Genomic DNA, 54,737 nt, shown 5'->3' with positions numbered 1-54,737 from the left:
TCCGTCGGAAGATGAGCTCGATGCTATCAGGCGCCGGCGCGAGTTTCCGGTGAAGATGACGCAACGCATGCAGGTGGTCGTGCAGAACAACCTCATCAGCGGCGCCTTGCGGAGCGGCGACCGGCCGTTGAAGGTGCCGCTGGTCGTGCGCCTCATCACCGCGCTGCCGTGGCTGCAGGGCATTCCCGCGCGGCTGATCGCGCTCGGCGTGCGGCCCGAGCACGTGCACTCGCGGGCCGCGCCGGGATCGTAGCGTAGGACTTCGGTATGGATAACGCCGCGTGAAATCGCGCGCGGCACGTTGCGCGCCTGCAACAGCGCCGACGGATTCGCAGGCCTATGCGCGCCCAACCGCCACGTTAACCGTGTTGATTTCAATTTTAGTAAGAGCCGTCTGTGACCGTGCGCCCATCAAAGGACACGGGGTGTACCATGCGTAATAAATTGATTGCCGCCTTCGCCTGCACGACGGCCCTGGTTTCGACCGGCGCTGCTTCCGCCGCCGATCTCGGTGCGCGCTACACGAAGGCGCCGGCCTATGTCGAGCCGTTGTTCAACTGGACCGGCTTCTACGTCGGCGGCCACATCGGTGGCGCATGGACCAACGAGCAGTTCATCAACAACGGAACGGGCGCGGCGTTCGGCGATTTGCTCCCGGGAGAGGGCTATCGTCAGCGCAACTCGGGCGTCATGGGCGGCGCGCAGATCGGCTACAACTGGCAGGCCAACAACTACGTGTTCGGCGTGGAAGGCACGATCTCCGGGCTTGATAACAAGGGCACGGTCGTCAACACCGTGTTTGGCGCCGGTGACGACGTGTTCTCCTGGCGTGCCAATGTTCTGGCAACGGTCGTCGGCCGCGCCGGCTTCGCCGTGCAGAACAACCTCTTCTATATCAAGGGCGGCTACGCCGGCGTGAACAACCGTCTCTCGGTCACCGACACCGTCGGTGTGTCGGGCTCGGGCGGACAGACCCACTGGGCCAACGGCTGGACCGTCGGCGCGGGCTGGGAATACGGCGTCACCCGCAACTGGATCGTCGGCCTCGAATACAACTATGCTGCCTTCGGCAGCCAGACCTATCAGCTCGGCGGCACGGCGGGCAACTACACCTTCGATGCCAAGCCGCGTGACATCCAATGGGCCGTCGTGCGCGCGAGCTACAAGTTCGACGCCCCGACCATCGGCCGCTACTGAGCACGTCGACGCAACGCGACCAACGATCAAAAAAGAGCACTGCCAAAATTCAAAAGCCCCGGCTTCCACCGGGGCTTCTTTTTTGCGTGCAGCCTTGTGGGTGCAGATCCGCGCTCAGGCCATCACCGAGAATCCGCCGTCGACGGGAATCGCGGTGCCCGTGACGAAGTTCGACGCGGGCGAGGCGAGGAACATGGCGATGCCGGCGAAGTCATCGATGTCGCCCCAACGCCCCGCGGGCGTGCGCGCCAGCACGCGCTCGTGCAGCCCCGAGACCTGCTGCCGCGCGCCGCGCGTGAGATCGGTGTCGATCCAGCCCGGCAGAATGGCGTTGACCTGGATGTTGTCGGGCGCCCAGGCATTGGCGCAGGCGCGGGTGTACTGCACGATGCCGCCCTTGCTCGCTGCATAGGCTGTCGCGAAGCTCGCGCCGAAGATCGACATCATAGAGCCGATATTGATCACCTTGCCGTTGCCGGATGCCTTCAGCGCCGGATAGGCCAGCTTCGAGCACACGAAGGCGCTGGTGAGGTTGGTGTCGATCACCTTGTTCCACTCGTCGAGCTCGAGCTCGTGCGGCGGCTTGCGGATGCTCATGCCGGCGTTGTTGATGAGAATGTCGATGCGGCCGAGCTCCTTGACGACGCGGTCGATCATGGCCGCAACCGCCGCTTTGTCGGTCACGTCGGTGGCGACGGCAATCGCCTTCACGCCGCGCTGCCTGAGATCGGCCACGGCGGCGGCGGACTTGGTCTCGTTGCGTCCAACCACGGCGATGTCGGCGCCGGCATCGGCAAGGCCGCGCGCCATCCCGAGCCCGATGCCGCCATTGCCTCCCGTGACGATCGCGACCTTGCCGCGGAGATCGAATCGGCTGGATGTCATGCTTGTATTCCCTGGTTTCTTCTATTGGTTGCTCTGCCAGATCAGCACCAGCCCGAAACCGGCCATGGCTGCGCCATAGCCGGCCCATTGCAGCTGGTTGACCATGAAGCTCGATCGCGGCCATGGAACGGTGCCCGTGCCCTGTCCGATCCAGAGCAGCCCGAGGGCGGTTGCAAACAGGCCTGCGACAAGCAGAAATCTGCGCATGCATTCCTCCATCGGTCCGCTTCTGTCGCGCTCGACGGCATCAACGATTGCCGCAGCCACGAAAACTTGGCGTCAGACTAGCCGTAGCTTTGGTTCGGATACAATGGCGGCGCTGGCAGAAAGCCGACGCGGCGAAATCGAGCGCAGGTCGCGGGGCAGGACGATCACCGCTGGTGTGCGGATGATCGAAGCTGAGCTCGCCCCTGCCTGTCTTCGCTGAGGGCGTGCACCGACTGCCGACAAGCCCAAAATGAAAAAGCCCCGGCGATGCCGGGGCTTTGACGCTTGATCGTGAGATCAGATCAGTACTTCGCGACGACCGGACCGGTCCAGTTGAAGCGGTAGACCAGCGAGGTCGAGATCGTCTGGTTCCAGCTGTTGGCGCGGACGCTGTTAACGAGCGGCACGTTACCGGCGTCGAGGATCTCGGTTTGGGTCTTGGCGTTGTAGAAGGCCGAACGGTACTCGGTCTTCATGAACCAGCCGGGCGAGGTGACGCCGAAGATGTTCAGGCTGTTCTCGACGCCGCCGCCGATGAACCAGCCATGACGATCGTAGCTATTGAGGTGAACACCGACCGGAGTACCACCCAGCGTCGTGAAGTTGGTCTGACCGAAGTGAGCGCCGGAGTAACCGCCGTTGACGTAGGAGAGAACGTTCGGAGCGACCAGCCAGCCGAGGCGCACACCCGCGGCCCAGGAGGTTTCGAGCTTCTGGTTGCCGGTGATGCCGAAGATCGGATCCTGGATGGTGGCGCGGATGCTGCCGAACTGACCGTCAGCGAACACACCGGCGACCCAGGTGCCGCTGAACTGCCAGTCGTAACCGGCGCCAACCGTACCAAACCAACCGGAACCGCCCTGACGCTGAGTGATCGTCAGCGGAGTACCCGAGACGGTGTCGACAATCTGCTGGTCAGCATTGGAGAGGCCGCCGCCGCCACCGCCGAAGACGTAGAAGCCGGTCCAGTTGGCGACGGGCGCCATCACCGGAGCCTTTGCGTAGGGGCGAGCCGCGAGATCGGCCGCCGAGGCCGAACCGGTCATCGCCGCGACCGCGGTCAGAGCGAGCAAAATCTTCTTCATGTTAAAATCCCCAACCTTGGTCTGTAGGCGCGAGCGCACTGAAGTCCGTGTCATCTGATGCCCGAACTATAGACGGTTCGAGCCGAAATGCTGTTGCCGGGCAGGCACAGTCGCTGGAAAACGCCGGTGCGGGGGTATTTGCGGCGCGGCCGCGCGAATCCAGAAAAATGCCGATATTACAGTGTGTTAGATGTGCTCCCGGGGATTCGATTTCGGGTAACATCTCGTTAGCAAATCGGCATTGTCCGAAAGAGAGGCAATCCTGCCTCAGCCTTGGGGCCGCTGAGTCGCTGGCCGAATCGCGCTCCGGCAGGAATCGCCGGGACGGGCGGTATCGTCCCTCACATAAAAAAGCCCCCGGGACCTGATGGAGCCGGGGGCTTATTCGACGGGAGCGTGCGACGTCAGACGTCCAGCAGCTCTTCGCTGGCAAATTCAGCCTTGTCCGAGATGAACGCGAAGCGCGCCTCGGCCTTGGTGCCCATCAGGCGCTCCACCGAGTCCGCCGTGGTGTCGCGATCGTCGGCGAGCAGCACCACCTTGAGCAGCGTCCGCTTGTTCGGATCCATGGTGGTCTCCTTGAGCTGCGCCGGCATCATCTCGCCAAGACCTTTGAAGCGGTTCACCTCGACCTTGGCGTTGGCGTTGAACTCGCTTCGGAGCAGCGCCTCCTTGTGGGCGTCGTCGCGCGCGTAGACCGACTTCGAACCGTGGGTCAGCTTGTAGAGCGGCGGCACCGCGAGGAAGAGATGGCCCTCGTCGATCAGCCGTGGCATCTGCCGGTAGAAGAAGGTGATCAGCAGCGAAGCGATGTGCGCGCCGTCGACGTCGGCGTCGGTCATGATGATGATGCGCTGATAGCGCAGATCCTCTTCGCGATAATGCAAGAGCTGGCCGCAGCCGATCGCCTGCACGAGGTCGGAGAGCTGCGCGTTCGCGGTCAGCTTGTCCTTGCCGGCGGAGGCGACGTTGAGGATCTTGCCGCGCAGCGGCAGCACCGCCTGGGTCTTGCGGTCGCGCGCCTGCTTGGCGCTGCCGCCGGCCGAATCGCCCTCGACGATGAAGAGCTCTGAGCCCTCGGTGCCGGCATCGGTGCAGTCGGCGAGCTTGCCGGGCAGGCGCAGCTTCTTGCCGGCGGTCTTGCGCGCGGTCTCTTTCTCTTGTCGCCGGCGCAGGCGCTCCTCGGCGCGGTCGATCACGAAGTCGAGCAGCCGGTTGGCCATGTTCGGATTGCCCGACAGCCAATGGTCGAACGGATCCTTCATCGCCTGCTCGACGATGCGCTGCGCTTCGGCGGTGGCGAGGCGATCCTTGGTCTGCCCCTGGAATTCGGGCTCGCGCACGAACACCGACAGCATCACGGCGGCGCCCACCATCACGTCTTCCGAGGTGACGGAAGCCGCGCGCTTGCCCTGGCCGACGCGCTCGGCGTGGTCCTTCAGGCCGCGCAGCAGCGCGCTGCGCAGGCCGGATTCGTGCGTGCCGCCATCCGGCGTCGGCACGGTGTTGGTGTAGGAGGAGAGGAAGCCGTCGGCATCTGCGGTCCAGGCCACCGCCCATTCGCAGGCGCCATGCGCGCCGTTACGCCCCGACTTGCCGGAGAAGATGTCCGGATGCACCAGCGTGTCGGCGTGGATTGCGGCCGCCAGATAGTCCTTGAGGCCGCCGGGGAAGTGGAACGTCGCCTCGGAGGGCACGTCCTCGATGCCCTTGAGCAGCTCGGGCGCGCAGTTCCAGCGGATCTCGACGCCGCCGAACAGATAGGCCTTCGAGCGCGTCATCTTGAACAGGCGCTGAGGCTTGAACGCGGCTTTGGGCCCAAAGATGTCGGTGTCGGGCCTGAAGCGCACGCGCGTGCCGCGGCGGTTGCTGACCTTGCCGAGGTCCTCGAGCTTGCCCTTCGGGTGACCGCGCTCGAATGTCATGCGGTACAGTTTCTGGCTGCGCGCGACCTCGACCTCGAGACGCGAGGAGAGAGCGTTGACGACGGAGATGCCGACGCCGTGCAGGCCGCCCGAGGTCTCGTAGACCTTGCTGTCGAACTTGCCGCCCGAATGCAGCGTGCACATGATGACTTCGAGCGCCGACTTCTTCGGGAATTTCGGGTGCGGATCGATCGGGATGCCGCGACCGTTGTCGGTCACGGTCAGGAACCCGTCCGCGCTCAGATCGACTTCGATGAAGGTCGCGTGTCCGGCCAGCGCCTCGTCCATCGAGTTGTCGATGACTTCGGCGAACAGGTGATGCAGCGCCTTCTCGTCGGTGCCGCCGATATACATGCCCGGCCGGCGCCGCACCGGTTCAAGGCCCTCGAGCACCTCGATGTCGGCCGCCGTGTAATCGGCTTCCCCGCCACTTCCGCGCGGTGCCTTGGTGGCGCGGGGCTTTGGCTCGTCGCTGCCGAAAAAGTCGTCTTTCGCTTTGGATTTCAACTGCTTGGACATATATCTTGATGCGTTTTGAGGGCCGCTAAAGCGGCGAATCGGTTAGGCCGACTATGCCACTTCTGACTTGGAAAGGTTACCTCAGGGCGGGCCGGGCGGTGTGGGTTGGGAGCCAATCCCGGCGATTTTACGCCGCAGCCCCCGTTAATTCCCGCCAATTTGACGTCCCGGCCTTAGCCATGTCGGGTTTTGTGACTTGATGTCACACAAGTCCTTGGCTTACCAGTCCTTTTCATCGAGCAGCACCTTGAGACGGGGCGGGAAGGCTATTTTGGATGGAGCAGTTTGCGCACGCCCTGGCTGATTTCGTGCGCGCTCACCAGGCCTGGGCAGCTCCGATCGTGTTCGTGCTGGCTTTCGGCGAGTCGCTCGCCTTCATCTCGCTGTTGGTCCCGGCCTGGGGCGCGCTGGTGGCGATCGGCGCGCTGATCGGGGTGAGCGGCATCAGCTTCTATCCGGTCTGGATCGCCGGCGGCCTCGGGGCGGCGCTGGGCGACTGGGTCTCTTACTGGTTCGGCTACCGCTACAAGGAACACGTCGCCCAGATGTGGCCGCTCTCGCGCTATCCGGAACTCTTGCCCCGAGGCGAGGCTTTCGTGCGCACCTGGGGCATACCCAGCATCTTCATCGGGCGCTTCTTCGGCCCCTTGCGCGCCTCCGTGCCGCTCGCGGCCGGCATCTTCGAGATGCCCTATTGGAGCTTCCAGGCCGCCAATTTCGTCTCGGCCCTGATCTGGTCGGCCGTGCTCCTGCTGTTCGGCGACGTGCTCGCCAAGATCATGGAATGGGTCTGGCGCGTGATCTGACCGGGCACCGGGCCGCCCGGTCAGGGCGTCAGGAGAGGACTACAGCGATGCGTTCCAGATCGCGGGGATCCAGCGATAGCCGGGGCCGTCCTTTTCCTTCTCGACCCGGACGAGACCGGGGAAGGCGGCGTGGAAGGCCTGGATCGGCATCTTCTCGGCAATCGCCATGTCGTAGAGCTTGCGGCGCGTCTGCTGGGCCAGCGGTTTGTCGACGTCGGATGCGATGTTCCATTCGGGATGCTTCACGAACAGGAACGCTGCGCCCGCGGTGATATCCACCTGCACCAGCACCTTCTCGGCGCCGGAGGCGACGATGAAGGAATTGTGGCCCGGCGTGTGGCCGGGGCTCGCCACCGAGGTGATACCGGGTGCGACTTCCTTGCCGGCCTCATATTGTGTGACCTTGCGGCCCAGGGCATCGAACACGCGGCGGATGTTCTTGAAATTGTTTTCGAGGATCGGATTGCCCATCCCCTTGCTCATCTCGCCGTCGTCCATCCAGAACTTCCATTCCACCGCCGGCACCATGATCTCGGCATTGGGGAAGGCGGGCTTGTTCTCGGCCGCCAGCAGGCCGTTGATGTGGTCGCCATGGAAGTGGGATATGATGACGGTATCGACCGTCGCGCGATCGATGCCGGCGGCGGCGAGATTGTTTTGGAATTGGCCGACCTTTCCCTTGGTCTGCGTGAACTGGTCGGGACCGAGGCCGGTATCGATGACGACGAGCTTCGGTCCGGTGTTGACCACAACCGGGTTGAATGTGTGGGTGACCTTGTCGGCCGGCAGGTGGTGCTCGGCGAACACTTTGTTGATGTCGTCCTTGCTGGCGCCGGCGGCGTAATTGTCGGTCAGATTGACGGTCGCAACACCGTCGCAGACCACCGTGACCTGGTGGGTCCCGACATTGTAGCGATAGAAGCTCGCATTCTGCTTCTCGGCCAGGGGCGCGGCGGCGCTCGCGGGCGAAGTCTTCACGAAAGGCAGGAGCGCCGATGCGGCGGCGCCGGCTAGCGTTGCGCGACGAGTGATCTCGGTCATGATGATGTCCTGAGGCTGGGTGCGAACGGCTCGGAGTCGGCGAAGAGGTTGTATCCCGCCGGTCGTTCTCGAAAACCCCCATGCTGACGGGAAATTCCACTGCAGCCCGCCGATATCCGCTCCGCATCCTGCCCGTCACGGCGCGACATTGTGGCGGCAGCCCGGCATTGCGTTGACCGATTTGGACTTGACCCCGGAACCCCCTGGCCTTATAGCCGCGCGCCATGATCAACGCCGCGACCATCCTGTTCGCCCGTCGCCGCCGCCGCAGCTTAGCGGTTTGGGCGGTCGATCGCGTTTGAGATCATCGTCTTTGCCGCTGGACCCGATCCGCGGCATTCTCTCTCCTGTCAGCGCGATCTGATCCGGCGGCTCCCCAAGGAGGCCCAGCAGGAGACCACGATGTACACGCCACCCTTTTTCAAGCAGGACCGCACCGCGAGCCTGAAATTCGCCGAAGAGCGCGGCTTCGGGACCATGTGCGCCTTTGACGGTCACAAGCCCATTGCTTCGCCATTGCCGTTCTATCTGACCTATGCCGCGGACGGCACGCCGCAGGCCGCCTTTCATCTCGCCCGTCACAATCCGCTGCTAAAGCTTGCGGACGGCGCGGCGTCCTGGCTGCTCGCAGTCAACGGCCCAGATGCCTATGTATCGCCGGACTGGTACGTCTCGCCGGATCAGGTGCCGACCTGGCTCTACCAGTCGGTGCATCTGAGCGGGCCGGTACGGCTGTTGTCGGACGACGAGCTGGCGGTGCAGATCGACACGCTGAGCGAGAAGTTCGAGAGCTGGCTGCTGCCGAAGAAGCCTTGGACCTCGGGTAAGATGACTGCCGGGCGGCTCGAGGCCTTGAAGAAGGGGATCGTGGGTCTGGCCATGACGGTTGAAGAGGTCGAGGGCAGCTTCAAGCTCAACCAGCAGAAGTCCGACGCCGACTATGCGGCGATCGCCAATGCGCTCAGCGCCGGCGACGCCGACGCCAGGCAGATCTCACATTTGATGCGGCAGGCAAGGCCGCAAGCCTTTCTAGAACAAGCCTTCGCAGAACAAGTTTTCGCAGACGACACGAACATGCTCGAAGGGAGCGCGCCATGACCCTCGCTGACACCACCAAAGCCCCGGCCACGAGCGCGGCCAAGAAGCCGGCCACCGTCTTCGTCGACGGCGGTTCCGGCACCACCGGCCTCGGCATCAACGAGCGGCTGAAGCTCCAGAGCGATGTTGCGGTGAAGACCATTGCCGACGACAAGCGCAAGGACCCCGCGGCCAAGAAGGCGCTGATGGAGGAGGTGGACCTCGTCATCCTCTGCCTGCCGGACGATGCCGCCAAGGAAACGGTCGCTCTTGTCGACAGCATGGGGGCTCAAGCGCCGAAGGTGCTGGACGCCTCGACCGCGTACCGGGTCGCGCCGGACTGGGCCTATGGCTTTCCCGAGCTGACGCCGGACCAGACCGGCAAGATCAAGGCCGCGAAGAAGGTCTCCAATCCCGGCTGCTATCCGACCGGCGCGATCGCGCTGCTGCGGCCGATCGTCGATGCCGGCCTGCTGCCATCAGACTATCCCGTCACCGTCAACGCGGTGAGCGGCTATTCCGGCGGCGGCAAGTCGATGATCGCAAGCTTCGAGGATGGCAGCGCGCCGTCTTTCGAGCTCTATGGCCTCGGCTTCGAGCACAAGCATCTGCCGGAGATGCAGCTCTATTCCAATTTGACGCGGCGGCCGATCTTCATTCCCTCGGTCGGCAACTACCGGCAGGGCATGCTGGTCTCGGTGCCGCTCCAGCTCGACACGCTGCCGGGCAAGCCCGGCGGTGCCGACCTGCAAGCGGCGATGGCGAAGCGTTACGCCAGCTCGAAATACGTCAAGGTGATGCCGCTGCAGAACGAGGCGACCAAGGGCGGTCGGCTCGAGCCGGAGGCGCTCAACGAGACCAACATGCTCGAGCTCTACGTCTTCGCCAGCGACAAGTATCACCAGGCGTTGCTGGTCGCCCGGCTCGACAATCTCGGCAAGGGTGCATCGGGCGCTGCCGTGCAGAACATGCGGCTGATGCTGGGGCTGCCGGAGGAGTAGGACAGTCTCGTGCCCCGGACGCCGCGCCACTTGGCGGTGCGCTGCAGAGCCGGGGCCCACGCTTGTTTAGATCTGGGTTGTGGCTTTCTGGGTCCTGGCTCTGCGGCGCGTCACTGAGGTGGCGCGCCTTGTCCGGGACACGGGACTCAAACCACCCCGAAGATCGCCAGCGCCAGCACGGCCTGGGCGAGGAAGCCGACGGTGAAGGCCAGCGTGCGGAACACCGGCAGGCCGAGCGTGTAGACGATGAGATGCGCGACGCGCGACCAGAAATAAACGGCGCAGGCGAGCACGGTCCATTTCGTGGAATAGTCGATCGCGTTCAGGATCAGCACCAGCGGCGCGAAGATCACGAGGTTCTCGACCGCGTTGTCATGCGCGAACATCATCCGGTTCGCCCACTCCGCCTGCGGCTTGTCGCCCCGCGAGGGGTTGGCCATGGCACCGCTCAACCCGCGAACCTGGCATCGGTTGATGATGTAGGGAATCCAGAGAACCCCCGTCAGGATCACCGTCAGTGTCAGCCAGAACAATTCGCGTGTCATAGTGGCGGTCCCCTGTGTCGTCGCTGGATTGAGGCGAGTCTATACGAAAGTGCGGGACATTCCGCTATGCGCGAACCCTGACATAGCTGCCGGGCGCGTCCTCGATCGGTGGGAATGCTTCGCTGCCGACCGCGCGCGCCGGGACTTCCTCGGGGTCGAGCCCGCCCAGCCACTCCCGCCAGTCCGGCCACCACGAGCCCTTGTGCTCCACGGCGCCTTTCATCCACTGCGCGATGTTGGCGTTCTTGATGTTGTCGTTGGTCCAGTACTGGTACTTGTTCGAGGCGGGCGGATTGACCACGCCCGCGATGTGGCCCGAGCCCGACAGCACGTACTTCACCGGACCGCCGAAGAACTGCGAGCCGTACAGCACCGAGTCGGCGGGCGCGATGTGGTCCTCGCGGGTGGCGAGATTGTAGACGGGGACCTTGACCTTGGAGAGATCGAGCAGGGTGTTGTCGAGCACCATCGTGCCGGCGGAGAGCCGGTTCTCCAGATAGCAATTGCGCAAGTAATAGGAATGGTTGGCCGCGGTCATCCGTGTGGCGTCGGAGTTCCAGTGCAGCAGGTCGAACGCGCTCGGCTGCTGGCCCTTCAGATAGTTGCTGACGACATAGGACCAGATCAGGTCGTTGGAGCGCAACATGTTGAAGGCCATCGCCATCTTCGAGCCTTCGAGCACGCCGGCGGCCTTCATGTCCTGCTCGAGCGCTACGATCTGTTCCTCGTCGACGAAGACGAGGAGATCGCCGGCATGGGTGAAGTCGACCTGGGCGGCGAAGAACGTCGCGGACGACACGCGCTGACGCCGCTTCTCGGCGAGCCAGGCCAGCGTGGTCGCGAGCATGGTGCCGCCGACGCAATAGCCGGCGGTGTGCACCTTCATCTCGCCGGTGATCTTCTCGATCACGTCCATCGCCGTGAGCGGGCCTTCCTTCATGTAGTCTTCCCAGCTCTTGTTGCCGAGCCGCTTGTCGGGATTGACCCATGAGATCACGAACACGGTGATGCCCTGGTCGACGCACCACTTGATGTAGGATTTCTCCGGCTTGAGATCGAGGATGTAGAACTTGTTGATCCAGGGCGGCACGATCAGGAGCGGAGTGCGCAGCACCTTCTCCGTGGTCGGCGAATACTGGACCAGTTGCATCATCTCGTTCTGGTAGATCACCTTGCCCGGCGTCGTCGCCATGTTGACGCCGACGACGAGATTGTCCGGATTGGACTGGCGGATTTTCAGCATGCCCTTGCCGGCCGCGATGTCCTCGGCCAGCATCGTCAGTCCGCGCGCAAGGTTCTCGCCGCTGGATGCGACCGTCTCGCGCAGCACCTCGGGATTCGTCAGCACGAAGTTCGATGGCGAGAGCGCGTTGGTGACCTGCTGGACGTAGAACTCGGCCTTGCGGCGCGTGTGCGGATCGAGCCCTTCTGCATCGCGCACCAGCTCCTGCGCCCATTTGGTCGTGAGCAGATAGAGCTGCATGACGAAATCGAAGAACTGGTTCGACTTCCATTCCGGATCGGCAAAGCGCTTGTCGCGCGGCGAGGGCGCGATTGCGGGCGGGGCCTCCTGGCCGGCCATGCGCCGCACCGCCGAGCCCCAGAGGTCGAGATAGTCCTTGGCGAGCTTGGTCTGGAGATCGGAGGAGCGGGACGTATCCGACAGCCAATATTCGGCGACCGACGTGAAGGTCTTGACGACCTCGGTAAGCTCGGCCGGTGGACGATCCTGCACCTCGCCGCTCTCGCGCGGCTTGAGGTAAGCGGCCAGCGCCTTGCCGCCGCTCTCCATCGCCCGCGCGACATTCATCGCGAAGGCTTCCGCATCGAACTTCGTCTCGGGTTTCGGCGTGTCGGTCGTGGCCATGCTCATGAGCAGAACAGTAACGATTCATTCCGTATTCGTCACCGCGAAGCTCGCAGGTTTGACGTTAAACACTCTCGAAGATGTGTTGCACTGCGACAAATCTTCTTGGTTCCGTCACAATCGGGCCGCACCGCTCGGCTTGTTGGGCACTGGCTGTTTTCTAAGCTCACGCCATCCGGGCAGCAATGGTTTGAGCTTGGGCGCGGTCTTGGGTAAGGTTGCCCGGGGCCGTGCTTTGGGACGAGTAGGGGATTTCCCAAGTGTTGGCGTTATGGGACCTGCAAAAGACGCTGCCGATCTGCGGCGCGCTGTTGATTGCGGCACTCGCCCTTGGCGGGTGTTCGAGCCAGCTCGCGGATCTGACGCCCGCGGATGCGCAGTCGCATGTCAGGGAGCCCGGCACCTATCTGCCGGTGCACGATCTGCCGCCGGATCGCGATCAGGCAATCATTCCGCCGGAGCAGCGCGCCAAGATCGAGGCCGAGCTCGCCGCCGCGCGCGATCGCCAGGCTGCGGCCGCCAAGGACACCAAATAGGCCCCTGACCCGAGACGGGCAACGTAATCGCTGGCGCCTCCGCTTTGCCGTGCTAAAAGACCTCGGTTCAGCCAAGAGTCAGGGCGAACGACTTCAGTCTTCGTCGTCGATGATTGCTCTAAGTATTTGATTTTGAGTAATTTTCGCGATGAGACTGAGCGCCTTTGAGAATGGCCCTCGTGGCCTGTCGATTCTGTCCTGACCGGTTGCCCGGAGCCCAGAGAGCCATGGAAGAATTTTACCGCATTCGCCGCCTTCCGCCTTACGTGTTCGAGCAGGTCAACCGGGCCAAGGCGGCGGCGCGCAATGCCGGCGCCGACATCATCGACCTCGGCATGGGCAATCCGGACCTGCCGGCACCGCCGCATGTGCTGGAGAAGCTGAAGGAGACCCTCGGCAAGCCGCGCACCGACCGCTATTCGGCCTCGCGCGGCATCCCCGGGCTGCGCCGGGCCCAGGCCGCCTACTACGCACGTCGCTTTGGTGTGAAGCTCAACCCCGACACCCAGGTGGTGGCGACGCTGGGTTCGAAGGAAGGTTTTGCCAACGTGGCGCAGGCGATCACCGCGCCCGGCGATGTCATCCTCTGTCCGAACCCGAGCTACCCGATTCACGCCTTCGGCTTTTTGATGGCGGGCGGCGTGATCCGCTCGGTGCCATCGGAGCCGACGCCGCAGTTCTTCGAGGCGGCGGAGCGGGCGATCATCCACTCGATCCCCAAGCCGCTGGCGCTCGTCGTCTGCTATCCCTCGAACCCGACCGCTTATGTCGCGAGCCTCGATTTCTACAAGGACCTCGTCGCCTTCGCGAAGAAGCACGAGATCCTGATCCTGTCCGACCTCGCTTATGCCGAAGTCTATTTCGACGAGAACAGCCCGCCGCCCTCGGTGCTGCAGGTGCCCGGCGCGATCGACGTCACGGTCGAGTTCACCTCGATGTCGAAGACCTATTCGATGGCCGGCTGGCGCATGGGCTTTGCGGTCGGCAATGAGCGCGTGATCGCGGCGCTCGCCCGTGTCAAATCCTACCTCGACTACGGCGCGTTCACGCCGGTCCAGGTCGCCGCGACCGCGGCGCTGAACGGCCCGGACGATTGCATCAAGGAGATGCGCGACACCTACCGCAAGCGCCGCGATGCGCTGGTGGAATCGTTCGGCCGCGCCGGCTGGGAGATCCCGCCGCCGGAGGCCTCGATGTTCGCCTGGGTGCCGCTGCCGGAGGCCTTCCGCAGCGTCGGCAGCATGCAGTTCGCAACCCTGATGGTGGAGAAATCCGGCGTCGCGGTCTCGCCCGGCGTCGGCTTCGGCGAGCATGGTGAAGGATATGTCCGCATCGCCATGGTGGAAAACGAGCAACGGATCAGGCAGGCCGCGCGCGGCGTGCGCCGCTTCCTTGAAAGCGGCATCGAAACGTTGCACAACGTCGTTCCGCTCGCCAATCGGCGTTGAGTTCTCTTCGGCAGGTTTTCTAAAGCATCATGGTTGCACCCCTGAAAGTGGGCATAGCGGGGCTCGGCACCGTGGGCGCCGAAGTTGTCCGTTTGATCGAATCGCAGGCGCGCGTGCTCGCGGGCCGCAGCGGCCGCGGTATCCGCGTCGTCGCCGTCACTGCGCGCTCGAAGGCGAAGAAGCGCGGCATCGATCTGCGTGGCGTCGAATGGGCAAAGGATCCGATGGCGCTCGCCACCCATCCGGAGGTCGACTGCTTCGTCGAACTGATGGGCGGCGCCGGCGATCCCGCGCTGTCGGCGGTGGACGCCGCGCTGGGCGCCGGCAAGTCGGTCGTCACCGCCAACAAGGCGCTGCTGGCCAAGCACGGCCTCAAGCTCGCCAAGGCGGCTGAAAAGCACGGCGGCGCGCTGAATTTCGAGGCAGCCGTCGGCGCAGCCATCCCCGTCATCAAGACGTTACGCGAAGGTCTTGCCGGAACCGGCATCAACCGCGTCTACGGCATCCTCAACGGCACCTGCAATTACATCCTGACCCGGATGGAGCAGGAGGGCCTGTCCTTCGCCGAATGCCTCAAGGACGCGCAGCGGCTCGGCTATGCCGAGGCCGATCCGTCCTTCGACGTCGACGGCCACGACACCGCGCAGAAGCTCGCCATTCTCGCCAGCCTCGCCTTCGGCACGAAAGTTGCTCAAAGCGCGGTGTATGTCGAAGGCATCTCATCCATCGCGCCGGAAGATCTTCGCGCCGCGGCCGATCTCGGTTACCGCGTCAAGCTGCTCGGCGTTGCGGTTCGCACCGCCAAGGGCATCGAGCAGCGCGTGCATCCGACCATGGTTCCCAAATCCTCCTCGATCGCGCAGGTGATGGGTGTCACCAATGCGGTCACGATCGATGGCGAGGGCATTCCGCCGATCACGCTGGTCGGCCCCGGCGCCGGGGGCGCGGCGACCGCATCCGCGGTGGTCGCCGACATCGCCGATGTCGCGCGCGGCATCCGCGCCAATCCGTTCGGCCGGCCGATCTCGCAGCTGCGCGACACCAAGAAGGCGCCGATGGAGCGGCACGAGGGCGGTTATTACATCCGCCTGCTCGCGCGCGATTTCCCCGGCACTGCGGCGGCGATCGCGACCCGGCTTGCGGAGCAGAAGATTTCGATCGAGTCGATCGTGCAGCGTCATCCCAATGGCGGCGCTGCGCCTGATAACGGCAAGGTGGTCCCCGTGCCCGTCATCCTGATCACCTATGCCACGCATGAGGACGCCGTGCGCCGCGCACTCGCCGCCGTGCAGCGCGACAAGGTCATCAGCGGACGGCCGCAGGTCATCAGGATCGAGAAGAACTGACACGGTTCGAACGAACTGTGGGTGTTACGAGTTGATGTGGGCAGAGATCTCTGTCCCAAACCGTTCGAAGGAGTAAGCCGATGTCGTCCCATATTTCAGTCCCGCCGCAAGCGTTGCTCGAGCGCATCCTCACGCTGGAGATCGTGCGGGTGACGGAGCGGGCGGCGGTGTCGTCGGCGCGGTTGCGCGGGCACGGCAACGAGAAGCAGGCTGACCAGGCCGCCGTCGACGCCATGCGCCGCGAGCTCAACAAGCTGCCGATCGAAGGCACCATCGTGATCGGCGAAGGCGAGCGCGACGAGGCGCCGATGCTCTTCATCGGCGAGAAGGTCGGCATGAATGCCGGTCCCCAGGTCGATATCGCGGTCGATCCGCTCGAGGGCACCACGCTGTGCGCCAAGAACATGCCGGGCGCGATCGCCACCATGGCGATGGCCGACGGCGGCACGCTGCTGCACGCGCCTGACGTCTACATGGAGAAGCTCGCGATCGGCCCCGGTTACGACAAGGGTGTTGTCGAGATCGATGCCTCGCCCGCCGACAATGTCCGCCGGCTCGCCAAGGCCAAGGGCGTCAAGCCTGATGGCATCACCGTTCTCGTGCTCGACCGTCCGCGCCATGCCAGCATCATCGAGAGCGTGCGCTCGACCGGCGCCGCCGTGCGCCTCATCACCGACGGCGACGTCGCCGGCGTGATCCACTGCGCAGACCCTGACAACACCGGCGTCGACATGTATCTCGGCACCGGCGGTGCGCCGGAAGGCGTGCTCGCGGCCGTGGCGCTGCGCTGCATCGGCGGCCAGATGCAGTGCCGCCTCATCCTCGATTCCGAGGAGAAGCGCGAGCGCGCCGCCAAGATGGGCGTCAACGATCCCAAGATGATCTACGGCATCGAGGACATGGCGCGCGGCGACTGCCTGTTCGCCGCCACCGGCGTCACCACGGGCTCGCTGCTGTCAGGCGTCAAATTCCGCAAGGACGGCGTGATCGAGACCGAGACGGTCGTGATGCGCTCCGTCACCGGCACCGTGCGCTACATCAAGGCGGAGCACCGCGAGCTCGCGAAGTTCCATCTGGACTAAGGCTACCGTCATTCCGGGGCGACGGGACCGCGCAAAGCGCGCGGCCCGGAGAGCCCGGAATCCATAACCACGATCGGGAGTATGGATTCCGGGCCTGCGCCTTACGGCGCATCCCGGAATGACCAAGAATAAGTAACATAGAGGGAAGCGCACATGTCCGATCTCTCCGCCGTCAAAGCCCTAGTCTTCGACGTGTTCGGCACCGTCGTGGACTGGCGCACCAGCCTGATCGCCGACTTCATGTGGTGGGGCAAACGGCGCGGCATCACCGCTGATTGGACCGCGCTCGTCGACGGCTGGCGCGGCATGTACATGGCCTCCATGGACGATGTGCGCAAGCACCCCGAGCGCGGCTACGTCATGCTCGACGATCTGCATCGCCGCTCGCTGGAGAAGCTGGTCGAAAAATTCGAGATCAAGGGCCTTAACGAGGCCGATCTCGATCACCTCACCAAGGGCTGGCATCGCCTGCATCCGTGGCCCGACAGCGTCGCCGGCCTGACCCGGCTCAAGTCGAAATTCGTCATCTCACCGCTCTCGAACGGCAACGTCGCGCTGCTCACCAACATGGCGAAGTTCGCAGGGCTCCCCTGGGATCTCATCATGTCGGCCGAGCTGTTCGAGCACTACAAGCCCGATCCCGAAACCTATCTCGGCGCCGCGCGGCTGCTGTGCCTCAAGCCGGAAGAGGTGATGATGGTCGCCGCCCACAACGGCGATCTCGCAGCCGCGCAGAAGAACGGGCTGAAGACCGCCTTCGTGGCGCGGCCGACGGAATATGGCCCGCTCCAGAAGCTCGATTTCGAGGCGACCGGCAATTGGGACATCGTTGCAAAGGACTTCGGCGGTATCGCCGACACGCTCGGCTGCTGACGGTCTCTCAACGCGAGCGCGGCGTTTCGCCGGCCTGATCCTCAGCCGCACAGAACGTCGCAATCGCAAGGTCGATCCGCCGGTCCACGACGCGGCGGTTGAGCCGGAATTCGGTGTCGGTCAGCAGCCTGAAATGATCGTGGCCGAACACCATTCCGAACAGCATTTCGGCGATGAGGCGCAGCGGCACGCCCTCGAAGCGTGGCTCCAGGCGTATCGTCCTGAGCAGGCCGACGATATGCTCCGTGCCGCTCTCCATGATGACCTCGGCGAACATGCGCCCCAACTCGGGCGAGGCCTGGCGTTCGCCGATGATCAGGCGTTGGAGCGCGATCTCGCCCGGCGATAGCGCCACGTCCGCCGCCTCCCGGAGCATGTTGCGAAGCCGGGTCACTGGCGATTCTTCCGAAGGAGCGTCGGCGTAATCGGCTTCGGGCAGGCTGCGCAGCAGCATGGCGCGGAACAGCTCGGTCTTGCTCACGAATAGCTTGTAGAGCGTCTTCTTCGACATCCCGGCGGCGCCGGCGATGTCGTCCATCGTCGTCGCGGCAAAGCCCTTGCTGGTGAACGTGTCCTTGGCTGCGGCCAGCAAATGCGAAAGGCGTGCATCGGGCGCGGGAAGGACGGCGTCCCGTTCAGGGGGCGGACTGCCGCCGGCTTGTCGGCGGCTGACGGATTTCCTCGCCATACAAAACCTGTCGTTAAGTTGAGGTCGGTTCACGACTGCTTGAGCGGAAGCATCCGGGCAGCCTAGCACTTGACTTCCCGGAAGGAAACTCCCAAGTTTCCTGATGGAAACTACATAGTTTCCAAATGTGTCAAATGGCCTCGGCCCGCAACCTCAGCCCATGGATCGTCATCATGCGTCCCCCGATCGTTCGCGCTGTTCCGTTACTTGCTCTGCTGTCGCTCGCAGCCTGCGGCGAGCAGAGCCAGCAAGCGGGACCACGGCAGATGGTGCCGGAGGTCGGCGTTCTGACCTTGAAGCCGCAGGAGGCGAAGATCTCGACGGTCCTGCCGGGGCGGGTCGTCGCCTACCAGGTCTCCGAGGTCCGGCCGCAGGTCACCGGCATTCTTCTCAAGCGCGATTTCGTGGAGGGCGCCGAGGTGAAGGAGGGCGATCTGCTCTATGAGATTGATCCGGTGCAGTACAGGGCCGCGTTGGCCAGCGCCGAGGCCGCGGTGCAGAGGTCGGAGGCGACGCTGGTCAGCGTCAAGCTGAAGGCCGCGCGCAAGACCCAGCTGCTGCAGACCAACGCAGCGAGCCAGCAGGACGTCGACGATGCCGTTGCCGCCTACAAGCAGGGCGAGGCCGACCTGAAGGCGGCCGAAGCCAACCGCGACACTGCCACGATCTCGGTCGACCGCACCAAGGTCACCGCGTCCATCTCGGGCCGGATCGGCAAGTCATCGATCACGCCCGGCGCGCTGGTTACCGCGAGCCAGGCGACCGCGATGACGACGATCCAGCAGCTCGACCCTGTTTACGTCGACCTCGACCAGTCGACCTCGGAGATGGAGCGGCTGCGCAACCAGATCGCCAGCGGTCAGCTCAAGCGCCCGGCCGAGGGCGTGCACGTCGAATTGCTGATGGAGAGCGGCAAGTCCTATGGCCACAAGGGCAAATACGGCTTCACCGATGCCAGCGTCAATGAGAGCACCGGCTCGGTCTCCTCGCGTGCGATCTTCGCCAATCCCGAGCGGGCGCTGCTGCCGGGCATGTATGTCCGTGCGCGCGTCATCGCCGGCGTCGATCCGAATGCGATCCTGGTGCCGCAGCGGGCGGTCTCGCGCAATCCGCTGGGGCAGGCGGTGGCGATGTTCGTCGACAAGGACGGCAAGATCGAGCAGCGCACGCTCGATCTCGGCGAGGACGTCGATGGCAACTGGCTGGTGCGATCGGGCGCCAAGGCGGGCGACCGCCTCGTCGTCGACGGAACGCAGAAGGCCCGTCCCGGCGCACCCGTGAAGACCATCGATGTCGCGGTCGATCCGGCAACCGGCCTCACGGTGAATTCGACGCGGCAGGCCGACGCGCGGCCCGCACCCGCCACAACCGAACAGTAATCGTCATGTCGCATTTCTTCATCAAGCGGCCGATCTTCGCTTGGGTCATTGCCATCCTGATCATGCTGGGTGGCGTGCTCGCGATCATGCGGCTGCCGATCGCGCAATATCCGCAGATCGCGCCGACCGTGGTCACGATCACGGCGACCTATCCCGGCGCCAATGCGGAGACCGCCGAGAATTCGGTGACCAAGGTCATCGAGCAGAACATGACCGGCCTCGACTATCTCCAGTACATGTCGTCGTCGAGCACCTCGACCGGCGTCGTGCAGATCTCGCTGACCTTCACCAACGAGGCCGATGCCGACATCGCCCAGGTGCAGGTGCAGAACAAGCTTCAGCTCGCCACCCCCTTGCTGCCGCAGGTCGTGCAGCAGCAGGGCATCAAGGTCGTGAAGTCGTCGGCGAGCTTCCTGATGGTGCTCGGCTTCGTCTCCGAGGACGGCCGGCTCGCCGCCAGCGACATCGCCGATTACGTGGCCTCGTCGATCAATGATCCCATCAGCCGCGTCGCCGGCGTCGGCCAGGTGACGTTGTTCGGCGCCGAATACGCCATGCGCATCTGGCTCGATCCGGACAAGCTGACCAAATACAATCTGATGCCGGGCGACGTGATCGCGGCGATCCAGACCCAGAACACCCAGGTCACGGCCGGCCAGCTCGGCGGCCTGCCGTCCGTCGGCGGCCAGCAGCTCAATGCCACCATCACCTCGCAGAGCCGCCTGCAGACGGTTGAGCAGTTCAAGGACATCATCCTGCGCACCGCCTCGTCCGGCCAGACGGTGCGCATCGGCGACGTCGCGCGTGTCGAGCTCGGCTCCAAGTCCTACGATTCCAGCGCGCGCTACAATGGCAAGCCTGCCGCGGGCATGGGCATCAGCCTTGCGACCGGCGCCAACGCGGTTGCGACCTCGGAAGCGGTGAAGGCGCGCGTTGCCCAACTCAGCGCCACCATGCCGGAGGGGCTTCGCGTCGTCTATCCCTACGACACCACGCCCTTCGTCAAGCTGTCGATCGAGAAGGTGATCCACACGCTGTTCGAGGCGATCGCGCTCGTCTTCGTAGTGATGTTCGTATTCCTGCAGAGCTGGCGCGCCACCATCATCCCGACCATCGCCGTGCCGGTGGTTCTGCTGGGAACATTCGGCGTGCTCTCGCTCGCGGGCTATTCCATCAACACGCTGACGATGTTCGCGATGGTGCTGGCGATCGGCCTCCTGGTCGACGATGCCATCGTCGTGGTTGAGAACGTCGAGCGCGTCATGGTCGAGGAGCATCTCTCCCCGCGTGAGGCGACCGAGAAATCCATGCGCGAGATCACCGGCGCGCTGGTCGGGATCGGTGTCGTGCTCTCGGCCGTGTTCATCCCGATGGCGTTCTTCAACGGCTCGGTCGGCATCATCTACCGGCAGTTTGCGCTGACCATCGTCACCGCGATGCTGCTCTCGGTGCTGGTGGCGCTGGTGCTGACGCCGGCTTTGTGCGCGACCATCCTGAAGCCGCCGAAGCATCACGGCGTGCAAGCCGGCTTTTTCGGCCTGTTCAACCGCGGCTTCGACCGCATGGCCGACGGCTATCAGCGCACCGCGGGCGGCGCGATCAGGCGCGTCGCCGGCGTGATCATCGCCTTCGTGGCGATCGTCGCCGGCATGGTCGTCCTGTTCCAGCGGCTGCCGAGCTCGTTTCTGCCCGAAGAAGACCAGGGCACGATCATGACCCTGATCCAGCTTCCGGTCGGCGCGACCTCGGCGCGCACGCTCGACGTCATCAAGCAGGTCGAGCATCACTATCTCGACGACGAGAAGGATGCCGTGGAAGGCGTGTTCGCGGTCAGCGGTTTCAGCTTTGCCGGGCAGGGCCAGAATGTCGGTCTGGCCTTCGTCAGCCTGAAACCGTTCGACGAGCGCAAGCATCCTGCAACCTCGGCGCAGGCCGTGGTCGGCCGCGCCATGGGGGCGTTTGCAAAAATTCGCGACGCCATGGTGTTTGCAGTGCTGCCGCCCTCGATCCCCGGCTTCGGCAATGCCGGCGGCTTCGATCTCTATCTCCAGGACACCGGCGGCAATGGTCACGAGGCGCTGATCCAGGCGCGCAACCAGCTGCTCGGTCAGCTCGCGGCAGACCCACGCGTGGCGCAGGCGCGGCCGAACGGCCAGGACGATACACCGCAATTCAACCTCGACGTCGATCAGGCCAAGGCCACCGCGCTCGGCGTGAATCTGAGCGACCTCAACACCACGCTGTCGGCGGCCTGGGGCGGCGCCTATGTCAACGACTTCATCGACCGTGGCCGCGTCAAGCAGGTCTACGTGCAAAGCGATGCGTCGTTCCGCATGGACACCAGCGACATCGGCCGCTGGTACGTGCGCAACACCGCGGGCTCGATGGTGCCGTTCTCGGCGCTGGCGACCAACCGCTGGAGTTTCGGCTCGCCGCGCCTCGAACGCTACAACGGCGTTGCCGCCGTCGAGATCCAGGGACAGGCGGGGCCGGGCATCAGCTCGGGTGTCGCCATGCAGGCGGTGGAGGAGCAGATGGCCAAGCTGCCGAAAGGCTACGGCCACGAATGGACCGGTCTGTCGTTCCAGGAGCGGCTCACGGGCAGCCAGACGCTGTATCTCTATTCGATCTCGCTGCTGATCGTCTTCCTCAGCCTCGCCGCGCTCTACGAGAGCTGGTCGGTCCCGTTCGCGGTGATGCTGACGGTGCCGATCGGCGTGCTCGGCGCGCTGGTGGGCGCGACGCTGTTCAACCAGGCCAACGACGTCTATTTCCAGGTCGGTCTGCTCACCACGATTGGTCTCGCCTCCAAGAACGCGATCCTGATCGTCGAATTCGCGCTGGAGCAGATCGCGGCCGGCCGCAGCCTGGTCGAGGCCACGCTGCACGCCGCGCGCCAGCGCCTGCGTCCGATCCTGATGACCTCGCTCGCCTTCATCCTCGGCGTGCTGCCGCTGGCGGTGGCGACGGGAGCCGGCTCCGCCAGCCAGAACGCGGTCGGCATCGGGGTCGCCGGCGGCATGATCGCGGCAACCGTGCTCGGCATCTTCTTCGTGCCCGCGCTGTTCGTTGTGGTCCGGCGGATTTTTCCGGGCAAGCGGACGGATGCAGCCGCCTCAACGCCCGTCGCGGCCGCGGAGCCCGCGGAATAGTGCACATCACAGCTCCGGGTCGCGCGTACGCCACCCGGAGCTGATCAACCTACAACGTCATCTTCATCGGCTCCGGATAGTAGTGGAAGCCGTCGCCCGACTTGGCGACATGGCCGTAGCCGGGCCAGGCGAAGTGATAGGACATCACCGGGATCTTGTTGGCCGCGAGCATCGTGAGCAGTTTCACGCGCGATTCCGCCGCCTGCTTCGGGTCTGTGTCGTACGAGAACTCCATCCGCGGCCGCTCCAGCAGCAGCACCGAATGGTGCGAGAGATCGCCGAGGAACGCGAACGATTTCCCCGCCGACGAGACCATGAAGATGGTGTGGCCAACGGTATGGCCGGGGGCCGCGATCGCCTGCACGCCGGGCAGGAACTGCTCGCCGTCCTTGAAGAATTTGATCCGGTCGCGGACCGGCAGCAGGTTCTTGCGGGCGTGAAGGACGAAGTCCTTGGCCGGGCTGCCCAGCTTGCCCTCATCGGTCCAGAAGTCGAAATCGGCCTGCGAGATGTAGACTTGTGCATTCGGAAACAGCGGCTTGCCGCCCTCGTCGACGATGCCCCCGATGTGGTCGATATGGGCATGCGAGCAAACCACGGCGTCGATGTCCTCCGGCTTGATGCCGGCCTCGGTCATGCTCTTCTGCTGCCGGCCGGTGCTGGCGCCGAACATCTTCGATGAGCCCATGCCGGTATCGAACAGGATGAGCTTGTCGCCGGTGTTCACGATCGGCGAATTCTGTTCGAGCACGACATTGTCCGGCGACAGGAAATTGTCGGCGAGCATCTTCTTGACCTCTTCCTTGGGAATGCCAAGGAATGTCCCGGAGGGATCGCCGAGCGGAAGCGGTCCGTCGGATACGACGGTGACCTCGGCATCGCCGAGGATGAAGCGGTGCCAGTAGGGCGTCTGGGTGCCGAGCTTGGGAGCCCGCGCCATCGCGCTGCTGCCGAGCATTGCGCTGGCGCCGAGACCGACGCCGAGTGCGAGTAGGGACCGACGTGAAACATCAAGTGTCATTCGTATCCTCCGCTTTTGTCTTTTGTTTTGCGCAATCGTTCGCGCGGTAAGCGACCGCCCGATCGGCCCCGCGGCCAGCGACGGTGCAAAGCATGCTGCGCCGGTCGCGACAAGCTAGCAAGTGGAATTACTTGGCACTACACGCTGAAAGAGAGCGACAGTCGGAGCGCGAGGGCGACGTGCAAAGCCAGGTTGCGCCAAAGCGCGCGGAATCGCGCGTTACGCAATTCTCAACGTGACGTCGTTGCCCTCTGTCTCGGCAAAACCCGCCTGCAGCACCTCTTCGCGCTTGTGACGGAGATGCGCACGCAGGATGTGGGCGAGGCCGACGCCGTCGCGGCGCTGAAGCGCGTTGAGGATCGCCTCGTGCTCCTTCACGGCGAGTGCCCAGCGCTGCGGCGTCATCGGCGTGACATACCGCGCGCGCCGGATGCGCGCGGTCACCGAGGTGTAAAGCCCCGCGAGCACGGGATTTCCTGCTGCGGTCACGATGGCTTCGTGAATGGCGCGGTTGCCGCGATAGTACTGGATCAGGTCGCCGTCGCGATAATGCCGCACCATCTCGTCATGCGCGGCGGCGATCGCGCCGATCTCGGCGTCCGTGATGCGCTCGCAGGCGAGCTCGCCCGCAAGGGCCTCCAAGCCCTGGCAGACCTCGAACAGGTCGCGCATGTCCTTGTCGGTCAGCTTTGCCGCGCGCGAGCCGCGATGCGGCAGCAGCTGCACGAGGCCCTCGGCGGCCAGCACCTTGAGCGCCTCGCGCAGCGGCGTGCGCGAGATCTCGAGCCGCTCACACAGCTCGCGCTCGGGAATCCGCGCGCCCGGAGGGATTTCACCGTCGAGCAGGATGGCGCGGATGCGGCCGACGACCTCCTCGTGAAGCATGGAAGCGCTCCATTTTGAATGCAAAAGCGACATTATCTGGCGATATTTTGAAGTTCTAGCTTGCTAATCGCAAATTTTGCATTCAAAAGTGTAAAAAACAAGAGGACATGAGGAAATGGACCTGGCTGCGGAGGCGGACGACCTCGTTTTTGAATGCAATGACGGCATCGGGCGGATCACCTTCAACCGCCCGCAGGCTCGCAATGCCTTCACTTTCGTCATGTACGAGCGCCTGGCCGCGATCTGCGAGGAGGCCAACCGCGACCATGCGATCAAGGTGCTGGTGCTGCGCGGGGCCGGCGACAAGGCCTTCGCCTCGGGCACCGACATCAACCAGTTCCGCGAATTCAAGACGCCGCAGGACGCCATCGACTACGAGAACCGCATCGATCGCGTGCTGACCACGCTGGAGCAGTGCCGGGTGCCGACGATCGCGGCGATCAACGGGTTCTGTACCGGAGGCGGGGCGGGCATTGCCGCGGCCTGCGACCTCCGCATCGGCACGAAAGCTGCGAAAATCGGATTCCCCATCGCCAGGACGCTCGGCAACTGCCTGTCGATGTCCAATGTCAGCCGGCTCACCGCGCTGATCGGCGCCGCGCGCGTCAAGGATCTCATCTTCACCGCGCGCCTCGTCGACGCCATGGAGGCTGCAAGCGTCGGACTGCTCGGCGAGGTCGTCGACGATCTTGCCGCGCTGGACAAGCGCGCCGATGAGGTGGCCCGGCTGCTCGCCAGTCATGCGCCGCTGACGCTGAATGCGACCAAGCAGGCGGTCGCCCGATTGCAAAGGCGGCTGACGCCGGACGAGGGCGAAGACCTCATCCTGATGTGCTACACGAGCCAGGATTTTCGCGAAGGGCTCGATGCTTTCCTCAACAAGCGCGCGCCGCAATGGCGCGGCCAATAGGACGAGCCGATGCAAAGCAATCGATCGCAATCCGCCTCTCGCCGTTCGGGACCGCTGGCCGGCCTCAAGGTCATCGATCTCACCCATGTGATGGCGGGGCCGACCTGCACCTTGATGCTCGCCGACATGGGCGCCGACGTCATCAAGATCGAGAAATCGCCGAACGGCGATGACACCCGCCATTCTGTGCCGCCGAAGATCGGCGAGGAGGCGGCCTCCTTCCTGATGATGAACCGCAACAAGCGCGGCATCGTGCTGGATCTGAAGACCGACGGCGGCAAAGAGGTGCTGCGCCGGCTGATCGCGGATGCCGACGTGCTGGTCGAGAACTTTGCGCCAGGCGCGATGGAGCGCCTCGGCTTCGGCTACGAGGCGCTGCACACGGAATTCCCGGCGCTGATCTACTGCTCGCTGTCGGGCTTCGGTCGCACCGGTCCCTACAAGCACCGCAGGGGATTCGACCTTGTCGCGCAAGCGATGAGCGGCATCATGAGCTTTACCGGCGAGCGCCCCGACGGCCCGCCCGTCAAATGCGGTCCCCCGCTGTCCGACATCACCGCCGGCCTGCTCGCGAGCATGGGCATCCTTGCGGCCTACACGCATCGTCTCAAGACCGGCGAAGGGCAGTGGGTCGAGACCTCGCTCTACGAGGCCGCGCTGGTGCAGACCTATTGGCAGTCGACCATTGCGCTCGCCGCAGGCACTGCGCCGCGCGCGATGGGCTCGGCGCATCCGCTCAACGCGCCGTATCAGGCGTTTGAAGCCTCGGACGGCTGGCTCGTGGTTGGCGGCGCAAACAAGAAGCATTGGCTGTTGATGCTGGAAGCGCTCGGCGCGAGCGAACTCGCCGACGATCCGCGCTTTGTCACCGGTGCCGATCGCATGGCCAATCTGAAAGAGCTCGAAGCCGTCCTGAGCGAACGCTTCCGCAACCAATCGCGCGCGCATTGGCTCGCGGCGCTGGACGAGAAGGGCGTGCCGTGCGGCCCCGTGCACGACATGCTGGAGGCCCTCAGCGATCCGCAGACGCTGGCGCGCGAGATGGTCGTCGAGGTCGAGCACTCCACGCTCGGTCCCGTCAAGACGATCGGGCTTCCCATCAAGTTTTCGGAGACCCCGGGCAGAGTGCGATCAGGCGCGCCGGTCTATGGTGAGCACACAAGCGAGGTGCTGGCCGAGCACGGGTTCGACCAGTCACGAATCGAAGCGCTCGAAAAAGAAGGCGCGATCGTGCTGGCATCAGGGAGACGCGAGGAACGCGTCGCCTGAGCTGGTGTCGATACGACAAGAAAAAGATACCAAAATCAGCTGGAGGAAATCATGGGTCGGACGTCAACATTTCTGCTCTCCGCCGCCGCAGCGGTGCTCGCCGGCGCCATGCCGGCGCTCGCCGCCTGGCAACCGCAAAAGCCGATCGAGTTCATCGCCACCGCCGGCCCCGGCGGCGGCACCGACAATCTCGCCCGCGCGGTGCAGAACATCATCACCAAGCACAAGCTGACGGAGCAGCCGATCGTCGTCGTCAACAAGGGCGGCGGCAGCGGCGCCGAAGGCTATGTCTACGGCAAGGCCTCCGCAGGCGATCCGTACAAGGTGATCTTCGGCACGTCGAACGCCTGGCAGCAGCCGCTCGTGTCCAAGGTCGCCTTCAACTACACCGATCTCACCCCGATCGCGGCGATGGCGCAGGATGAGTTCCTGCTCTGGGTCAAGCAGGACGCGCCCTACAAGACTGCGGGCGACTATCTGAAGGCGGCTGCATCGGCCGACTTCAAGATGGGCGGCGCGCAGTCCAAGGACACCGACGAGGTGCTGACCCGCATGATCGAGAAGGCCGGCAAGGTCAAGCTGACCTACATCCCCTTCAAGAGTGGCGCCGAGACCGCCGTGCAGCTCGCCGGCGGCCATCTCGACTCCCACGTCAACAATCCCAGTGAAAGCCTCGGGCAATGGCGCGGCGGCACGCAGCGCCCGCTCTGCGTGTTCAGCCCGAAGCGGTTGCCGCAAGGGCCCAAGGTCACGGCGACCGAGGGCTGGAGCGACGTTCCGACCTGCGTCGAGCAGGGCCTCGACATCAAGCAATATGAGCAGCCGCGCACCGTGTGGCTGCCCGGCAAGGTCACGCCGGAGCAGGCCACGTTCTATGTCGACCTCATGAAGAAGGTTCAGGCAACGCCGGAGTGGAAGGACTACATCGAGAAGACCTCCCAGGTCGACACGTTCCTGACCGGCGCCGAGTTCGACAAGTTCATCAAGGAGGACCTCGAGCACGTCAAGCAGGTCGCGGGCGAGCAGGGTTGGCTGGTGAAGTAAGGCGGAAGGTCCCGCGCCATGATCTCACGCCGCGCGCTTGAGCTTGCGACCACTATCCTCACCGGCAGCTTCGGTGTGGCCGTCGTCGTCTCCAGCCTCGATAACGGCATCGGCTGGTCGAGCGCGGGCGTCGACGCCGGCACGTTTCCGTTCCTGACCGGCATCATCATCGTGCTCGGGAGCCTCTACAATCTGGTACGGGGCTTGCGGCCAGTTGCATCGCTCGCGAACGTTCCGATCGCGATCACGCCGCTCGAACTGCGCCGGCTTGCCGGCCTGTTCTTGCCGGCTGCGATCTTCGTCGCCGCGATCCCGCTGCTCGGCATGTATCTCGCCTCGGCGGGGTATGTCTTTGCGGTGCTGGCGATCCCGAGGCACCAGTCCGTGCCGCGCGCGCTCGCTATGGCGGCGGCCACGGCGCTCGCGCTCTACGTCGTGTTCGAGCGCATGTTCCAGGTGAGCCTGCCGCATGGCGCGCTCGCTTCCGCGCTCGGTTTCTGAGGGAGGAGGCCGGTGGAAAATCTCCAGGAGCTCCTGCACGGCTTCACCATTGCGGTCACAGTGCCGCATCTGCTGCTGATGGCGGTCGGCGTGCTGCTCGGCATTCTCGTCGGCGTGCTGCCGGGGCTGGGCGCGCCGAACGGGGTGTCGCTGCTCTTGCCGCTCACCTTCGGCATGCAGCCCGTCTCGGCAATCATCCTGCTCTCCAGCATGTATTGGGGCGCGCTGTTCGGGGGCTCCGTGACCTCGATCCTGTTCAACATTCCGGGCGAGCCGTCCTCCGTCGCCACCACCTTCGACGGCTATCCGATGGCACGCGACGGCCGGCCGACCACGGCACTCGCCACCGCCTTCGGCTCGGCGGCGTTCGGCGCGCTGATCGGCGTCATCCTGATCACCTTCCTCGCATCCTGGGTGGCGCAGGTCGCGCTCGCCTTCGGGCCGCCGGAGTATTTTGCGGTCTATTTCCTGGCCTTCGCCAGCTTCGTCGGCATGGGCGGCGCGGCGCCGATCAAGACGGTGGTGGCGCTTGCGATCGGCTTTGCCATCGCTGCCATCGGCATCGATACCGTCTCCGGCAGCGTCCGCCTCACCATGGGGGTCGACGAGCTCGTCAAGGGCGTGAGCTTCGTCGTCGCGGTCATGGGCCTGTTCGGCATCGGCGAGCTGCTGGTCGCGGTCGAGGAGGAGTTTCATGCTCGCGCCGTCTCCTCGAAGATCGATTGGCGCGAGGTGTTTCGCGCCGTCGGCCGCCTGCCGCGCCACAGCGTTGCGTTGCTCCGCAGTGCTGCGATCGGCTGCTGGATGGGGATCACGCCGGGCGGCCCGACCGCGGCCTCCTTCATGAGCTACGGCATCGCCCGCCGCTTCTCCCGCCGCGGCCGGCATTTCGGCACCGGCGAGGTCGAAGGCATCATCTCGCCGGAGACGGCCGACCATGCCGCCGGCACCAGCGCCCTTCTGCCGATGCTCTCGCTCGGCATTCCCGGCTCCGCGACGGCCGCCGTGATGATGGGCGGGCTGATGATCTGGGGTCTCAATCCCGGGCCGATGCTGTTCGTCGACCAGAAAGACTTCGTCTGGGGCCTGATCGCCTCGATGTATGTCGGCAACATCGTCGCCGTCGCGCTGGTGCTGCTGACCGTCCCGGTCTTTGCCGCCCTGATGCGGATTCCCTTCGTCGTCATCGCACCACTGATCGTCATCATCTGCGTCGTCGGCGCCTATTCGGTGTCGAACTCCTATCTCGACGTCGTGATGATGCTCGGCTTCGGCATCGTCGGCTATCTCTTCAAGAAGCTGTTCTATCCGCTGGCGCCGCTCGTGCTCGCGATCGTGATCGGCGACAAGGCCGAGGATGCGTTCCGCCAGTCGATGCTGCTCTCGAAAGGGTCGCTGGGCATCTTCTTCGCAAACAAGCTGGTGACGTGCCTGATCGTGGGCGGCATCGCGCTGCTGCTGCTTCCGCTCGCGTTGCAGCTCGCGCGCCTGCTGCGCAAGCCCGCGCCATCTACCGATGGGACCGCAGTCCAGGAAAAGGTGATCATATGACCGCAAAGCCGCTCATTGCACTCGCGATGGGAGATCCCGCCGGCATCAGCCCGGAGCTGACGGCAAAGCTCTTGGCGCAGGATGAAATCCGGGCGCGTTGCCGCATCGTCGTGATCGGCGACCGCCGCATTTTCGACGAGGGCGCGCGCGTTGCGGGCGTCGAGCCGGACCTGACCATGGTGGAGCAGGGCGCCGACCTTCGCATGGCGCAGGGCGATGGATTGTTCGTCGATCTCCGCCACCTCGATCTCCGAGAGGTCGAGCCGAAGACCGCGACCCTTGCCGGCGGAAAATTCGCACTGACAAACTACCGTCACGCGCTCGAGCTCGGCCGCGACGGCCGCGTTGATGCCGTCTGCTTCACCCCCTTCAACAAGCAGGCGATGCGGCTTGCCCGCGCCGAGTATGACGACGAGATTGCGTTTTCTGCGGAAGTCGTCGGCCTCAAGACGCCGGCGAGCGAATTCAACGTGCTCGACCGCCTCTGGAACGCGCGGGTCACCTCCCATATTCCGCTGAAGGACGTCGCTGCAAACCTGTCCGGCGAACGCATCCACCGTGCGCTCAAGCTGACCGATGCCTGCATGCGCAACGCCGGCTTCGCCCGGCCGCGCATTGCGGTCGCGGGACTCAATCCGCACGCCGGTGACGGCGGCAATTTTGGTCGCGAGGAGATCGATGTGATCGCGCCCGTGGTCGCGGCCGGGCAGCGCGAGGGCATTGCCGCGGAGGGGCCGTTTCCGGCCGATACCGTGTTCCTGCGCGCCAAGGCCGGCGCCTTCGATGCCGTGCTGACGATGTATCACGACCAGGGCCAGATCGCGATGAAGCTGATGGGTTTTGATCGCGGCGTGACCTTGCTCGGCGGCTTTCCATTCCCGATCTGCACGCCGGCGCACGGCACCGCGTACGACATCGCGGGACAAGGCATTGCATCGATCGGCGCCAGCCGCGCCGCGCTGCTGCTCGCGGCGGAGATGGCTGCGCGGCACGGCGCTAAAGCATGATGAGATGAGGCTCGATCGCGGCGCCGACGGAGGTGCAGTCCCACCCGCGCAGGGTTATCGCATTTGAGAGCGTCTCCCTGCGCCATCCTTCGAGACGCCCCGCCTCTACCGTTCCGGAGCGAGCCGCGAACCGCCGAGACGGCGATATTCTGCAAGAAAATGATCGTTCGGCAGACTGCCGTCCGCGTTGCGGGAATATTCCCTCTTCAAGCCATTGAGAAAGAACATTTCGTGTGTGCGCGCGTGCTTGGCTACGATGGGGCCGCGCGAGTGCAGCTCGAACAGCCCGTGGACGTGTCCGGCTACGGTCTCCGAGACGTTGATGTGGCCGGCGACCCCGAAGGCTTCCATGAACCACGCGGTGTTGACGGCATCGCCCCAGATGTCGAAGGTCATTCTGCGGTTGCCGACGACACCGGAAATGACCGGTCCCGTATGGATCCCGATGCGCAGCTGCAGGGTGTGTTCGCCGATTGCTTCGCACTGCGTCCTCAGATGGTCGAGCCGCGTCCGCATCTCCAGCGCCGCAAGGCAGACATCGATCGAGTGCCGCCGGTCGGGCGAAATAACGCCCGCAACCGCCATGTAGGCATCGCCCATGGTCTTGACTTTCTCCAGGCCATAGCGGGCGCCGATTTCGTCCAGGGTCGAGAAATATTCGTCGAGGAGATGGATGAGGCTGGCTGGCTCGGTCCGTTCGGCCAGCTGCGTAAATCCCTGAATATCCGCGAACAGAATGGTGGCCGACCGGGTGTATTTCGGCTGAACTCTGCCTTGTTGCGTCAGCTCGTCGGCGATCGGCGCCGGCAAGACGTTGCGCAGCAGTTCCTCGGCACGCGCTCGCTCGGCGGCGATCTCGAGGCGTGCCTGTTCCAACTGCCTGATCGTCTGGTGATTTTCGATCAGCTTCCGGCGCAGTTCCAGTTGGGCGAGCACCTGATGCGACAACATTCGCAGCGCCTCTGTCTGCTCGAAGGAAAGCTGCCTGGGCTCGAAGTCCATCACGCAAAGCGTTCCGAGTGCATAACCTTCGTCGGTAATGAGCGGCATGCCGCAATAGAATCGACGGGGCGGTGTCAGCGAAACCATCGGGCTGTTTTCAAAGCGCGGATCTCGCTTCAGGTCGGGAATGACGAGCAGCTCGGTGCCGCAAATCGTCGTTGTGCAGACGGCAGTCTCACGCGGAGCATCGGTGACTTCGGCCGGCAGGCCGTATCGTGCCTTGAGCCAGCGCCGGTTGTCGTCGATAAAGCTGATATACGAGACCGGGCAGCCGCAAATTTGCGCCGCGAGCTCTGTGATTTCGTCGTAAGCGGCTTCCGGCGCGCTATCTACGATGCCGAGCGCGTGCAGAGCGGCCAACCTCTCACTTTCATTTGTGGGTGCCAATATCGGCATGTTGGCCTCCGCGACGGAGAACCTCGGATGGGTCCCGCCCAATGTAAATCGGGCGGTCGCAATTCCGTTCATTTGGGGCGTGCTGGCCGCACGACAAGTGGCGTTTCAGCGGGGGCCTGAGCCGGTTCCACCATCGATCAACGTATGGGCTCACATGCTTGTGCACGGAACTCCACGGAGGGCCGCGGAGGGGAGCATCCCGCTGGACGACGACGCATCGATAGCGTGACGATCGTCGGTCTCCGCTGGCAGGTCTGACACTACTTCGCGAGAGGCGTCGTCAACTCCTTGTCGTTCGTGTCGACCACGAACACGGCAAGCAGCTTCGCAGGCTCGGTGTCGCTGGCGTTGGCGCTCACGGCATGGCGATCGCCGGGCTTTTCAAAGAAGTTCTCTCCCTTGTGAAAGACCTTTGCGGGGCCGTCATTGAGCTGGCTGCGGATCGCGCCTTCCAGGACCGTGGCATAGATGAAGGCGGAGGGCGCGTGGATGTGGGCGGGCGAGGAGCCTCCGGGACCGTACTCGACCAGAACACCCTTCATGCTCTTGCCCGGGACGTTCGGCAGCGCCTGGTCGAACACGACCGACACTTTCGCCGATCGGGCCGCCGGCTCGGCTGCATGGGCCGTCAGGACAGATGCGGCATAGACCGCCGCTGCGATCAACAATCTGCGCATGGGATTTCCCTCATTGCCGGAGCTGGAGTGATGACTGCACCGCCGGAGCCTCAGAGGCTCACGAGCCATGTTGCGAGCGGCGTCGTCCCGAGCCGCGCCTCGCCGAGCGGATTCAGCGATGTGTCGTCGATGGGGGCGCCGTAGTACGGCGCCTTCGGATCTCCGATCACGGGACGTGTGTCGCCGGACGCCTTCAGGCGGCGTGCGATGAATTCATTGAAGGGGGCCTTCTCAGGGCCAGCGATATCGATCGTGCCGTTGAGCGGCCGGCCGGTTGCGACCTCCGCGAGGCGATCGACGACGTCGTCGGCCGCGATCGGCTGAAACTGAGCCGTGGGAACGACGATCTTCCCGTCGATCACGCTTGTCTCGGCGATGGCCCCGAGGAATTCGAAGAACTGGGTGGCGCGCACGATCGAGTAGGGGACCGAGGCGGACTTGATGATGGTTTCCTGCGCCAGCTTGGCACGGAAATAGGCGTTGTCGGGCGAGCGGTCGGTGCCGACGATCGAGAGCGCCACGTGATGCTTCACGGCTGCTGCGGCCTCGGCCGCGACGAGAGTCCTGCTCGAACGTTGAAAGAACTCGAGCACGGCAGCCGGCTCCCAGGACGGCGCGTTGGCGACGTCGACGACGACATCCGCGCCTGCCAGCGCCGCGGCAAGGCCTTCCCCGGTCACGGCGTTCACGCCGGATTTCGGCGAGGCTGCCACAGCATCATGGCCGTGCTGCTTGAGCTTCGCCACGAGCCTGGACCCGATCAATCCGGTTCCGCCGATCACGACGATCTTCATGGCATGTCTCCTCGGGATTGCGGAGCGCGAGATGATCGAAGCCAACCGGAACTCGCGCCTCTCACGTCGATCAATGTGATGCGAAGCGACTCTAGCCGACCCATGGCGCAGGCTCTTGCCTGTAACGGGCGTACCTTGCCGGAAAATGCTGCCAGCGTTTTGCCCGACGTGTCAAAATGTCTTGATGGACGCAAGGCGGCGAACAGGCCGTCGAAAAACGCCAATGAAAACAACCTTCAGGCTACTGTGCATGGGGTTGTTTTCGCGAGTTTTGGATTGGATGGGCGACCGTGTCCGATTTCGGGAAGGCGGCCGCTGCTTGCTTACGCCGCGCAGACGATCACGCCGTACCAGCCGAGCCCGCGATAGGTCTCGTAGCCCGGGGTGGCATGGAATGCGACCAGCGCACCCGTGCGTTCCTGATAGAAGCCGGAGCGCTGGCCGTTCAGCGAGATCGAGATGCGTTCGCTGAGGATGCCCTGGCCGTCGGAGGCTGCGATCACGCGAAAATTCGAATCGACCAGCAGCACACGCGCCTTGTCGCTGTCGCCGACGCGCACGCCCTGGACGATGGCGCGGGCCTGCGGCTCCCAGTCGAAATGGATGGCGAGGACGCCGATCGGCGCGCCATTGGCCTGGCCGCCGGCGCGGACGCTGGCGCAATAGGTCGCGACCTGCGCATTGCCGAGCAGCGGCTGGTTCTCGACGTCGCCGGCGACATAGTCGTCGCCGGAGCGCAAGGATCGCGCCTCGCGAAACCATTTGGTGTGGGCGACGTTCTGGCCGACCACGCGAAAACGGTCGGCGCGACCGTTGGCGATGACGTTGCCGTCGAGGTCGCAGAGCCAGAGATCGAGATAGACGGTGTAGGCCCCCAGGATCACGCCCAGCCGCTGCGAGGCATGGGAGACGGCCGCAGCGCCAGGCGAGGCCGCGCAATCGACCACGGCAGAGTCGGTCGCCCACCAGCGCACGTCGCAGGTGCGTTCATAGAGATTGCGGTCGATCAGCTCGATGGCGTTGAGCGACAGGTCGACCATCCGCTCGCCGCGGGAGCGCTGGCTCATGCGCTCGATCGAGGCGACGAGATCGCCCGTGCGTTTCGTCAATTGGGTCTCGAGCTCGCGGGCGATGGTCTCGACCTGCTGGCCGACGCCGCGCACCTCCTGCGCCACCACCGCAAAGCCCGCGCCTTGCGCGCCGGCGCGCGAGCTCTCGATCAGCGCGTTCAGCGCCAGCATCTTCATCTGGTTGGTGATCTGCTGGATCGACTTGGTCTTGTCGACCGCGATCTGGTTGACCTCCGCAGTGAGGCGGTTGATCAGCGCGGAGATGTCGGAATCATCGTCCGCAGGTTCGGTGGCAATCGGCTTGGCTTTCAGACCCGGCGCAGCAGACATCGGGGACTTCCCTTGGCAATGAGGTCTGATCTGCAATGAACCCGGGACAACAACTTACAGATCGAATACGATTCTTTTTCGAGGATTCCGCCTAACGCCTGCTTAATTTGCTGTTCGGCGGAATGCCTAAATGATAGTCACTTCGGCCCGCCGGCCGGCCATCCACCGCTTTGTGTGGCCCGGCCGTTGCAAATCGCCGGACTTTCCCGGCCAATCCCCTAAAAGCCAATCCTGGGCCGCCAGCGTGATCGCCCGGAGCCATAGTTCCCAACCGATAGCCTCGTCATGACGCCGCCTGCCACAGCCTTGCCCGTCGAAGCGCCCCAGGCCTTCCTGGGGGTGGCGCGCTCGCTCACCGACAAGCTCTGGCGCGACAGGCTGGACGGGCGCGGGGCGGCGAAGGCGCTGGCCATCGTGCAGCAGCACCAGCTGCCGGAGCTGCTGGCGCGCGTGCTGGCGGGTCGCGGGATCGACACCGACGCCGTTACCGACTTCCTCGATCCGACCATCCGAAAGCTGCTGCCGGATCCCTTCACCGTGACGGAGATGGAGGCCGCCGCCAAGCGGATCGCGGATGCGGCGGCGAGGGGCGAGAAGGTCGCGATCTTCGGCGACTACGACGTCGACGGCGCGACCTCGGCGGCGCTGCTGGCCTGGCACCTGCGCCACTGCGGGCTCGATCCGCTGATCCACATTCCCGACCGGATTTTTGAGGGCTACGGCCCGAACGTCGACGCCGTGCGGGGGCTTGCGGCAAAGGGTGCGACGCTGCTCGTCACCGTCGACTGCGGCACCACCAGCATCGAGCCGCTCGCCGAGGCCAAACGCCTCGGCATGTCCGTGGTGGTGATCGACCACCACCAATGCGGCCTCGATCTCCCCGATGTCGATGCGCTGGTCAACCCGAACCGCCCCGATGATCTCTCCGGCCTTGGCCATCTCGCCGCCGTCGGCCTCGTGCTGGTGACGCTGGTCGCGGTCAATCGCGAGCTGCGCCAGCGCGGTTTCTGGACGAGCGAGATGCCGGAGCCCGATCTGCTCGGCATGCTGCATCACGTCGCGCTCGGCACGGTCGCCGACGTCGCGCCGCTGATCGGCCTCAACCGCGCCTTCGTCGCCAAGGGTCTGATCGCGATGCGTCGGCGCGACCATGTCGGCCACACCGCGCTGATGGACGTGGCGCGGCTCAACGGCCCGCCGGAGGCCTGGCATCTCGGCTTCATGCTGGGCCCACGTGTCAATGCCGGCGGTCGCATCGGCCGCGCCGATCTCGGCGTGCGGCTGCTGCTCGAAGGCGACAGCGTCGAGGCGGCGCGGATCGCGGCCGAGCTCGACCGTCTCAACAGCGAGCGCCGCGTGATCGAGCAGGCGGCCGAAGCCCAGGCCGAAGCCGAGGCGCTGGCGTCGATCGGTTTCGAGGACAAGCTCGGCGTCATCGTCACGGCCTCCGAAGGCTGGCATCCGGGCGTGGTCGGCCTGGTTGCTTCGCGCCTGAAGGAGAAGTTTTCGCGGCCTGCCTTTGCCATTGCACTGGAGCCGGGCGGCATCGGCACCGGCTCGGGCCGCTCGATCGCCGGCGTCGATCTCGGCAAGGCGGTGCGGCAGGCGGTTGCCGACGGCATCCTGCTCAAGGGCGGTGGCCACGCGATGGCCGCGGGTGTGACGCTGCGGAAGGAGAAGCTCGCCGAATTCCGCGCCTATCTCGAGAACGCGCTGGCGCGCGACGTCGCCGAGGCGCGCCACGTCAACGAGCTCTATATCGACGGCGCGGTCTCGGCGCGCGCGGTGACGACGGAGCTGGCGACGACGCTCAACCGCGCCGGTCCCTTCGGCAGCGGCAATCCGGAGCCGGTGTTGGCGCTGCCGGCGCATCAGCTCGTCTTTGCCGACGAGGTCGGCCAAGCGCATCTGCGCCTGCGTTTCAAGGCGGGTGACGGCGCCATCGTCAACGGCATCGCATTCCGTTCGGTCGGCCAGAAGCTCGGCAATGCGCTGCTCGCCAATCGCGGCCAGCAGATGCATGTCGCGGGCTCGCTCTCGGTCGATCGCTACCAGGGCGCCGAGCGCGTGCAATTCCGCGTCGTCGACGTCGCGCTACCGGATCAGGGGCCGTCCGTGATTAGATAGCGCATGATCCGGAAAAGTGCGAAGCGGTTTTCCGACAAAGATCATGCGCCAATAACGGCCTCGAACAACAAAAAGAAAGGGAGTGAACATGGCAGGGCAGGTTGAGGGCAAGGTCGCACTGGTGACGGGCGGCGCCTCCGGCATCGGCGAGGCCATCGCCGAGCTGTTCGCGCGCGAAGGCGCCACGGTCATCGCGACCGACATCGACGAACTGAGGGGCCCCGAGCTCGCCAGGCGCATCACCAAGGCCGGCGGCAAGGCGATCTTCCTGGAGCAGGATGTCACCAGCGAGGAGCGCTGGATCGAGGTCGCCGCTGAGGTCGGCAAGCGCTACGGCCGGCTCGACGTGCTCGTTTCCAATGCCGGCATCGGCATTTCCGTGCCTTCGATCGTCGACATGACGCTCGCTGACTGGCGCAAGCAGAATGCGATCAATCTCGATGGTGTGTTTCTTTCGGTCAAGCACTGCCTGCCGTTGATGCGCAAGACCGGCGGCGGCTCGATCGTCATGATGTCCTCGCTGGCGGGTTTGCGCGGCTCGCCGGGATTATCGGCCTATTCGGCGACCAAGGGCGGCGTGCGGCTGTTCGCCAAATCGATCGCGATGGAGTGCGCGGCGGCGGGCGACGGCATCCGCGTCAACTCGGTTCATCCCGGCATCATCGATACGCCGATCTGGGGCAAGATCCCGACCGGGGCGACCGGCGCCGGCCAGAATGCTCCGATCGATCCGGAGGAGCGCGCCCGTGTCGTCACTCCATTGGGCCGCGCCGGCCAAGCCGCGGAGATCGCCTCGGGCGTGCTGTATCTCGCCTCCGAGGCCTCGCGCTATGTCACCGGCATCGAGCTCGTCATCGACGGCGGCATGAACGCGGGCGGGGTGCCGCGGCGGGCCTGAGCCGCGCAGGGCAGGGTGGCGGTCGCAGGGGCTGACGCGCAGGCGCAGCCCCTGTACAACACGGGGCAGCTCCCGACCGACAGAGGTTTCCTTCGCCATGGCGCATAGCCTCCATTCGTCTTCTTCCTCGCCAGCGCCGTTCCGCTCGAACCGGCCGGACCTCGCCACCGACGCGATCCGCACCGCGCGCGAGGATCTTGCCGCCTGCTTCCGCATGGCGGCGCGCAACGGCTTCGAGGAGGGCATCTGCAACCATTTCTCGGCCGTCGTGCCTGGTCATGACGATCTCTTCCTCGTCAATCCCTATGGCTACGCCTTCCGCGAGCTGACTGCGTCAAAGCTCCTGATCTGCGATTTTCATGGCAACGTGCTCGACGGCGAGGGTGTGCCGGAGGCGACTGCCTTCTACATCCATGCCGAGATGCACAAGCGCCTGCCGCGCGCCAAGGTCGCCTTCCACACCCACATGCCCTATGCCACGGCGTTGTCGATGACCGAGGGCGATCCCCTGATCTGGGCGGGCCAGACCGCACTGAAATTCTACGGCCGCACCGCCGTGGATCGCGACTACAACGGCCTCGCGCTCGACAACCGCGAGGGTGCGCGCATCGCCTCCGCCGTTGGCGATGCCGACATCGTCTTCATGAAGCATCACGGCGTGATGGTGCTGGCGCCGACCATCGCGGAAGCTTGGGACGATCTCTATTACCTCGAGCGCGCCGCCGAAGTGCAGGTGCTGGCGATGTCGACGGGGCGGAAAGTGCTGCCGGTGGATCCTGCCGTTGCGGCCGAGACCTACAGGCAGATGCGCGAGGGCGACTCCGAATCCGCGCGGCTGCATCTCGCCGCCATCCGCCGCCAGCTCGATGCGGAAGAGCCGCAATACCGGCACTGACCACGGTGTCATTCCGGGGCGCGCGTAGCGCGAGCCCGGAATCCATCGCGCAGCAAGCGACGCGGTGGAATGGATTCCGGGCTCGCGCCAAGTGGCGCGCCCCGGAATGACGGCGGGAGAGGGTGTCGGCCTACGACCCCTGCCGCAGCTTGGCCAGCACCTTCAGCCCGCCATAGCCGTCCGCCGGCGTGATGCCGGCGCGCTGCTGAAAATCCTTGACCGCCTTCATCGTGTCGTTGCCGACGCGGCCGTCGGTGCCGCCGGTATCGAAGCCGGCCTTGGTCAGGCGCGTCTGCATCTCCTGCACTTCCGCGAGCGTCAGCGCGCGTTCGGAGCCGGGGAAGGGCTGGATGAAGGGCGGCGCGCCGAGACAGCGGTCGCCGAGATGGCAGATCGCCAGCGCATAGTTCATGGAAGGGTTGTAGCTCTTCACCGAGTAGAAATTCGGTCCCAGCAGGAAGGTCGGTCCGCCCGCAACCGGCGTCCACATCTGCGCGGATGCGTTCGGCTGCGGAAACGGTTGGCCGTCCGCGCGGGTGACGCCCGCGGTAGCCCAAGCTGCATAGGTCCGGCTGCCGCTCATCTCGCCGGGCGCACGCACCTCGTAGCCCCAATGCTCGCCGCGATGCCACTTGCCGCGATTGACGAGATATTTTGCGGTCGAGCCCAGCGCATCGTCGGGCTTGCCGAACGGCGAGACCTTGCCGTCGCCGTCATAGTCGATGCCGACATTGAGCCAGACCTCCGGCATCCATTGCGAATGCCCCATCGCGCCGGCCCAGGATCCCCGCATTTCATCCGGCGTGCTCCAGCCCTTGTCGACGATACGCAGCGCGTTGATCAGCTCGGTCTCCCAATAGGCCTTGCGCCGAGGCTCGTTCCAGGCGAGCGCGGCGAGCGAGGGAAACACCGGCCTCATGTGGTTCTGTTGCACCAAGGGATCGCCATAAGCGGACTCGACGCCCCACAGCGCCAGCAGCGTGCCGCGCTCGACGCCGAAATCGCGCTCGATGCGCGCGAGCAGCGCCTCGTTGCTCTTCAGCGCGATCTTGCCGTTGATGACGCGCCAGTCCGAGACGCGGCGGTTGATGTATTGCCAGACCTGCTCGTGGAATTCGGGCTGGTTGCGCATCTGCTTGAACACGCTCATGTCCGGCTCGACCCGTCCCATCGTGCGCTGCCATGTCGCGGCGGAAATACCTTTTGCCATCGCGCGTGCGCGAAAGCTCTCGCGCCATTCGTCGAAGCCCGGAGGCGCGGCGAGCGCGTGGGGCGGGAGTGCAAGCAAAGCGGCTGCACCGAGCGCCGACTGGAGCAGGGCCCGGCGCGTGCAACGGGGCGAGGAATCAGCGTGCTTCATGGATACATTCTAGCCGGAAACATGGCCCGTGTGAGTCGGTTCCTGGAACAGCAACGATGTGTGAATTCTGCCCGATTGCGCCGGCCGTTCCCGTCGGAACAAGTGTCGCATCTCCCGCATTCCCTCAACACCAGGAAGGAGGAAAAGTTTCGGCCGCGGGCCGGGGCCTGCCTTCGGTATGCAGTCTGTTCATCGAGAGATCGGGGTGGAATGAAGATACGCACGCATGCGGAAAGCCATGTCGTCGAACTCGACGACGGATCGCAATGGAAGATCTTTCCCGGCGACCTCGCGACCACGCTGAGCTGGAAGCCCGAAACCGATCTGCGTCTCGAGCAGAGCGGTGAGCGGGTGAATTCGCACGTGCTGGTCAATACCGCCGACCAGACCCGCGTGCGGGTGATCGCGGCCGACGAGACCTGGCCCGACGGCGAGGTCAAGAATGCGTTGAGGGGCGGATAGCCTAGCCCTCCTGCAACTCGGCCGCGATGCCGGCGAGCCAGCGGCGGATCGCAGTTTCCGCCTTGATATCCAAACCCCGAGCGAGGCGCTTTTCCAATTCGAGCACACGCTGTCGGCACGCTCTCAAAAGAGTCGCCCCGCGCGGCGTCAGCGTCCACTGCTGGATACGGCCGTGGACCGGATGGGGCGTCATCAGAATCGCGCCGTCGCGTTCGAGATTGCGGATGATGACGCCGACGGTCTGGGGTGTCAGGAAGGTGAGGCGGGCGACGTCGGCCCCCGACAAGCCCGGATAGGCGTTCAGCATCGTCAGCACCGCGAATTGCGGCGACGTCACGCCGAGATCGGCGAGAGTGCGTTCCATCGTCAGGCGAACCGCGGCGTGGGCCTGTCGCAACAGATAGCCGAGATAGCCCTGCTCGCCGCGCTTGCCTTCCCCGGGAGCGGGGACATGCACGGCACCGTCTTCAACTGCCTTTCGTCCCGATTGCGGTCTCGTGACGCCATTCGCCTTGCGTGCCATGTAAGAGCTCTTATAAGATATACGTACTCTTACAATAAGACGAGGTGAACGGCAATGTCACACGCCCGCAGCGAATATGAAGATTTCAAGCGGATCGCGCCCGATGCCTATGATCTGGTGCTGGCGCTGGGCCAGCTGGCGGCCAAGGCCGGCCTCGACAAGCAGCTGCTCGAGCTGGTCAAGCTGCGCGCCTCGCAGATCAACGGCTGCGCCTTCTGCGTGCAGCATCATGTCCTGTTGTCGGAACGGATCGGGGTTCCCGTCGACAAGCTCTATCTGGTCGCGGTCTGGCGCGAGGCGCCGATCTTTTCGTCGCGCGAGCGTGCTGCGCTGGCCTGGGCCGAGGCGCTGACCTGTCTGCCCGACGGCGTCAGCGAGGAGGTCTATGCCGAAGCGTCCCGTGAATTCTCCGAGACGGAGCTGACGTACCTGACGTCAGCGGTCGCCTCGATCAACGTCTGGAACCGCTTTGGCGCGGCGTTTCGCTGGACGCCTGCAAAGCGGCCGGTCGCAGCGGCCGCCGCTGCATCCTGATGGAGACAAGGGGAGATCACGATGACAGCCATGAGCTTTTCTGCCGTGCAGTGTCCGGCGCCGTCACGTTCGACGACGCTCGCCGTCGTCGCAGGGCTCGCCTGCGCGCTTGCGATCGGCAAAGCGCTGCCGGTGACGATGGATACCGTCTCAGGCGTGCTGACCCCGCTCTGCGCCACGGCGGCGGAGAGCTCGCCGCTCGACAAGGTCGAGCCGATCGGCTCCTACGCGCTGCCGAACGTCCCGGGCAAGCGCGTCACCATCGTGCGCGTGTCCTATGGTCCGGGCGGGTTTTCGCGGCCGCATCGTCACGCGGGCTCGGTGACGGCCTACATCACCAAGGGCGAGATCCGCTCGCAGCTCGGTGGTGGCCCGGTCGAGACGTTTGGCGTCGGCCAGTCCTTCTTTGAGCCGCCCGGCTCGACGCATCTCGTCTCGGCCAATGCCAGCGCGACCGAGCCCGCGGAGTTGATCGCGGTGTTCGTGGCAGATGAGGGCGCCCAGCTCACGACATTCTTGGAGTAGCTGGCACTCGAATTCGAGATCGCCGTGTTCAGGCCGACTGCGATCGCCTCAACCGTTTCCATGCCGGCGCGAGACCGTATTCGACTGCCGGAATTGCAAGTGCGCCGACAAGCAGTCCAAGTGCGCCTGAGATGGCTGCCTCGACCGACCATTCGATGATGCCGGCAACCGATGGAAGGGCATGCGCGGCGGCCTCGGTCGCGGCATGCACCGCGCGGCCGATCGCGGGCGGGCCGTATTTTTCGATGCCGTGCAGGATGATGCCGCCGCCGACCCAGATCATGGCGGCGGTGCCGATGGTGCTCAGCACCGCCAGGAAGGCTGGCATGCCGCGGACGAGCGCGCGTCCAAGCAGGCGGATCGCGCCGCCAATGACAGAGGCGCCGTCGTAGCGCGCAAGTGCCACGCCGACATCGTCCGCCTTCACGATCAGCGCGACCACGCCATAGACCCCAACGGTGATAAAGAGGCCGACCAGCGCCAACACCAGCGCCTGCGTCCAGATGCTGCCCGCCGGGAGGGCCGCCAGCGTGATCGCCATGATTTCCGCCGACAGGATGAAATCCGTCTTGATGGCACTCGCGACCTTCTCGTCCTCGACCGACCGGGCATTCAACGCAATCGGCTGGAGTTGAGCCTCGTGGTGGTGCGCATGATGCGGCGTCACGGCTTCGAGCACCTTTTCGGCGCCCTCGTAGCAGAGAAAGGCTCCGCCCAGCATGAGCAGCGGCGTGACCGCGGCGGGAAGGAGATAGCCGAGCAGCAGGGCAATGGGCAGCAGAATCAGCAACTTATTGCGTAGCGATCCGACCGCGATTTTACCGACGATCGGCAGTTCGCGTTTCGAAGCGAAACCGATGACGTAGTTCGGCGTGACGGCCGCGTCATCGATGACCACGCCAGCCGCCTTTGTGCCCGCCTTGGCAGCCTGGCTCGCCACATCGTCGAGCGAGGCGGCTGCCACCTTTGCAATCGCCGCGATATCATCGAGAAGACCGATCAGTCCGACACTCATCAACCTTGTCCCTTCTTCGTTCGGGCCGGTGGTGCGCGCGACAACACGCTCTTGCACCGCCCGGCATCGGAACGAGCAAGCCGTCAATTGTCCTCGCCGCTCGATCCCTCGCGCAGGTCCGGCTTGAGCACGTCCTCGGGCAGCGCATGCGCCACAGGCTGCGTGGCCCCCGCAATGTCCGGCCCGACCTCGCGGCCGCGGGCGCGGATCAGGCGTTCATAGGCAGAGACCAGCGTGACGTAGGGGCTGACCCAGATCCAGCCGTCGCGGGTGAACACCTGGACGTCGAAATGCAGGTGCATCGACGTGCCGGCGGGATGGTCGAGATAGTTCGAGATCACGCCGATCTTCTCGCCTTCGGTGACGATGCGGCCATTGAGGACGCCATCGGCGTTCATCGCCTGCGGATTCATGTGCATGTAGCGGAAACGGATGTGCTCGGTGCGGCTGTTGACTTGAAGCGTCGCGGCCTGGTCCTTGGCTCCGCGGATGACGATCGCATCGCGTACGGCGACGACGCCGCGCTGCTTGGGATCGCAGGGCTCGCGGCCTTCACCGGGCGGCGGGCAGTCGGCGGCGCGGATGTCCTCGCCCTGGTGGCCGTAGCCTCCACCACATTGCCACACCTCGAAACTGCGTGACTCGCAGAAATTGTCGCGCCAGGGATAGGCGGTCGGACCTTCGCTCTTGTCGCGCTTGCCATAGGATTGCGAACGCACGAAGGCGGGCGCCTTCTCCAGCGGAAAGCGGATCTGGGCATAGGCGATTGTGTCGGGATGGCCGCCCTGCTTGCGGTAGCCGGTGTTCGGGATGATGTCGCCGCTCGGCCGGTAGCTGAAATCCGGTGAACGCGCCGCGGGGCGATCGATGACGTTGGAGGCAATGTCCGTCAGCGACCGCATGCGCTGGCCGCCTGCGACGCGCAGCGCCTTCAGGAAGCGCTCGGCAACCGGATGGGCCTCCTTGCAGGCGAGCCGCCGCGGCCTGGCGACGCTGTCGAGGCACTGGATCGACACCACATAGGCGACGCCGAAACGGGTGAAGGCGTAGCGAACATAGCCTTCCCGGATGAACTTGCGCAGGTCCGGGTAGGTTGCCGCGAGCGGCTTGACCGGCTCGCCCTTGCCGCCGGCGGGATCGGCGATGTCGTAGACGAGCGCTGAGCCCGTGATTTGCACCTCGACGGGCCTTGCGAACACCCGGCTCGGCATGCCCTCGCCGGCGCCGGGCTCGAACGAGAAGGTCGCGCTGTAGCCGGCAGGACCGGCATCGAACATGTCGACGGGATTGAAGTCAGCCTGGTAGCGCGACAGCGCGAGCGTCACCGGTGCGCCGCTGCGCTGCGCCTCGAGGTACGCGGCGGCGTCGAACGGCAGCAGCACGGGCACGGGACTTCGGGTAATGCCAGTGAAGAAGCGTGAGGAGATCGCGTTGAGCTGCACCAGCGCGGGCATCGCGCGCGGATCGTAGCGCGGCACCGAACGGCGCGGTGCGAAGATGAAGTCGCCCGCAATCTGCGGGCGGCTGTTGATCTCGATACGGAGCTGGTCGAGCGCCGCGCGCCAGTCGACGCGCAGGGCCGTGAGCGAGGGGCTGCGGAATTCATCCGCAGCGAGCGGTCCGGCAATGAGGAACGACAGCAACGCCGGGAGAAGCGAGACGAAGCGGAAACTCTTCCTGCCCACTGCCTCGCCCCCGGCGGTACCTGTTCCGATCCTCGATTGCTCGCTTAGTCCTTGGCGCGCTCGGAGTAGGAGCCGTCCTCGGTCATCACCACGATGCGGGTGCCGACCGAGATGTGCGGCGGCACGGTGGTGCGCACGCCGTTCGACAGCACCGCGGGCTTGTAGGAGGACGATGCGGTCTGGCCCTTGGTCACGGGCTCGGTCTCGACCACCTCCAGCGTCACGCGCTGCGGCAGCGCGATCGACACCGGGTTTGTGTCGTGCATCGACAGCTTGACCGTCATGCTCTCCTGGAGATACGCGGCGGCGTCGCCGACGACGTCCTTGGAGACCTGGACCTGGTCGTAGGTCTCCGGGTTCATGAAGTGATAGCCGTCGCCATCTTCATAAAGATAGGTGTAGTTACGCTCTTCGATCGTGGCCTTTTCGACCTGGTCGGTGGTCTTGTAGCGTTCGGAGATCTTTACCCCGTCCGAGATTCGGCGCATTTCGATCTGGCTGACCGGGGTGCCCTTGCCGGGATGGATGTTCTCGGCGCTCACGACGACATAAAGCTTGCCGTCTTGCTCGATCACGTTGCCCTTGCGAATAGAACTGGCGATGACTCTCAAAGCTGTATTTCCTGCTTGCTTGGCCCGGCACCAGCCAGGGCGTGGTCAAATCAATGGGGGACTTGGGGCCTCAAATCGGACCTCGGCGCCCGTTTCGGGCCGCAACATACCCATTTTGCCGTTGGATGCCAGCACTTTGCTGCTGGTTGGGGCGGTCGGTTAATGGCTGGGGACAAGCCAATCTCGCCGTTCTGGTCGCTCTCGCGGCACCTCGACCGGCGGCCGTTCCTCCAGGCCAGGAGCGCCGTGACCGGAGCCTTGCGGGGCTTTTTCGCCGAGCAGGGCTTCGTGGAGGTCGAAACCTCGGTCCTGCAGGTCTCCCCGGGCAATGAGACCCATCTGCACGCCCCCCGGACCGAGATCATGCGGCCCGACGGCAGCCGGGCCAGCCGATACTTGCGGACCTCGCCGGAATTTGCCTGCAAGAAGCTGCTGGCGGCAGGCGAGACGCGGATTTTCGAGTTCGCCCGGGTGTTCCGGGACCGCGAGCGCGGCGACCTGCATCTGCCCGAATTCACCATGCTGGAATGGTACCGGGCAGGTGCCCCCTATGACACCATCATGGCCGATTGCGTCGTCGTGATCGCCCGTGCGGCGCAGGCGACCGGCATCGGGACCTTCGCCTTCCGCGGCCGGACCGCCGATCCCTTCGCCGAGCCGGAGCTCCTGACGGTGGCGGGCGCCTTCGAGCGCTTCGCCGGCATCGACCTGCTGTCGACAATTTCGGGCGGCGAGGGTAACCGTGCCGCGCTCGCCGCGGCGGCGCGCGGCAAGGTGCGAGTGGCCGAGGACGACACCTGGTCCGACATCTTCAGCAAGGTCCTGGTCGAGCATGTCGAGCCACATCTGGGGCAGGGGCGTTTGACCATCCTGTTTGAATACCCATCTCCAGAAGCGGCGCTGGCGCGGGTGAAAGCGGACGATCCGAGGGTCGCCGAGCGTTTCGAGGTCTATGCGTGCGGCGTCGAGCTCGCCAACGGCTTTGGAGAGCTGACCGATGCCGAGGAGCAGCGAAAACGCTTCACGGAATCGATGACGGAGAAGCAGCGTCGCTACGGCGAAGCCTATCCGCTCGACGAGGACTTTCTGGCCGCGGTCGCCGCAATGCCGGAGGCCAGTGGCGTTGCACTCGGCTTCGACCGGCTGGTCATGCTGGCGAGCGGCGCAACACGAATTGATCAGGTGGTGTGGACACCGCCTGCGGATGAGAGATGACGAAGACGAATCTTGCACGCACCCTGCGCGAGCCTGCCGAGCTGGTGGCCGAGGGCCTGGCCCCGGCATCGGCGCTGCCGGCGCTCGAACGCGTTGCCGCGCGCTATGCCGTGGCGATCACGCCCGATCTGGTCGAGCTGATCGAGACGACCGATCCCGACGATCCCATCGCGCGGCAGTTCGTTCCGACCGCGGCCGAGCTGGACGTGCAGCCGGGCGAGAGCGCCGATCCGATCGGCGACCATCCGCATTCGCCGGTTCCCGGGATCGTGCATCGCTATCCCGACCGCGTGTTGTTCAAGCTCGTTCACGTCTGCGCGGTCTATTGCCGGTTCTGCTTCCGCCGCGAGATGGTCGGGCCCGGCAAGGAGAATGCGCTGTCGGACAGCGCCTATCGCGCGGCGATCGACTACATCCGCTCGCATGGCGAGATCTGGGAAGTGATCCTGACCGGCGGCGACCCCCTGATGCTGTCGCCGCGTCGCATGAGCGAGATCATGGCCGACCTCGCGGCAATCGATCACGTCAAGATCATCCGTCTTCACACCCGCGTGCCCGTGGCCGAGCCCGCGCGCATCAGCGATGAGATGGTTGCGGCACTGAAGGTCGAAGGAGCCACCACCTGGGTTGCGCTGCATGCCAACCATGCGCGGGAGCTGACCGGAACGGCGCGCGCCGCCTGCGCGCGTCTCGTCGATGCCGGCATTCCCATGGTGAGCCAGTCCGTGCTCTTGCGCGGCGTCAATGACGACATCGTCGCTCTGTCGGATTTGATGCGAGCTTTCGTCGAATGCCGGATCAAGCCCTATTACCTGCATCACGGTGATCTCGCGCCCGGCACCGTGCATTTGCGAACGACGCTGGCCGAGGGGCAGGATTTGATGCGGCAGTTGCGCGGGCGGGTGTCGGGGCTGTGTCAGCCTGACTACGTCATCGATATTCCCGGCGGCGCCGGCAAATCACCGGCCGGACCGAACTATGTGTCGGTGGCACAAAATATCGCAGACGATGCGCGTGAAGCGGGAGCCGAAACGCGCTATCGTATCGTGGACTATTGCGGCGACGTTCATCTCTATCCGCCCGAGGTATGAGTGGCGATGGCATGGACGCCGATTTGAGAATGGAGGAACGGACATGAAGAAGATCATGCTGGCAGCATCGCTCGTGGTCTTGCTCGGGGGCGCGGCGGTTGCACAGACCGGCGGCTCCAAGGGATCGACATCAAGCGGTGCGTCCTCCGGAACGGTGTTGCCGGCGCCTGTCGGTCATCGCCAGCCACGCGCCAGCGATGTGCCGAGCGAGAAGAATCTGACCGATCCGAACAATCCCATGAACAAGGAAGACGCTCTGCTCGACAAGAAAATCAAGAGCATCTGTCGCGGCTGCTAGGCTGCGACTGCGGCGGGCAGGGCGCGACAGCTCGCCCCGCCCGCAACTTAGCAGGCTTACGCTGTGCGCTCGTGCAGCCCTGCGCGCCGGGTGTTGCGGCGGATCTCGACCGCGTCGGCGAGCTGCTCGAGCACGGCTGCCGTGGCCGACCAGTCGATGCAGCCGTCGGTGATGCTCTGGCCGTAAGTGAGCGGCTTGCCCGGCACCACATCCTGTCGGCCGGCAACGAGGTTGCTCTCGATCATCACGCCCATGATGCGGCTCTCGCCGCCCGAGATCTGACTGGCGATATCGGCCATCACCAGCGGCTGGTTCTCCGGCTTCTTGCTCGAATTGGCATGGCTCGCATCGACCATCACGAGCGGCGCGACGCCGGATCTGGTCAATTCATTGCAGGCGGCCGCGACGCTTGCCGCATCGTAGTTCGGCTTGCTGCCGCCGCGCAGGATGATGTGGCAATCCTCGTTGCCGGCGGTGGAGGCGATCGCCGAACGGCCGCGCTTCGTCACCGCCATGAAGTGATGCGGATGCGAGGCCGACTTCACCGCGTCCGCCGCGATCCGCACATTGCCGTCGGTGCCGTTCTTGAAGCCGACCGGGCAGGACAGCCCAGAGGCCAGCTCGCGATGGATCTGGCTCTCGGTCGTGCGCGCGCCGATCGCGGCCCAGGACACGAGGTCTGCGATGTATTGCGGCGTCGTCATATCAAGGAATTCGGTGCCCGCGGGCAGGCCGAGATTGTTCACCGCCGACAGCACGTTGCGCGCCAGCCGCAGGCCCTTGTTGATGTCGAAGCTGCCGTCGAGATCGGGGTCGTTGATCAGGCCCTTCCAGCCAACGGTTGTGCGCGGCTTCTCGAAATAGACCCGCATCACGATCTCGAGCTGGTCGGCGAGGTCCTCGCGCAGCTTCGTCAGGCGCTCGGCGTAGTCGAGCGCGGCCTTGGGATCATGCACCGAGCAGGGGCCGACCACGACCAGCAGGCGATCGTCCTGGCCGCTCAGGATGGCGTGGATGGCGTTGCGGGCGGCCATCACCACGCGTGTTGCGGTGAGCGTACGCGGGACCTCCCGCATTACCTCTTCCGGCGTGCTCAGTTCTTTCAGTTCACGGATGCGAAGATCGTCGGTCGTGCTCAGCACGGCGGGCTCCTGTCTGTGTTGGAAACCTGCCGGCCAATAAAAAAGCCGCCAGGTCTGGCGGCTGTTCGGACGTTTGCTTCAATATTCAGATTGAGCGCGATCCTCCTGCCGCCAGCAAGCTGTCGTAGCTAAAGTACCAAAAATAGCTGGTGGCGACGGTGATCATGGCAGGGCATATAGCGTGCCGCTGCCGGGTTGTCACCCCCCAAAAGGGCGCAGGGCACGATGGGGCGTCTCAGGTGTTGCTGTTGCGCGCCGCCAGCGCCATGCCGATCAGCGTGGCGCCGCCGAACAGCAGGTTGATACCGACGAGGATGCCGATCGCCCATTCCGCCGAGCTCGGCAGTCCCGTGATCACCATGAACGAGATCGCGATGTCGACGATGCCCGAGATCAGGAGCCACGACCAGCGGCTGCTCAGCTCGCGGCGGTGCTCCAGTGCGTACATGATGGTGGCGACGCCCTCGGCGAGGAAATAGGCGCCGAGCACGATGGTCAGCGTCAGCACGGCCTGCATCGGCCGGGCCAGCAGCAGCATACCGGCGAGCACGGCCAGCGCGGCCGAGATCAGCGACCACCAGAAGCCTGGCGTGCTGCGCGCCCAGTAAGTCGCGATCAGTCCGCCGATACCGCTGATCAGGAACATCCAGCCAAGGAAGATCGCGGTCGCAAGACTCGCGAGCGGCGGGAGGACCAATGCGGTAACGCCGAGAACCACGAGCAGGATGCCTTCGAACAGGAAGGCCTTCCAATGCGCCTTGACCGCCTGGCTCATCGCGGATTGCAGCCGTGAAAATTCCTCAGGCGATGTCATGAGGGCCTCGATCTCGTAAGCGGTCCATGCGGCTCAATCTAATAGCTGCGCACCGTGCTTGCCATCCCGCGCCTCAGCCACCGCCGGGCGCCGAGGAAAAACCTTCCGCGCTGGTGCGGATGCGGTTGCGGCCGAGAATGTAGATCGCCGTTGTGACAATCAGAAGCGCGAGGCCGAGCAGGATCGAGACGAAACCAATCGGGATCAGGGCCAGCGTCAGGTTGCGCTCGGGGTTGATCAGCCAGTGGTGGATCGAGGTCAGCACGAAGGCGAGCCCGAGAAAGCCGATGCCGCCGCCGGCAAGCAGCAACGCCCACATCCGCCGCAACTGGCTGAGCCGCTCGCGGGCCACATCGGTCCGCGGCGCATGGTGGCGCGCGACGCGCCGGACCAGACGGATGGCGAAGGCAATCGAGCTGAAGCCGACCAGGAGGCTCGCCGCACCCAGCCACATCCGGAGCGTTGGATCGAGATCGGGCATGCGCTGGAGCGTCAGCAGCGGGAAGTCGAAGGCCGAATGCAGCGCGAGCGGGCCGGCGAAGATCAAGAGCCGGCTGGAGAGACGGGCCCAATCGCGATGGTGGCGGTTCGCGCCCAGCGCCGTGCCGGCGCGCGCAATCGTCAGGTATGCGCCGGCAATGATGCCGAGCGCGCCGTGGAATGGCACGGTCAGCACGCTGCGCAGGGCGGCCAGCGAGCGCCACATCTCGGCGTGCTGGACCAGATAGGCGAGGTTCTCGTAGGCGGCGAAGCCGAGGCCGACCGCGGCGCCATAGACCACGGTGTCCATCGGATTGGCAAAGGTCCGCCGCTTGGTCGAGGAGACCAGCACGATGGCGATCACCTTGACGGCCTCCTCGGGCAGCGCGACGCCGAAGATCGAATGCATGGCCAGCGCCGCCCAGGGGTCGTCGGGGGCGGCGACCATCTTGGCGAAGGGGGCGCGGGCGAGACCCAGCAGCGAAATGCTGGCCGCGCCGAGCAGGAAGGCAGTCCAGACCTGGGCCGGCGGGCCGGGGCGCTCCTCGGCGGCAATGACAAGCCACAGCATTAGCAGCGCCGGGGCGATGGCGGCAGTTCCAAGGACGGTCGGTAGCGCTTCAATCAGGTACATCGGCGCCGAAAATAGGTTCCCTTGATCCGCTTATCTACGTTCACCGATGCGACCATGTGTCATGCGCCTGCTGTCGGCTGGCTTAACGCGCGCGACAGCTTCCGTTCATCGGCGCCGCAAACCAGGAATAAGAATACAAGCGCAATCAATTGCATGACAAAGAATGCTCGTCGTCCATGGCAACAACCGCGTGCCGGATATGGGATCGAGATTGGCGAGCCAGATCAAGGAAATGCGCAGGTTTCTTCGATTCTTGGCGCACCTGGTCCGGCGGCGGCCCGCGCTTTTCCGGCTCAGTGCGTGGTGATCGGAGTCGGCGCGTCGGGTGCGACGTCGAAGGCGCCGAGATGGAATTCCTCGCCGATGGACTCGTGTGACTCGGAATGCTGTGCCAGCAGCGTGAACGCGGCCTGCGGGTATCGCTTCCAGATCTCGATATCGCCGGCAGTGATGGTGAGCCAGCCGAACGTGTACATGTAGCGTCCGGGCTCGGTGACCCGGCCGACCCTGTCCCAGGTGATCTTACCAACTTTGATTTTATCAACCGTGATCTTGTCGACTGCCATTCGGTCCCCCGATCGCAAGTCTGCAAAATGACGTCCGGCACCGGGCACAGACCCCCGAAGGCTGATCCCGCAATGGGGCCGCGATAGGGCGGGGAAGCGGAGGATCAGGCCGACTGCAGCAAGGGCGTGCGGACGATCAGGCGATCGAGGTCGTCCCGGTTCTGCTTTTCGGCGAATTTGAGCGCAAAGCCGTGGCCGAACTTGCGGATCACCCGCCCGACGCAGGCGCCGACCGCAAGCGGGGTTCCGACCGCCGGATCGTATTCGGAGGATACCGCGACACCGGCCGTCGAGACGTCGATGATGAAGCACGGGTGACTGCTGCCGTCCGCGAGGGTCAGGACGGTGTGCGAGACCTGCGGAACGAAACGCGCGTCACGCCGCAGCTCGCGAACGCTGGCGTCCTTCTGCTTCTTCTCGAGCCAGGTCAGCTTTTCCGACATCCAGGCGCGCCGCGCCCGCGTCATCTCGAGCTCCATCAGGAAGCCCGCCTTCAGTGTCGCGCTGATGGTGCACTGGAATTCGCCGAAATCCTGGAAGTAGGAGGTCACGCGCTCGCCGACCTTGCCGACGACGGGCACGTCCACGATCATCCGGAAGGGCGAGACACGTTTGGTTCGGCAGGCGAAGCTGCGGAGCTTGCCCTCGCAATCGTACCAGCGGGGCAGCGAGTAGCTGCCGCTCACAGCAAGGTCCACTGCTCGCTGCCTGAGGAACTCTGCGACGGACATCTGCGCCAATCTGTTTTTGGATCATTCCCGTAGTTCCACGGTAGCCGTGAAACTCTAAGCAATTGATACCGGCGCTCATGAGCAGGGGTAAATTTCCGGTAAATGCGCGGGCCGGAGTCGCGCTACAGCGCGCGGCGTAAGGTCACAACGTCGTCATTGCGTTCAGGCCAGGCCGAGCAGCACCAGCACGCCAACGACAACGATGAACTTGATCGCCGTTCCGGCCAGGCTGTCCGGGCTGATTGCCAATCCAAACCACGGACCTGCGCGCCGGATCGTCAACGCTGCGAGCGCGTCGAAAATGGCGAGCATGAGAGCGATGCCGGCGATCGCAGACCATGTGTCGGCTGGCGGCATCCACGCCGCGAGCCAGGCGGGGACGGAGCCTTTTGCGGACACGAGCAGCGCGATCCAGGCGAACCAGAACCCGATGCCCTTGATGATGTCGGGCCCGATCGTCTCGGGCTCGAACCTGATACCGAGCGCGCCGAGCGCGCTTTCGATGCGCGTGCCGTCGACCAGGAAGAGAAACGCGCCGAGGTAGAGTGGAACGCGGGACTGGACAAGGAGCGCAACGATGCCGAACAGGACTGCGCAGCCATAGGCATCACCGAGAAGGGTCAGGCCGGGTGCGAGCGGCGACCGGGCCGGCGGCTGCGCGGCCGCGGCCCGGCGCTGCGGAAGCGACCTGGCGCGCGCCATATGTTCGAGCATCTTGGCACGCCGGTCCGGCGCATAGGGAACCGTACGATGCATCCAGGACGGCGGCTGCGAGGCAGCGCCGGAATGGCCTTTGGGGATGGTCTCGCGCTGCTCCATGGGCCCGTACCGGTTCCGATCGGACGTTGGTCGAAGTTCGGAAGCGGGGAGGTTCATGCCGCGGCGGTCAATTTCTCGCCTTTGGCGCTCCCTAGCGGAATCGAACCGCTCTCTCCACCGTGAAAGGGTGGCGTCCTAACCGATAGACGAAGGGAGCAAACGCAGGGCCCCGCCGCTTTTCGCAGCACGGCCGCTGGCCGGCCGAACGGTGCCCGGCGGCTTGCAGCGGGCGAACGTATAGTGGCCTTTCCGCTCCCGGGCAAGCCGTTCGGGAACGGACTTTTGGCTCCGGTGGACAGCGCCGGCCCCGGGATCATCCGGAGCCGATTTCAACGGATTCTTAGGGTTCCCTGCGTAGCGCTGGACGGGGAGATTTTCGCCAATGCCACCGCCGAAGAAGCGCGCAGCCCGCAAGCTGCTGTCGCAGCACGCCTGGATCACACTCGACGGCGGCTTCGCCGCGCGGCACTGCCTGGTCCAGGACATTTCGGACACGGGCGCCAAGATCACGCTGGACGAGGACGCGAGCCAGCTTCCGGGCGTGATCCGGATGGCCTTCGCACGCGATGCGCGCACCGGGCGGAGCTGCCAGGTGATCTGGCGCCGCGGCAAGTCGGCCGGCGTCAAATTCATCTGATCGCGGACGCGAACGGCGCCGATGGCGCGCGGCAGCGGTCCGGGCTACAAGGCGGCGATGCGCACGCCGCTCCTCATCCTGATCTCGTTGCTGGCCACGCCTGCGACCGCGGCGGAGAGCCTGCGCCTGCCGCGTGCCGAGCGGCCGCAGGCGGGCAAGGAGAGCGGCAAGGCGCTGCCGCTCGCAGGCACGGCCGGGAAGGCGAGGGCAGGCTCCTGCGCCTCCTATGGTCCGCGCTTCGTGATGGTCGAGGGCACCGGCACCTGCGTGATGGTCGGCGGCTCGATCAGCGTCGACACCAGCATCCGGCGCTGAAGGCCATGCCTGCGGATCTGGTGCGGCTCGACATCATCGTCCCCGTGGTGATGTATTGCGCGCTGCTGTGGTGGGTCGGCCGCGGCCTTGGCTGGCCCGCGCGCCTCGCCACCGCCGCGGTGACGCTGCTGCTGATCATCTCAGTGCTGCTGGTCGAGCGCGGCTGGCGCTAGCGCCACAACAAAAACTGCGAAAACAACCCCATGCACAGTAGCCGTCAAGCGCTGCCGTGACGCCGGAGCAG

At 65.0% G+C, this 54,737-nt stretch carries 55 protein-coding genes and 1 tRNA gene (1 of these 56 cut by a window edge); 30 read left to right on the top strand and 26 right to left on the bottom strand.

Annotated elements, in window-relative coordinates; all coding sequences use genetic code 11:
• Both JQ566_RS16625 and JQ566_RS16620 read left to right on the top strand, forming a co-directional pair.
• A protein-coding gene (locus JQ566_RS16625; protein WP_212373532.1) for an FAD-dependent oxidoreductase crosses the window boundary here: on the top strand, positions 1 to 253 show its end. 995 nt of this gene lie to the left of the window's left edge; 253 of the gene's 1,248 nt are visible here — the last part of the coding sequence; its start codon lies beyond the left edge, outside the window; it ends in the stop codon at positions 251 to 253.
• A 179-nt stretch (positions 254 to 432) separates the two neighbouring features.
• Positions 433 to 1,197, top strand: coding sequence for an outer membrane protein (locus tag JQ566_RS16620; RefSeq protein WP_212373531.1), 765 nt, complete (start codon positions 433 to 435; stop codon positions 1,195 to 1,197).
• Between the two features lie 114 nt (positions 1,198 to 1,311).
• Here JQ566_RS16620 and JQ566_RS16615 read toward each other — a convergent pair whose 3' ends face one another.
• From JQ566_RS16615 to parE, 4 genes are all read right to left on the bottom strand, one after another.
• On the bottom strand, positions 1,312 to 2,082 hold the full coding sequence (locus JQ566_RS16615; protein WP_212373530.1) for an SDR family NAD(P)-dependent oxidoreductase: 771 nt from the start codon (positions 2,080 to 2,082) through the stop codon (positions 1,312 to 1,314).
• Positions 2,083 to 2,103: 21 nt separating this feature from the next.
• A complete protein-coding gene (locus JQ566_RS16610; RefSeq protein ID WP_025036050.1) occupies positions 2,104 to 2,289 on the bottom strand; it encodes a hypothetical protein in 186 nt (61 codons plus the stop codon).
• A 302-nt stretch (positions 2,290 to 2,591) separates the two neighbouring features.
• Positions 2,592 to 3,374: an outer membrane protein gene (locus JQ566_RS16605; protein ID WP_212373528.1), complete on the bottom strand. Its 783-nt coding sequence runs from the start codon at positions 3,372 to 3,374 to the stop codon at positions 2,592 to 2,594.
• Between the two features lie 404 nt (positions 3,375 to 3,778).
• Positions 3,779 to 5,818 (bottom strand): DNA topoisomerase IV subunit B, encoded by a 2,040-nt coding sequence (parE, locus tag JQ566_RS16600; RefSeq protein WP_212373527.1) that lies wholly within the window; start codon positions 5,816 to 5,818, stop codon positions 3,779 to 3,781.
• A gap of 275 nt (positions 5,819 to 6,093) precedes the next feature.
• On the opposite strand from parE, the gene JQ566_RS16595 reads away from it, so the two are divergent.
• Positions 6,094 to 6,624: a DedA family protein gene (locus JQ566_RS16595; RefSeq protein WP_212373526.1), complete on the top strand. Its 531-nt coding sequence runs from the start codon at positions 6,094 to 6,096 to the stop codon at positions 6,622 to 6,624.
• Between the two features lie 39 nt (positions 6,625 to 6,663).
• Here JQ566_RS16595 and JQ566_RS16590 read toward each other — a convergent pair whose 3' ends face one another.
• Complete coding sequence (locus JQ566_RS16590; RefSeq protein ID WP_212373525.1) at positions 6,664 to 7,665, bottom strand: MBL fold metallo-hydrolase; 1,002 nt, start codon at positions 7,663 to 7,665, stop codon at positions 6,664 to 6,666.
• Positions 7,666 to 8,067: 402 nt separating this feature from the next.
• Between JQ566_RS16590 and JQ566_RS16585 the strand changes: the two genes are divergently transcribed.
• Both JQ566_RS16585 and argC read left to right on the top strand, forming a co-directional pair.
• Positions 8,068 to 8,763, top strand: coding sequence for an FMN-binding negative transcriptional regulator (locus JQ566_RS16585; protein ID WP_212373524.1), 696 nt, complete (start codon positions 8,068 to 8,070; stop codon positions 8,761 to 8,763).
• On the top strand, positions 8,760 to 9,743 hold the full coding sequence (gene argC / locus JQ566_RS16580; RefSeq protein ID WP_212373523.1) for an N-acetyl-gamma-glutamyl-phosphate reductase: 984 nt from the start codon (positions 8,760 to 8,762) through the stop codon (positions 9,741 to 9,743). Before JQ566_RS16585 ends, argC begins: the two co-directional genes overlap by 4 nt.
• A 146-nt stretch (positions 9,744 to 9,889) precedes the next feature.
• Here the strand turns inward: argC and JQ566_RS16575 are convergent, their stop codons facing one another.
• Both JQ566_RS16575 and JQ566_RS16570 read right to left on the bottom strand, forming a co-directional pair.
• The gene (locus JQ566_RS16575) at positions 9,890 to 10,288 is read right to left on the bottom strand and encodes an MAPEG family protein (protein WP_212373522.1); all 399 of its coding nucleotides are present in this window, start codon (positions 10,286 to 10,288) and stop codon (positions 9,890 to 9,892) included.
• A 64-nt stretch (positions 10,289 to 10,352) separates the two neighbouring features.
• The gene (locus JQ566_RS16570; protein ID WP_212373521.1) at positions 10,353 to 12,161 is read right to left on the bottom strand and encodes a PHA/PHB synthase family protein; all 1,809 of its coding nucleotides are present in this window, start codon (positions 12,159 to 12,161) and stop codon (positions 10,353 to 10,355) included.
• Between the two features lie 254 nt (positions 12,162 to 12,415).
• Here JQ566_RS16570 and JQ566_RS16565 point away from each other — a divergent pair, with 254 nt between their 5' ends.
• The 5 genes from JQ566_RS16565 to JQ566_RS16545 all read left to right on the top strand — a co-directional run bounded on the left by JQ566_RS16565 (position 12,416) and on the right by JQ566_RS16545 (position 17,440).
• A complete protein-coding gene (locus JQ566_RS16565) occupies positions 12,416 to 12,691 on the top strand; it encodes a hypothetical protein (protein WP_212373519.1) in 276 nt (91 codons plus the stop codon).
• A 227-nt stretch (positions 12,692 to 12,918) separates the two neighbouring features.
• Entirely contained in the window at positions 12,919 to 14,139 is a 1,221-nt protein-coding gene (locus tag JQ566_RS16560) for an LL-diaminopimelate aminotransferase (protein WP_212373518.1), read from the top strand.
• Positions 14,140 to 14,168: 29 nt separating this feature from the next.
• Entirely contained in the window at positions 14,169 to 15,485 is a 1,317-nt protein-coding gene (locus tag JQ566_RS16555; protein ID WP_212373517.1) for a homoserine dehydrogenase, read from the top strand.
• An 80-nt stretch (positions 15,486 to 15,565) separates the two neighbouring features.
• The gene (gene glpX / locus JQ566_RS16550) at positions 15,566 to 16,567 is read left to right on the top strand and encodes a class II fructose-bisphosphatase (protein ID WP_212373516.1); all 1,002 of its coding nucleotides are present in this window, start codon (positions 15,566 to 15,568) and stop codon (positions 16,565 to 16,567) included.
• 153 nt (positions 16,568 to 16,720) lie between these two features.
• Positions 16,721 to 17,440 carry a haloacid dehalogenase type II gene (locus tag JQ566_RS16545; RefSeq protein ID WP_212373515.1) on the top strand — a complete coding sequence of 240 codons (720 nt, stop codon included), beginning with the start codon at positions 16,721 to 16,723 and terminating at the stop codon, positions 17,438 to 17,440.
• A 7-nt stretch (positions 17,441 to 17,447) separates the two neighbouring features.
• Here JQ566_RS16545 and JQ566_RS16540 read toward each other — a convergent pair whose 3' ends face one another.
• Entirely contained in the window at positions 17,448 to 18,128 is a 681-nt protein-coding gene (locus tag JQ566_RS16540; RefSeq protein ID WP_212373514.1) for a TetR/AcrR family transcriptional regulator, read from the bottom strand.
• Between the two features lie 173 nt (positions 18,129 to 18,301).
• Between JQ566_RS16540 and JQ566_RS16535 the strand changes: the two genes are divergently transcribed.
• Both JQ566_RS16535 and JQ566_RS16530 read left to right on the top strand, forming a co-directional pair.
• A complete protein-coding gene (locus tag JQ566_RS16535) occupies positions 18,302 to 19,507 on the top strand; it encodes an efflux RND transporter periplasmic adaptor subunit (RefSeq protein WP_249139496.1) in 1,206 nt (401 codons plus the stop codon).
• Between the two features lie 5 nt (positions 19,508 to 19,512).
• Positions 19,513 to 22,659 (top strand): efflux RND transporter permease subunit, encoded by a 3,147-nt coding sequence (locus tag JQ566_RS16530; RefSeq protein ID WP_212373511.1) that lies wholly within the window; start codon positions 19,513 to 19,515, stop codon positions 22,657 to 22,659.
• A gap of 49 nt (positions 22,660 to 22,708) precedes the next feature.
• Here the strand turns inward: JQ566_RS16530 and JQ566_RS16525 are convergent, their stop codons facing one another.
• Positions 22,709 to 23,680, bottom strand: a complete 972-nt coding sequence (locus JQ566_RS16525; RefSeq protein ID WP_212373509.1) for an MBL fold metallo-hydrolase — start codon at positions 23,678 to 23,680, stop codon at positions 22,709 to 22,711.
• A 219-nt stretch (positions 23,681 to 23,899) separates the two neighbouring features.
• Entirely contained in the window at positions 23,900 to 24,565 is a 666-nt protein-coding gene (locus tag JQ566_RS16520; protein ID WP_212373507.1) for a GntR family transcriptional regulator, read from the bottom strand.
• A 115-nt stretch (positions 24,566 to 24,680) separates the two neighbouring features.
• On the opposite strand from JQ566_RS16520, the gene JQ566_RS16515 reads away from it, so the two are divergent.
• Genes JQ566_RS16515 through JQ566_RS16490 form a run of 6 tightly spaced genes read left to right on the top strand, consistent with a single transcriptional unit; the run spans position 24,681 to position 30,847 of the window.
• The gene (locus JQ566_RS16515; RefSeq protein WP_212373505.1) at positions 24,681 to 25,475 is read left to right on the top strand and encodes an enoyl-CoA hydratase/isomerase family protein; all 795 of its coding nucleotides are present in this window, start codon (positions 24,681 to 24,683) and stop codon (positions 25,473 to 25,475) included.
• A 9-nt stretch (positions 25,476 to 25,484) separates the two neighbouring features.
• The gene (locus JQ566_RS16510; RefSeq protein WP_212373503.1) at positions 25,485 to 26,744 is read left to right on the top strand and encodes a CaiB/BaiF CoA transferase family protein; all 1,260 of its coding nucleotides are present in this window, start codon (positions 25,485 to 25,487) and stop codon (positions 26,742 to 26,744) included.
• Between the two features lie 51 nt (positions 26,745 to 26,795).
• Positions 26,796 to 27,788, top strand: coding sequence for a Bug family tripartite tricarboxylate transporter substrate binding protein (locus JQ566_RS16505; RefSeq protein WP_212373501.1), 993 nt, complete (start codon positions 26,796 to 26,798; stop codon positions 27,786 to 27,788).
• Between the two features lie 18 nt (positions 27,789 to 27,806).
• The gene (locus JQ566_RS16500) at positions 27,807 to 28,289 is read left to right on the top strand and encodes a tripartite tricarboxylate transporter TctB family protein (RefSeq protein ID WP_212373499.1); all 483 of its coding nucleotides are present in this window, start codon (positions 27,807 to 27,809) and stop codon (positions 28,287 to 28,289) included.
• Between the two features lie 12 nt (positions 28,290 to 28,301).
• Positions 28,302 to 29,840 (top strand): tripartite tricarboxylate transporter permease, encoded by a 1,539-nt coding sequence (locus JQ566_RS16495; protein ID WP_212373497.1) that lies wholly within the window; start codon positions 28,302 to 28,304, stop codon positions 29,838 to 29,840.
• Positions 29,837 to 30,847, top strand: coding sequence for a 4-hydroxythreonine-4-phosphate dehydrogenase PdxA (locus tag JQ566_RS16490; protein ID WP_212373495.1), 1,011 nt, complete (start codon positions 29,837 to 29,839; stop codon positions 30,845 to 30,847). The genes JQ566_RS16495 and JQ566_RS16490 overlap by 4 nt, the downstream gene beginning before the upstream one ends.
• 105 nt (positions 30,848 to 30,952) lie before the next feature.
• Here JQ566_RS16490 and JQ566_RS16485 read toward each other — a convergent pair whose 3' ends face one another.
• From JQ566_RS16485 to JQ566_RS16470, 4 genes are all read right to left on the bottom strand, one after another.
• Positions 30,953 to 32,245, bottom strand: a complete 1,293-nt coding sequence (locus JQ566_RS16485; protein ID WP_212373493.1) for an adenylate/guanylate cyclase domain-containing protein — start codon at positions 32,243 to 32,245, stop codon at positions 30,953 to 30,955.
• Between the two features lie 260 nt (positions 32,246 to 32,505).
• Positions 32,506 to 32,922, bottom strand: coding sequence for a cupin domain-containing protein (locus tag JQ566_RS16480; RefSeq protein ID WP_212373492.1), 417 nt, complete (start codon positions 32,920 to 32,922; stop codon positions 32,506 to 32,508).
• A gap of 50 nt (positions 32,923 to 32,972) precedes the next feature.
• Positions 32,973 to 33,716: an SDR family oxidoreductase gene (locus tag JQ566_RS16475; RefSeq protein ID WP_212373491.1), complete on the bottom strand. Its 744-nt coding sequence runs from the start codon at positions 33,714 to 33,716 to the stop codon at positions 32,973 to 32,975.
• 323 nt (positions 33,717 to 34,039) lie between these two features.
• Entirely contained in the window at positions 34,040 to 35,116 is a 1,077-nt protein-coding gene (locus JQ566_RS16470) for a methyl-accepting chemotaxis protein (RefSeq protein WP_212373490.1), read from the bottom strand.
• A gap of 285 nt (positions 35,117 to 35,401) precedes the next feature.
• Between JQ566_RS16470 and recJ the strand changes: the two genes are divergently transcribed.
• The 3 genes from recJ to JQ566_RS16455 all read left to right on the top strand — a co-directional run bounded on the left by recJ (position 35,402) and on the right by JQ566_RS16455 (position 39,036).
• Entirely contained in the window at positions 35,402 to 37,243 is a 1,842-nt protein-coding gene (recJ, locus tag JQ566_RS16465) for a single-stranded-DNA-specific exonuclease RecJ (RefSeq protein ID WP_212373489.1), read from the top strand.
• Between the two features lie 88 nt (positions 37,244 to 37,331).
• On the top strand, positions 37,332 to 38,141 hold the full coding sequence (locus tag JQ566_RS16460) for an SDR family NAD(P)-dependent oxidoreductase (RefSeq protein WP_212373488.1): 810 nt from the start codon (positions 37,332 to 37,334) through the stop codon (positions 38,139 to 38,141).
• Positions 38,142 to 38,238: 97 nt separating this feature from the next.
• Entirely contained in the window at positions 38,239 to 39,036 is a 798-nt protein-coding gene (locus JQ566_RS16455; protein WP_212373487.1) for an aldolase, read from the top strand.
• 130 nt (positions 39,037 to 39,166) lie between these two features.
• Here JQ566_RS16455 and JQ566_RS16450 read toward each other — a convergent pair whose 3' ends face one another.
• The gene (locus JQ566_RS16450) at positions 39,167 to 40,396 is read right to left on the bottom strand and encodes a lytic murein transglycosylase (protein WP_212373485.1); all 1,230 of its coding nucleotides are present in this window, start codon (positions 40,394 to 40,396) and stop codon (positions 39,167 to 39,169) included.
• 210 nt (positions 40,397 to 40,606) lie between these two features.
• Here JQ566_RS16450 and JQ566_RS16445 point away from each other — a divergent pair, with 210 nt between their 5' ends.
• The gene (locus tag JQ566_RS16445; RefSeq protein WP_212373483.1) at positions 40,607 to 40,858 is read left to right on the top strand and encodes a hypothetical protein; all 252 of its coding nucleotides are present in this window, start codon (positions 40,607 to 40,609) and stop codon (positions 40,856 to 40,858) included.
• Between the two features lies 1 nt (position 40,859).
• Here the strand turns inward: JQ566_RS16445 and JQ566_RS16440 are convergent, their stop codons facing one another.
• Positions 40,860 to 41,381 (bottom strand): MarR family winged helix-turn-helix transcriptional regulator, encoded by a 522-nt coding sequence (locus JQ566_RS16440; protein WP_212373482.1) that lies wholly within the window; start codon positions 41,379 to 41,381, stop codon positions 40,860 to 40,862.
• A gap of 54 nt (positions 41,382 to 41,435) precedes the next feature.
• Here JQ566_RS16440 and JQ566_RS16435 point away from each other — a divergent pair, with 54 nt between their 5' ends.
• Both JQ566_RS16435 and JQ566_RS16430 read left to right on the top strand, forming a co-directional pair.
• Positions 41,436 to 41,915 carry a carboxymuconolactone decarboxylase family protein gene (locus JQ566_RS16435; RefSeq protein ID WP_212373481.1) on the top strand — a complete coding sequence of 160 codons (480 nt, stop codon included), beginning with the start codon at positions 41,436 to 41,438 and terminating at the stop codon, positions 41,913 to 41,915.
• A gap of 21 nt (positions 41,916 to 41,936) precedes the next feature.
• Positions 41,937 to 42,440, top strand: a complete 504-nt coding sequence (locus JQ566_RS16430) for a cupin domain-containing protein (protein WP_212373480.1) — start codon at positions 41,937 to 41,939, stop codon at positions 42,438 to 42,440.
• 28 nt (positions 42,441 to 42,468) lie between these two features.
• On the opposite strand, the gene JQ566_RS16425 is transcribed toward JQ566_RS16430, so the two are convergent.
• From JQ566_RS16425 to efp, 3 genes are all read right to left on the bottom strand, one after another.
• Positions 42,469 to 43,455 carry a DUF808 domain-containing protein gene (locus JQ566_RS16425; RefSeq protein WP_212373479.1) on the bottom strand — a complete coding sequence of 329 codons (987 nt, stop codon included), beginning with the start codon at positions 43,453 to 43,455 and terminating at the stop codon, positions 42,469 to 42,471.
• A gap of 83 nt (positions 43,456 to 43,538) precedes the next feature.
• Positions 43,539 to 45,140 carry a M23 family peptidase gene (locus JQ566_RS16420; protein WP_349643328.1) on the bottom strand — a complete coding sequence of 534 codons (1,602 nt, stop codon included), beginning with the start codon at positions 45,138 to 45,140 and terminating at the stop codon, positions 43,539 to 43,541.
• A 44-nt stretch (positions 45,141 to 45,184) separates the two neighbouring features.
• The gene (gene efp, locus JQ566_RS16415) at positions 45,185 to 45,751 is read right to left on the bottom strand and encodes an elongation factor P (RefSeq protein WP_212373478.1); all 567 of its coding nucleotides are present in this window, start codon (positions 45,749 to 45,751) and stop codon (positions 45,185 to 45,187) included.
• Between the two features lie 162 nt (positions 45,752 to 45,913).
• Here efp and epmA point away from each other — a divergent pair, with 162 nt between their 5' ends.
• From epmA to JQ566_RS16400, 3 genes are read left to right on the top strand one after another with little or no spacing between them, the layout of a single operon-like run.
• Positions 45,914 to 46,966 carry an EF-P lysine aminoacylase EpmA gene (gene epmA / locus JQ566_RS16410; protein WP_212373476.1) on the top strand — a complete coding sequence of 351 codons (1,053 nt, stop codon included), beginning with the start codon at positions 45,914 to 45,916 and terminating at the stop codon, positions 46,964 to 46,966.
• Positions 46,963 to 48,057: a lysine-2,3-aminomutase-like protein gene (locus JQ566_RS16405; protein ID WP_212373474.1), complete on the top strand. Its 1,095-nt coding sequence runs from the start codon at positions 46,963 to 46,965 to the stop codon at positions 48,055 to 48,057. Before epmA ends, JQ566_RS16405 begins: the two co-directional genes overlap by 4 nt.
• Positions 48,058 to 48,100: 43 nt before the next feature.
• Positions 48,101 to 48,355: a hypothetical protein gene (locus tag JQ566_RS16400; RefSeq protein WP_212373472.1), complete on the top strand. Its 255-nt coding sequence runs from the start codon at positions 48,101 to 48,103 to the stop codon at positions 48,353 to 48,355.
• A gap of 56 nt (positions 48,356 to 48,411) precedes the next feature.
• Here the strand turns inward: JQ566_RS16400 and JQ566_RS16395 are convergent, their stop codons facing one another.
• The 7 genes from JQ566_RS16395 to JQ566_RS16365 form a co-directional block, all read right to left on the bottom strand.
• Positions 48,412 to 49,497 carry a 3-deoxy-7-phosphoheptulonate synthase gene (locus JQ566_RS16395; protein WP_212373470.1) on the bottom strand — a complete coding sequence of 362 codons (1,086 nt, stop codon included), beginning with the start codon at positions 49,495 to 49,497 and terminating at the stop codon, positions 48,412 to 48,414.
• 235 nt (positions 49,498 to 49,732) lie between these two features.
• On the bottom strand, positions 49,733 to 50,311 hold the full coding sequence (locus JQ566_RS16390) for an HdeD family acid-resistance protein (RefSeq protein ID WP_212373468.1): 579 nt from the start codon (positions 50,309 to 50,311) through the stop codon (positions 49,733 to 49,735).
• A 73-nt stretch (positions 50,312 to 50,384) separates the two neighbouring features.
• On the bottom strand, positions 50,385 to 51,425 hold the full coding sequence (locus tag JQ566_RS16385) for a PrsW family glutamic-type intramembrane protease (RefSeq protein ID WP_212373466.1): 1,041 nt from the start codon (positions 51,423 to 51,425) through the stop codon (positions 50,385 to 50,387).
• A 293-nt stretch (positions 51,426 to 51,718) separates the two neighbouring features.
• On the bottom strand, positions 51,719 to 51,991 hold the full coding sequence (locus tag JQ566_RS16380) for a hypothetical protein (protein WP_212373464.1): 273 nt from the start codon (positions 51,989 to 51,991) through the stop codon (positions 51,719 to 51,721).
• A gap of 104 nt (positions 51,992 to 52,095) precedes the next feature.
• Positions 52,096 to 52,722, bottom strand: coding sequence for a PilZ domain-containing protein (locus JQ566_RS16375; protein ID WP_212373462.1), 627 nt, complete (start codon positions 52,720 to 52,722; stop codon positions 52,096 to 52,098).
• Positions 52,723 to 52,884: 162 nt separating this feature from the next.
• Complete coding sequence (locus JQ566_RS16370; protein ID WP_212373460.1) at positions 52,885 to 53,541, bottom strand: hypothetical protein; 657 nt, start codon at positions 53,539 to 53,541, stop codon at positions 52,885 to 52,887.
• Between the two features lie 82 nt (positions 53,542 to 53,623).
• Positions 53,624 to 53,698, bottom strand: a tRNA-Glu gene (locus JQ566_RS16365).
• 225 nt (positions 53,699 to 53,923) lie between these two features.
• Between JQ566_RS16365 and JQ566_RS16360 the strand changes: the two genes are divergently transcribed.
• From JQ566_RS16360 to JQ566_RS16350, 3 genes are read left to right on the top strand one after another with little or no spacing between them, the layout of a single operon-like run.
• Positions 53,924 to 54,178 (top strand): PilZ domain-containing protein, encoded by a 255-nt coding sequence (locus JQ566_RS16360; RefSeq protein ID WP_212373459.1) that lies wholly within the window; start codon positions 53,924 to 53,926, stop codon positions 54,176 to 54,178.
• 57 nt (positions 54,179 to 54,235) lie between these two features.
• A complete protein-coding gene (locus tag JQ566_RS16355; protein WP_212373591.1) occupies positions 54,236 to 54,493 on the top strand; it encodes a hypothetical protein in 258 nt (85 codons plus the stop codon).
• A 5-nt stretch (positions 54,494 to 54,498) separates the two neighbouring features.
• A complete protein-coding gene (locus tag JQ566_RS16350) occupies positions 54,499 to 54,666 on the top strand; it encodes a hypothetical protein (protein ID WP_212373457.1) in 168 nt (55 codons plus the stop codon).
• Positions 54,667 to 54,737 lie beyond the last annotated feature (71 nt).

Origin of the sequence: Bradyrhizobium sp. SZCCT0231 (assembly GCF_018130245.1) — a bacterium.
Taxonomy (GTDB): Bacteria; Pseudomonadota; Alphaproteobacteria; order Rhizobiales; family Xanthobacteraceae; genus Bradyrhizobium; species Bradyrhizobium japonicum_F.
The sequence above is the reverse complement of the archived record's forward strand: the minus strand, read 5'-3'. Positions and strand labels throughout refer to the sequence as shown.

Excerpts from the sequence above, each read along its gene's own strand:
- JQ566_RS16620 (WP_212373531.1), top strand. The coding sequence starts at position 433 with ATGCGTAATAAATTGATTGCCGCCTTCGCCTGCACGACGGCCCTGGTT.
- JQ566_RS16615 (WP_212373530.1), bottom strand. The coding sequence starts at position 2,082 with ATGACATCCAGCCGATTCGATCTCCGCGGCAAGGTCGCGATCGTCACG.
- JQ566_RS16610 (WP_025036050.1), bottom strand. The coding sequence starts at position 2,289 with ATGCGCAGATTTCTGCTTGTCGCAGGCCTGTTTGCAACCGCCCTCGGG.
- JQ566_RS16605 (WP_212373528.1), bottom strand. The coding sequence starts at position 3,374 with ATGAAGAAGATTTTGCTCGCTCTGACCGCGGTCGCGGCGATGACCGGT.
- parE (WP_212373527.1), bottom strand. The coding sequence starts at position 5,818 with ATGTCCAAGCAGTTGAAATCCAAAGCGAAAGACGACTTTTTCGGCAGC.
- JQ566_RS16595 (WP_212373526.1), top strand. The coding sequence starts at position 6,094 with ATGGAGCAGTTTGCGCACGCCCTGGCTGATTTCGTGCGCGCTCACCAG.
- JQ566_RS16590 (WP_212373525.1), bottom strand. The coding sequence starts at position 7,665 with ATGACCGAGATCACTCGTCGCGCAACGCTAGCCGGCGCCGCCGCATCG.
- JQ566_RS16585 (WP_212373524.1), top strand. The coding sequence starts at position 8,068 with ATGTACACGCCACCCTTTTTCAAGCAGGACCGCACCGCGAGCCTGAAA.
- argC (WP_212373523.1), top strand. The coding sequence starts at position 8,760 with ATGACCCTCGCTGACACCACCAAAGCCCCGGCCACGAGCGCGGCCAAG.
- JQ566_RS16575 (WP_212373522.1), bottom strand. The coding sequence starts at position 10,288 with ATGACACGCGAATTGTTCTGGCTGACACTGACGGTGATCCTGACGGGG.
- JQ566_RS16570 (WP_212373521.1), bottom strand. The coding sequence starts at position 12,161 with ATGAGCATGGCCACGACCGACACGCCGAAACCCGAGACGAAGTTCGAT.
- JQ566_RS16560 (WP_212373518.1), top strand. The coding sequence starts at position 12,919 with ATGGAAGAATTTTACCGCATTCGCCGCCTTCCGCCTTACGTGTTCGAG.
- JQ566_RS16555 (WP_212373517.1), top strand. The coding sequence starts at position 14,169 with ATGGTTGCACCCCTGAAAGTGGGCATAGCGGGGCTCGGCACCGTGGGC.
- glpX (WP_212373516.1), top strand. The coding sequence starts at position 15,566 with ATGTCGTCCCATATTTCAGTCCCGCCGCAAGCGTTGCTCGAGCGCATC.
- JQ566_RS16545 (WP_212373515.1), top strand. The coding sequence starts at position 16,721 with ATGTCCGATCTCTCCGCCGTCAAAGCCCTAGTCTTCGACGTGTTCGGC.
- JQ566_RS16540 (WP_212373514.1), bottom strand. The coding sequence starts at position 18,128 with ATGGCGAGGAAATCCGTCAGCCGCCGACAAGCCGGCGGCAGTCCGCCC.
- JQ566_RS16535 (WP_249139496.1), top strand. The coding sequence starts at position 18,302 with ATGCGTCCCCCGATCGTTCGCGCTGTTCCGTTACTTGCTCTGCTGTCG.
- JQ566_RS16530 (WP_212373511.1), top strand. The coding sequence starts at position 19,513 with ATGTCGCATTTCTTCATCAAGCGGCCGATCTTCGCTTGGGTCATTGCC.
- JQ566_RS16525 (WP_212373509.1), bottom strand. The coding sequence starts at position 23,680 with ATGACACTTGATGTTTCACGTCGGTCCCTACTCGCACTCGGCGTCGGT.
- JQ566_RS16520 (WP_212373507.1), bottom strand. The coding sequence starts at position 24,565 with ATGCTTCACGAGGAGGTCGTCGGCCGCATCCGCGCCATCCTGCTCGAC.
- JQ566_RS16515 (WP_212373505.1), top strand. The coding sequence starts at position 24,681 with ATGGACCTGGCTGCGGAGGCGGACGACCTCGTTTTTGAATGCAATGAC.
- JQ566_RS16510 (WP_212373503.1), top strand. The coding sequence starts at position 25,485 with ATGCAAAGCAATCGATCGCAATCCGCCTCTCGCCGTTCGGGACCGCTG.
- JQ566_RS16505 (WP_212373501.1), top strand. The coding sequence starts at position 26,796 with ATGGGTCGGACGTCAACATTTCTGCTCTCCGCCGCCGCAGCGGTGCTC.
- JQ566_RS16500 (WP_212373499.1), top strand. The coding sequence starts at position 27,807 with ATGATCTCACGCCGCGCGCTTGAGCTTGCGACCACTATCCTCACCGGC.
- JQ566_RS16490 (WP_212373495.1), top strand. The coding sequence starts at position 29,837 with ATGACCGCAAAGCCGCTCATTGCACTCGCGATGGGAGATCCCGCCGGC.
- JQ566_RS16485 (WP_212373493.1), bottom strand. The coding sequence starts at position 32,245 with ATGCCGATATTGGCACCCACAAATGAAAGTGAGAGGTTGGCCGCTCTG.
- JQ566_RS16480 (WP_212373492.1), bottom strand. The coding sequence starts at position 32,922 with ATGCGCAGATTGTTGATCGCAGCGGCGGTCTATGCCGCATCTGTCCTG.
- JQ566_RS16475 (WP_212373491.1), bottom strand. The coding sequence starts at position 33,716 with ATGAAGATCGTCGTGATCGGCGGAACCGGATTGATCGGGTCCAGGCTC.
- JQ566_RS16470 (WP_212373490.1), bottom strand. The coding sequence starts at position 35,116 with ATGTCTGCTGCGCCGGGTCTGAAAGCCAAGCCGATTGCCACCGAACCT.
- recJ (WP_212373489.1), top strand. The coding sequence starts at position 35,402 with ATGACGCCGCCTGCCACAGCCTTGCCCGTCGAAGCGCCCCAGGCCTTC.
- JQ566_RS16460 (WP_212373488.1), top strand. The coding sequence starts at position 37,332 with ATGGCAGGGCAGGTTGAGGGCAAGGTCGCACTGGTGACGGGCGGCGCC.
- JQ566_RS16455 (WP_212373487.1), top strand. The coding sequence starts at position 38,239 with ATGGCGCATAGCCTCCATTCGTCTTCTTCCTCGCCAGCGCCGTTCCGC.
- JQ566_RS16450 (WP_212373485.1), bottom strand. The coding sequence starts at position 40,396 with ATGAAGCACGCTGATTCCTCGCCCCGTTGCACGCGCCGGGCCCTGCTC.
- JQ566_RS16445 (WP_212373483.1), top strand. The coding sequence starts at position 40,607 with ATGAAGATACGCACGCATGCGGAAAGCCATGTCGTCGAACTCGACGAC.
- JQ566_RS16440 (WP_212373482.1), bottom strand. The coding sequence starts at position 41,381 with ATGGCACGCAAGGCGAATGGCGTCACGAGACCGCAATCGGGACGAAAG.
- JQ566_RS16435 (WP_212373481.1), top strand. The coding sequence starts at position 41,436 with ATGTCACACGCCCGCAGCGAATATGAAGATTTCAAGCGGATCGCGCCC.
- JQ566_RS16430 (WP_212373480.1), top strand. The coding sequence starts at position 41,937 with ATGACAGCCATGAGCTTTTCTGCCGTGCAGTGTCCGGCGCCGTCACGT.
- JQ566_RS16425 (WP_212373479.1), bottom strand. The coding sequence starts at position 43,455 with ATGAGTGTCGGACTGATCGGTCTTCTCGATGATATCGCGGCGATTGCA.
- epmA (WP_212373476.1), top strand. The coding sequence starts at position 45,914 with ATGGCTGGGGACAAGCCAATCTCGCCGTTCTGGTCGCTCTCGCGGCAC.
- JQ566_RS16405 (WP_212373474.1), top strand. The coding sequence starts at position 46,963 with ATGACGAAGACGAATCTTGCACGCACCCTGCGCGAGCCTGCCGAGCTG.
- JQ566_RS16400 (WP_212373472.1), top strand. The coding sequence starts at position 48,101 with ATGAAGAAGATCATGCTGGCAGCATCGCTCGTGGTCTTGCTCGGGGGC.
- JQ566_RS16390 (WP_212373468.1), bottom strand. The coding sequence starts at position 50,311 with ATGACATCGCCTGAGGAATTTTCACGGCTGCAATCCGCGATGAGCCAG.
- JQ566_RS16385 (WP_212373466.1), bottom strand. The coding sequence starts at position 51,425 with ATGTACCTGATTGAAGCGCTACCGACCGTCCTTGGAACTGCCGCCATC.
- JQ566_RS16380 (WP_212373464.1), bottom strand. The coding sequence starts at position 51,991 with ATGGCAGTCGACAAGATCACGGTTGATAAAATCAAAGTTGGTAAGATC.
- JQ566_RS16375 (WP_212373462.1), bottom strand. The coding sequence starts at position 52,722 with ATGTCCGTCGCAGAGTTCCTCAGGCAGCGAGCAGTGGACCTTGCTGTG.
- JQ566_RS16370 (WP_212373460.1), bottom strand. The coding sequence starts at position 53,541 with ATGGAGCAGCGCGAGACCATCCCCAAAGGCCATTCCGGCGCTGCCTCG.
- JQ566_RS16360 (WP_212373459.1), top strand. The coding sequence starts at position 53,924 with ATGCCACCGCCGAAGAAGCGCGCAGCCCGCAAGCTGCTGTCGCAGCAC.
- JQ566_RS16355 (WP_212373591.1), top strand. The coding sequence starts at position 54,236 with ATGCGCACGCCGCTCCTCATCCTGATCTCGTTGCTGGCCACGCCTGCG.
- JQ566_RS16350 (WP_212373457.1), top strand. The coding sequence starts at position 54,499 with ATGCCTGCGGATCTGGTGCGGCTCGACATCATCGTCCCCGTGGTGATG.